General features: G+C 71.4%; 48 protein-coding genes and 2 riboswitches (1 of these 50 cut by a window edge). Of the genes, 22 read left to right on the forward strand and 26 right to left on the reverse strand.

Annotation, left to right across the window (positions count from 1 at the left end; all coding sequences use genetic code 11):
- Positions 1-166: 166 nt before the first annotated feature.
- Positions 167-1,483: a tetratricopeptide repeat protein gene (locus GNZ18_RS16600; RefSeq protein ID WP_156217350.1), complete on the reverse strand. Its 1,317-nt coding sequence runs from the start codon at positions 1,481-1,483 to the stop codon at positions 167-169.
- Between the two features lie 105 nt (positions 1,484-1,588).
- Here GNZ18_RS16600 and GNZ18_RS16605 point away from each other — a divergent pair, with 105 nt between their 5' ends.
- Positions 1,589-1,765: a hypothetical protein gene (locus tag GNZ18_RS16605; RefSeq protein ID WP_156217351.1), complete on the forward strand. Its 177-nt coding sequence runs from the start codon at positions 1,589-1,591 to the stop codon at positions 1,763-1,765.
- Between the two features lie 115 nt (positions 1,766-1,880).
- Positions 1,881-2,522 (forward strand): DUF4360 domain-containing protein, encoded by a 642-nt coding sequence (locus GNZ18_RS16610; protein ID WP_216651322.1) that lies wholly within the window; start codon positions 1,881-1,883, stop codon positions 2,520-2,522.
- 58 nt (positions 2,523-2,580) lie between these two features.
- Here the strand turns inward: GNZ18_RS16610 and GNZ18_RS43180 are convergent, their stop codons facing one another.
- Positions 2,581-2,712 (reverse strand): hypothetical protein, encoded by a 132-nt coding sequence (locus tag GNZ18_RS43180; RefSeq protein WP_281377999.1) that lies wholly within the window; start codon positions 2,710-2,712, stop codon positions 2,581-2,583.
- 495 nt (positions 2,713-3,207) lie between these two features.
- Between GNZ18_RS43180 and GNZ18_RS16615 the strand changes: the two genes are divergently transcribed.
- The 4 genes from GNZ18_RS16615 (at position 3,208) to GNZ18_RS16630 (ending at position 7,718) form a co-directional block, all read left to right on the forward strand.
- Positions 3,208-5,127 (forward strand): FAD/NAD(P)-binding protein, encoded by a 1,920-nt coding sequence (locus tag GNZ18_RS16615; RefSeq protein ID WP_312874568.1) that lies wholly within the window; start codon positions 3,208-3,210, stop codon positions 5,125-5,127.
- Positions 5,128-5,204: 77 nt separating this feature from the next.
- Positions 5,205-6,479 carry a putative PEP-binding protein gene (locus GNZ18_RS16620; protein WP_156217352.1) on the forward strand — a complete coding sequence of 425 codons (1,275 nt, stop codon included), beginning with the start codon at positions 5,205-5,207 and terminating at the stop codon, positions 6,477-6,479.
- Positions 6,480-6,558: 79 nt separating this feature from the next.
- Positions 6,559-7,164, forward strand: a complete 606-nt coding sequence (locus GNZ18_RS16625) for a TetR/AcrR family transcriptional regulator (RefSeq protein WP_156217353.1) — start codon at positions 6,559-6,561, stop codon at positions 7,162-7,164.
- A gap of 2 nt (positions 7,165-7,166) precedes the next feature.
- Positions 7,167-7,718, forward strand: coding sequence for a carboxymuconolactone decarboxylase family protein (locus GNZ18_RS16630; protein ID WP_156217354.1), 552 nt, complete (start codon positions 7,167-7,169; stop codon positions 7,716-7,718).
- A gap of 22 nt (positions 7,719-7,740) precedes the next feature.
- On the opposite strand, the gene GNZ18_RS16635 is transcribed toward GNZ18_RS16630, so the two are convergent.
- From GNZ18_RS16635 to GNZ18_RS16645, 3 genes are all read right to left on the reverse strand, one after another.
- Positions 7,741-8,436, reverse strand: a complete 696-nt coding sequence (locus GNZ18_RS16635; protein ID WP_156217355.1) for a response regulator — start codon at positions 8,434-8,436, stop codon at positions 7,741-7,743.
- Positions 8,424-9,695, reverse strand: coding sequence for a sensor histidine kinase (locus tag GNZ18_RS16640; protein WP_156217356.1), 1,272 nt, complete (start codon positions 9,693-9,695; stop codon positions 8,424-8,426). The genes GNZ18_RS16635 and GNZ18_RS16640 overlap by 13 nt, the downstream gene beginning before the upstream one ends.
- Positions 9,696-10,210: 515 nt before the next feature.
- A complete protein-coding gene (locus GNZ18_RS16645) occupies positions 10,211-10,843 on the reverse strand; it encodes a LysE family translocator (protein ID WP_156217357.1) in 633 nt (210 codons plus the stop codon).
- 130 nt (positions 10,844-10,973) lie between these two features.
- Between GNZ18_RS16645 and GNZ18_RS16650 the strand changes: the two genes are divergently transcribed.
- A complete protein-coding gene (locus GNZ18_RS16650; protein ID WP_156217358.1) occupies positions 10,974-11,357 on the forward strand; it encodes a hypothetical protein in 384 nt (127 codons plus the stop codon).
- Positions 11,358-11,695: 338 nt separating this feature from the next.
- The gene (locus GNZ18_RS16655) at positions 11,696-12,136 is read left to right on the forward strand and encodes an ATP-binding protein (RefSeq protein WP_156217359.1); all 441 of its coding nucleotides are present in this window, start codon (positions 11,696-11,698) and stop codon (positions 12,134-12,136) included.
- Between the two features lie 87 nt (positions 12,137-12,223).
- Here the strand turns inward: GNZ18_RS16655 and GNZ18_RS16660 are convergent, their stop codons facing one another.
- Both GNZ18_RS16660 and GNZ18_RS16665 read right to left on the reverse strand, forming a co-directional pair.
- A complete protein-coding gene (locus GNZ18_RS16660; RefSeq protein ID WP_246249890.1) occupies positions 12,224-12,919 on the reverse strand; it encodes a choice-of-anchor P domain-containing protein in 696 nt (231 codons plus the stop codon).
- Positions 12,920-12,968: 49 nt separating this feature from the next.
- A complete protein-coding gene (locus GNZ18_RS16665; RefSeq protein WP_246249891.1) occupies positions 12,969-13,814 on the reverse strand; it encodes a protein-sorting L,D-transpeptidase LdtCP in 846 nt (281 codons plus the stop codon).
- Between the two features lie 281 nt (positions 13,815-14,095).
- On the opposite strand from GNZ18_RS16665, the gene GNZ18_RS16670 reads away from it, so the two are divergent.
- Positions 14,096-14,734, forward strand: coding sequence for an RNA polymerase sigma factor (locus GNZ18_RS16670; RefSeq protein WP_308165802.1), 639 nt, complete (start codon positions 14,096-14,098; stop codon positions 14,732-14,734).
- A complete protein-coding gene (locus GNZ18_RS16675; protein WP_156217360.1) occupies positions 14,731-15,891 on the forward strand; it encodes a CU044_5270 family protein in 1,161 nt (386 codons plus the stop codon). Before GNZ18_RS16670 ends, GNZ18_RS16675 begins: the two co-directional genes overlap by 4 nt.
- A 91-nt stretch (positions 15,892-15,982) precedes the next feature.
- Here GNZ18_RS16675 and GNZ18_RS16680 read toward each other — a convergent pair whose 3' ends face one another.
- Complete coding sequence (locus GNZ18_RS16680; protein WP_156217361.1) at positions 15,983-16,330, reverse strand: hypothetical protein; 348 nt, start codon at positions 16,328-16,330, stop codon at positions 15,983-15,985.
- A gap of 57 nt (positions 16,331-16,387) precedes the next feature.
- A complete protein-coding gene (locus GNZ18_RS16685; protein ID WP_173390785.1) occupies positions 16,388-17,980 on the reverse strand; it encodes a pentapeptide repeat-containing protein in 1,593 nt (530 codons plus the stop codon).
- 372 nt (positions 17,981-18,352) lie between these two features.
- Here GNZ18_RS16685 and GNZ18_RS16690 point away from each other — a divergent pair, with 372 nt between their 5' ends.
- Positions 18,353-20,437: an RNA degradosome polyphosphate kinase gene (locus GNZ18_RS16690; protein WP_156217363.1), complete on the forward strand. Its 2,085-nt coding sequence runs from the start codon at positions 18,353-18,355 to the stop codon at positions 20,435-20,437.
- Complete coding sequence (locus GNZ18_RS16695) at positions 20,430-21,326, forward strand: NUDIX hydrolase (RefSeq protein ID WP_156217364.1); 897 nt, start codon at positions 20,430-20,432, stop codon at positions 21,324-21,326. Before GNZ18_RS16690 ends, GNZ18_RS16695 begins: the two co-directional genes overlap by 8 nt.
- Here the strand turns inward: GNZ18_RS16695 and GNZ18_RS16700 are convergent.
- Both GNZ18_RS16700 and GNZ18_RS16705 read right to left on the reverse strand, forming a co-directional pair.
- Positions 21,292-22,791: a CYTH and CHAD domain-containing protein gene (locus GNZ18_RS16700; RefSeq protein ID WP_173390786.1), complete on the reverse strand. Its 1,500-nt coding sequence runs from the start codon at positions 22,789-22,791 to the stop codon at positions 21,292-21,294. The two genes, GNZ18_RS16695 and GNZ18_RS16700, sit on opposite strands and share 35 nt — an antisense overlap.
- Before the next feature lie 260 nt (positions 22,792-23,051).
- Positions 23,052-23,504, reverse strand: a complete 453-nt coding sequence (locus GNZ18_RS16705) for a GNAT family N-acetyltransferase (protein ID WP_214616568.1) — start codon at positions 23,502-23,504, stop codon at positions 23,052-23,054.
- 151 nt (positions 23,505-23,655) lie between these two features.
- Here GNZ18_RS16705 and GNZ18_RS16710 point away from each other — a divergent pair, with 151 nt between their 5' ends.
- Entirely contained in the window at positions 23,656-23,985 is a 330-nt protein-coding gene (locus tag GNZ18_RS16710) for a WhiB family transcriptional regulator (RefSeq protein WP_156217366.1), read from the forward strand.
- Positions 23,986-24,046: 61 nt separating this feature from the next.
- Positions 24,047-24,688, forward strand: coding sequence for a rhomboid family intramembrane serine protease (locus GNZ18_RS16715; RefSeq protein ID WP_156217367.1), 642 nt, complete (start codon positions 24,047-24,049; stop codon positions 24,686-24,688).
- Here GNZ18_RS16715 and GNZ18_RS16720 read toward each other — a convergent pair.
- The 9 genes from GNZ18_RS16720 to GNZ18_RS16760 all read right to left on the reverse strand — a co-directional run bounded on the left by GNZ18_RS16720 (position 24,627) and on the right by GNZ18_RS16760 (position 36,669).
- Positions 24,627-25,373, reverse strand: a complete 747-nt coding sequence (locus GNZ18_RS16720; RefSeq protein ID WP_156217368.1) for an SDR family oxidoreductase — start codon at positions 25,371-25,373, stop codon at positions 24,627-24,629. The genes GNZ18_RS16715 and GNZ18_RS16720 overlap by 62 nt on opposite strands.
- A 64-nt stretch (positions 25,374-25,437) precedes the next feature.
- Entirely contained in the window at positions 25,438-26,898 is a 1,461-nt protein-coding gene (locus tag GNZ18_RS16725) for a hypothetical protein (RefSeq protein WP_312874569.1), read from the reverse strand.
- A 72-nt stretch (positions 26,899-26,970) separates the two neighbouring features.
- Positions 26,971-27,756 carry a sporulation protein gene (locus tag GNZ18_RS16730; protein WP_156217369.1) on the reverse strand — a complete coding sequence of 262 codons (786 nt, stop codon included), beginning with the start codon at positions 27,754-27,756 and terminating at the stop codon, positions 26,971-26,973.
- 116 nt (positions 27,757-27,872) lie between these two features.
- Complete coding sequence (locus GNZ18_RS16735) at positions 27,873-28,196, reverse strand: DMT family transporter (protein WP_156217370.1); 324 nt, start codon at positions 28,194-28,196, stop codon at positions 27,873-27,875.
- Between the two features lie 31 nt (positions 28,197-28,227).
- Positions 28,228-28,293, reverse strand: a riboswitch (guanidine-III (ykkC-III) riboswitch).
- Positions 28,294-28,526: 233 nt separating this feature from the next.
- Complete coding sequence (locus tag GNZ18_RS16740; RefSeq protein WP_156217371.1) at positions 28,527-29,858, reverse strand: UDP-glucose dehydrogenase family protein; 1,332 nt, start codon at positions 29,856-29,858, stop codon at positions 28,527-28,529.
- Positions 29,859-29,906: 48 nt separating this feature from the next.
- Positions 29,907-31,076, reverse strand: a complete 1,170-nt coding sequence (locus GNZ18_RS16745; RefSeq protein ID WP_156217372.1) for a right-handed parallel beta-helix repeat-containing protein — start codon at positions 31,074-31,076, stop codon at positions 29,907-29,909.
- Positions 31,073-33,106 (reverse strand): right-handed parallel beta-helix repeat-containing protein, encoded by a 2,034-nt coding sequence (locus tag GNZ18_RS16750; protein WP_156217373.1) that lies wholly within the window; start codon positions 33,104-33,106, stop codon positions 31,073-31,075. The genes GNZ18_RS16745 and GNZ18_RS16750 overlap by 4 nt, the downstream gene beginning before the upstream one ends.
- A gap of 1 nt (position 33,107) precedes the next feature.
- Positions 33,108-35,321, reverse strand: a complete 2,214-nt coding sequence (locus tag GNZ18_RS43185; RefSeq protein ID WP_173390787.1) for a right-handed parallel beta-helix repeat-containing protein — start codon at positions 35,319-35,321, stop codon at positions 33,108-33,110.
- A gap of 79 nt (positions 35,322-35,400) precedes the next feature.
- Positions 35,401-36,669 (reverse strand): glycosyltransferase family 2 protein, encoded by a 1,269-nt coding sequence (locus GNZ18_RS16760; protein ID WP_156217375.1) that lies wholly within the window; start codon positions 36,667-36,669, stop codon positions 35,401-35,403.
- Between the two features lie 531 nt (positions 36,670-37,200).
- Here GNZ18_RS16760 and GNZ18_RS16765 point away from each other — a divergent pair.
- Entirely contained in the window at positions 37,201-39,036 is a 1,836-nt protein-coding gene (locus GNZ18_RS16765) for an acyl-CoA dehydrogenase (protein ID WP_156217376.1), read from the forward strand.
- A 144-nt stretch (positions 39,037-39,180) separates the two neighbouring features.
- Positions 39,181-40,842, forward strand: coding sequence for an OmpA family protein (locus GNZ18_RS16770; RefSeq protein ID WP_156217377.1), 1,662 nt, complete (start codon positions 39,181-39,183; stop codon positions 40,840-40,842).
- 228 nt (positions 40,843-41,070) lie between these two features.
- Here the strand turns inward: GNZ18_RS16770 and GNZ18_RS16775 are convergent, their stop codons facing one another.
- On the reverse strand, positions 41,071-43,503 hold the full coding sequence (locus tag GNZ18_RS16775; protein ID WP_173390788.1) for a pentapeptide repeat-containing protein: 2,433 nt from the start codon (positions 43,501-43,503) through the stop codon (positions 41,071-41,073).
- 317 nt (positions 43,504-43,820) lie between these two features.
- Here GNZ18_RS16775 and GNZ18_RS16780 point away from each other — a divergent pair, with 317 nt between their 5' ends.
- Positions 43,821-44,051 carry a hypothetical protein gene (locus GNZ18_RS16780; protein ID WP_156217379.1) on the forward strand — a complete coding sequence of 77 codons (231 nt, stop codon included), beginning with the start codon at positions 43,821-43,823 and terminating at the stop codon, positions 44,049-44,051.
- Between the two features lie 12 nt (positions 44,052-44,063).
- Here the strand turns inward: GNZ18_RS16780 and GNZ18_RS16785 are convergent, their stop codons facing one another.
- The 4 genes from GNZ18_RS16785 to GNZ18_RS16800 form a co-directional block, all read right to left on the reverse strand.
- Positions 44,064-45,482 carry a dihydrolipoamide acetyltransferase family protein gene (locus GNZ18_RS16785; RefSeq protein WP_312874570.1) on the reverse strand — a complete coding sequence of 473 codons (1,419 nt, stop codon included), beginning with the start codon at positions 45,480-45,482 and terminating at the stop codon, positions 44,064-44,066.
- A gap of 5 nt (positions 45,483-45,487) precedes the next feature.
- Positions 45,488-46,465, reverse strand: coding sequence for an alpha-ketoacid dehydrogenase subunit beta (locus tag GNZ18_RS16790; protein ID WP_214615458.1), 978 nt, complete (start codon positions 46,463-46,465; stop codon positions 45,488-45,490).
- Positions 46,462-47,592: a pyruvate dehydrogenase (acetyl-transferring) E1 component subunit alpha gene (gene pdhA / locus GNZ18_RS16795; protein ID WP_156217380.1), complete on the reverse strand. Its 1,131-nt coding sequence runs from the start codon at positions 47,590-47,592 to the stop codon at positions 46,462-46,464. The genes GNZ18_RS16790 and pdhA overlap by 4 nt, the downstream gene beginning before the upstream one ends.
- A gap of 335 nt (positions 47,593-47,927) precedes the next feature.
- Positions 47,928-49,547, reverse strand: coding sequence for a hypothetical protein (locus tag GNZ18_RS16800; protein WP_156217381.1), 1,620 nt, complete (start codon positions 49,545-49,547; stop codon positions 47,928-47,930).
- Between the two features lie 134 nt (positions 49,548-49,681).
- Here GNZ18_RS16800 and purS point away from each other — a divergent pair, with 134 nt between their 5' ends.
- From purS to GNZ18_RS16825, 5 genes are all read left to right on the forward strand, one after another.
- The gene (gene purS / locus GNZ18_RS42225) at positions 49,682-49,924 is read left to right on the forward strand and encodes a phosphoribosylformylglycinamidine synthase subunit PurS (RefSeq protein WP_214615456.1); all 243 of its coding nucleotides are present in this window, start codon (positions 49,682-49,684) and stop codon (positions 49,922-49,924) included.
- 248 nt (positions 49,925-50,172) lie between these two features.
- Positions 50,173-50,613 carry an ATP-binding protein gene (locus GNZ18_RS16810; RefSeq protein ID WP_156217604.1) on the forward strand — a complete coding sequence of 147 codons (441 nt, stop codon included), beginning with the start codon at positions 50,173-50,175 and terminating at the stop codon, positions 50,611-50,613.
- A 98-nt stretch (positions 50,614-50,711) separates the two neighbouring features.
- Positions 50,712-51,392: a phosphoribosylformylglycinamidine synthase subunit PurQ gene (gene purQ / locus GNZ18_RS16815; protein WP_156217383.1), complete on the forward strand. Its 681-nt coding sequence runs from the start codon at positions 50,712-50,714 to the stop codon at positions 51,390-51,392.
- A 1,094-nt stretch (positions 51,393-52,486) separates the two neighbouring features.
- On the forward strand, positions 52,487-54,736 hold the full coding sequence (purL, locus tag GNZ18_RS16820) for a phosphoribosylformylglycinamidine synthase subunit PurL (protein ID WP_512698844.1): 2,250 nt from the start codon (positions 52,487-52,489) through the stop codon (positions 54,734-54,736).
- 110 nt (positions 54,737-54,846) lie between these two features.
- The gene (locus GNZ18_RS16825) at positions 54,847-55,413 is read left to right on the forward strand and encodes a VHL beta domain-containing protein (RefSeq protein WP_156217384.1); all 567 of its coding nucleotides are present in this window, start codon (positions 54,847-54,849) and stop codon (positions 55,411-55,413) included.
- Between the two features lie 167 nt (positions 55,414-55,580).
- Here the strand turns inward: GNZ18_RS16825 and GNZ18_RS16830 are convergent, their stop codons facing one another.
- On the reverse strand, positions 55,581-56,531 hold the full coding sequence (locus GNZ18_RS16830) for a coiled-coil domain-containing protein (protein ID WP_214615454.1): 951 nt from the start codon (positions 56,529-56,531) through the stop codon (positions 55,581-55,583).
- Positions 56,532-56,534: 3 nt separating this feature from the next.
- Positions 56,535-56,621: riboswitch (cyclic di-AMP (ydaO/yuaA leader) on the reverse strand; it runs 74 nt beyond the window's last position.

Raw genomic sequence — 56,621 nt, forward strand, 5'->3', positions numbered from 1 at the left:
CCCGCCAGGACAGGGCGTGCTCGCTCGCCGGTTGCGCTGGGGGGGTTGTGGGTCTGTGCCGAGGCCCGGCTTGTGCTGTTGCGCTGTCCGGGAACGCCGGGCCTCGGCCTGGCATGAGCTGGGCGGCTTCGTGTCGGTTGGGGCCGTCGCCGTCCGGTGGCGGTGGTCAGGTGGCTTTGCCGCGGGCTATGTAGAGGTTCATGTTGGTGAAGTCGACGGTGACGTTGAAGGGCTTGAAGAAGCAGTGGGCGAAGTAGCCGGTCGCGTCGTAGCCCGGACCGTAGGGAAAGGGGACGTTGACCTGCATGTTCGGGTCCATCTCGCAGTAGACGTCGTTGGCGGCGGCGTCGCCGAGGCGGAGCTCCCTCGGGTAGCAGGGGTAGGTGACGGTCGCGTGGCCGTGCCCGGAAGTCTGGAGGGGGCGGTCGTAGTCGGTGCGGATTCCCAGCCGCTTGGCGACGTCCCCGGGCATGCCCGCGGCTATCTCGCCGGTTCCGCCGAGGTTCACGCCCACCACGCGGGTGCCGGAGCCCGCGATGCTGCCGATGCTGCTGAGGTCGTGGTCGCGGGACATCCACAGGGGCAGGGGCTTGACGCCCGCCCGTGCCGCGTCGGTGCGGACCTTCCTGGCCGCCTCGGGGGTCGGACGGCGCAGGATCAGCGACCGGCCCGCGTAGTCGAAGGTGGTCAGCAGGTGGTAGAAGACCCAGGTACCGATCAGGCCGTCGTTGCGCTTGGGGGGCGCGTCCTCGGCCGATTCCGCCTCGGACCAGTTCACGGGGACGTTGCGCAGTTCGATGCCGCCCAGCTTGAAGGAGTCCAGCACCCCGTAGTAGGAGACCATCTTGTGGCCTTCGAAGTCGCTCTCCTCCTGGTAGACGGGGCGTAGCCCCGCCTCCTTGGCCACCGCCGCGGACATGCCCAGCCAGCCGGCGCCGGTGTAGAAGCTGAAGAGCTTCGGCGGCCCGCCGTTGACCGAGACCTCGATCTGCGGGTCCGGGTCCGACTGCTCCCATTGCACACGGCCGATGTCGCCGTGGACCTGGTACGCGTCGCCGCCGACCGCCGCGAACCATTTCGCGTAGGCGACCTCGCCGGCCGCCTGCCAGTGCGGGACGGAGAGGGAGAACTTGTCCTGCCGGATGTAGCAGTCGCCCAGGAGCGTGTTGGCCTCCTTGTCGTCGGGCGCCGACTTGAGGGCCATCGCGAGGTACTTCTCGGCTTCGGGGAACCTGTTGCCCAGGAGCCCGATATAGCCGCGCTGGCGAGCCGCGCGCAGGTTCGTGGGGTCCTTCTTGAGGATCTCCTCGTACGCGCGGGCGGCCTGGTCGAACTTCCCGGCGTTGAACAACGCGTCCGCGTCGTCGCCGCGGGTGTGCGCCTTGGCCGTTCCGCCTACCAGCGGTGCCGTCGCGGCGGCACCGGCCACCACGGCCGCGCCTCGCAACAGCGCACGCCGGTCCCACGAGCCGTCGTCGACCATGGCCTTCTCCTCTTCTGGTCACCTTCCGAAGCCGGGGCGCCATGCCCTCGGCACGGACCGTGGCGGTCCATCGCCTCCCATCGAAGACCGAAAAGTGTTGTGGTCGTGTATGCGCTTTTCGATATGCGGGCGATACACACGCTTCCCGGATTCAAGGAACCGGCCAGCGAGGGCACGGTGCAGGTTGTGGCGCATGTCGCGGCGGCGTCGGGTGGGCGGCTGGGCGTTATGGCCGGGTTCAATGGTGTGCGCTCGAATGTTGAGTTAAAAATTGAGGTTTGACAGTGATTGGTGTGAAAGTTACTCTTCGTCCAGTTTCTGGATTCGCGTGCGTGGGCGGCGGGCGAGTGTGCCGGCTGTTGGAAGGCGAGTTCCGCTATCAGGTTGGAGGAATCGCGTGCGTAAGGGGACGTTCGTTTTCGGCGTGGCCGTCGCGGCGGTTGCCGTGACCGCGATGCCTGCCAGTGCTGGTTCGCGCCTCGTTCATGCTCCGGACGGGGCCACCATCGAGGTCGTGGCCGCTAACGGCTCCGGGTGCCCGGTCCACACCGCCCAGGCATGGTTCAAAGAGGAAAAAGATGCCTTTGTGGTCACTTACAGCGCATACCTAGCCCAGTCTGGTGATTCGTCGCCCCTTCCCGACGCGCGCAAGAACTGCCAGGTTCGGCTCAAGGTCAACGTCCCGCCAGGTTTCACCTACGCGGTCACAAAAGCGAATTACACCGGCTGGGCTCAACTGCAGAACGGCGCAAGTGCCACCCACAGGGGCTTCTACTACTTCCAGGGCATCCGTGCCGCCAGGAAGACGACGTTCGAGCTGGCAGGTCCGTTCGAGGACGATTGGTACTTCACCGACACCACGCCGCCGCACCAGGTCGTCTGGAGGCCCTGCGGCGAAGATCGCGATTTGTGGCTGGACACGGAGTTGCGGGTCAACCAGGGAACGTCGGATCCGGCGGTGGTCAATTTCATCGCCGCGGACTCTCTGAGTGACGGCCCTCAAACGTTCTACAACTTGATCTGGAAGGAATGTAAGTAGGGTAGGGCCGGGCTCTCGCTCAGCGGCACATCGCCTGGATGAGGTCCGGGAACCGGTGTCAGCGCCGGCCCCAGCGGGACAGGGCTCGTACCACGTCGGGGATGTCCTCGGGGTGAGCCCGGAAGAGCGCGACGAGGCCGAGCGTGAGCCACGCGACGGTTGTGATCAGCGCGATATAGACGACTGGCACGACAGACCGCCTTTCGACAGGTGGGCCCATCGCTGGTCCGGGAATACCGCAGATCACGGGCCTCCGGGACCGTGGGCTGCGGCACCTGCGAAACGAGCGCATCGGGTGGAGGCACTCGCCTTGCAGACACCAGCTTTGGCTACAGGATGACAGTTACATGGCCCGGCGCGGGGGTCAACCCGATCGCGGGGCCGACCTCCGCGACTGGGGCCAGGCGTTAGCGGGCCATTGGTGGTCGGGGGTTCGCGCTGCGTCAGCGGAGGGCGGTGGGGCGGGCGGGAATCGGTCGGCGATGCCGAAGGCGATCCAGGTGCCGGGCGGGCGCCTGTCCAGCTCGTCGGCGACGTCCGGGCCCAGGGCCGTCTCGGGGCATGGTCACGCGGAGTGGACCTTCGTGTACGCCTTTCTTGGACGCTCTAATCCGGGCCTCTCGTTTGAGGGGAGGGAGTCGGGTTTTGCAAGGGTTGGTGGCGTCCGGTCTGTGCCACTTGTGGGGTGGGGCGAGCCATTGAGCAGGGCGGTGATCCAAGATACGTTCGAGCAGCAATAACTCTGTTATGGACCGATCCGACGCGTGGGGGAGTGGCCACGGTGGGTTTCCTGGCGCCCCGAAGGGTGGTCATCGTCGGAGCGGGTCTGGCAGGTACGGCCACCGCGATCCGCCTCTTGCAGTTCGCCCGGGAACCGTTGCAGGTCGTGTTGCTGGAGCGGCGCCCCGAATTTCGGAACGCCGGTGTGGCCTACCACCGGGCGGGCAACCACTGGCAGCACGTCTTCAACATCCAGGCGGGACGCATGTCGATGTTCCGGGAGGACGTCGACGACTTCGTCTCCTGGGCCAACGATGAGGCCGACCGGGACGGCTGGCCCGCGGAATGGAGCGGCTTCACCTTCACCGAGTCCGGCCCCGCGCCGCGCCGGATCTACGGCGACTACCTCGCCACCCGTCTCGCCGACGCCGCGGGTGAGGCGTCGGACGGGGTGACGCTGCTCGACGCCGACGGTGAGGTGGTCGACCTGGAGGTCGGCGCCGGGGGCGTGGGGGTCGTGGTCGAGAACTGCTCCCTGGCGGGCGGGCCGCCGGGACGGACGACGCTCCACGCCGACCACGTCGTCCTGGCGACGGGCCTGGAGGAACGGGACCTTCCATTCGCGGCCGCCGTGCGCGACCACCCTTCCTTTTTGCGGCACCCCTATTCAGCGGCGGGAATCGAGAAGATCCTCGGCGTACGCAAGGACGCGGTCGTCGCCATCATCGGCACCTTGCTGAGCGCCTACGACTCGGCTTCGCTTCTTCTGCGGCGCGGGCACACCGGGAAGATCCACATGATCTCGCGGTCCGGGTTGACGCTCCGCACCTACCCTTCGGACCACCGGCATCATGTGCTCGACCTGCCGGCTCCGCGGCTGCACGCCGACACATACGAAGGCCGTGACGAACTCGTCCGGCGGTTCAGGGACGAGTGGGAGCGGGCCTGCGCCATCGTCACCCGCGAGCATCCCGACGTGGCCCCCGCGGTGATGACCGAACGGGTCACCAAATCGTGGGAGCCCTTTCTGCCCGCGGTTCTGGAGCGGATTCCCTCATCCGACCTGCGCGCGCTCCTCGACGCCTACGGAAGCCTGATGGCCACGCTGCGGGTGAGCGCCGTCGCCTACACCACCGAGATCGTCGACGCGGCGATCGCGGACGGCAGCCGGCTCGTCCTCACGGCGGGGAAGGTCGACGGGATCGTCGGCACCGGGAACGGCACGCTGAAACTGACGGTGTCTTCCACAGGCCCGACCCGGACGATCGAAGCGGATCTCGTGATCTCGAACTTCGGACGTGAACCGGACTATGAGCGCGCCGGCTCGGCGCTGTGGGCGAACCTGCTGCGGAAGGGGATCGCCGCCCAGCACCGGCGGACGGGGCGCGGCGTCGAGGTGGACGCCAGCGGCTTCCTCCTCGGACCGGACGGTGTCCGCCCCGGTCCGATCTCCGTGGTCGGCACCCCCCGCGAGGGCGACGAGATCGTCCGGTACGGGCGGGTGGGCGCGTTCGCGTTCAATCTCGCCGCGATCAAGAACCATTCGGTGGGCGTCGCCGCGACCGTGCTGCACCATCTCGAATCCTGCTATGCCGAACGGGCCGGAGCCGCGGAGACGGCCATGGCGGGGGAGGCGTTCGACCGCGCGGTCGCGCTCGACGTGCACCGGATGGCCGCTCGGCGCCGCCGTGACCGCGACGCCCTGAGCGCCTCCTTGGAGGAGGGGCTCGGGGCCGTCCGCCGGGCCCTCCCGGCTCCCGTTGACGACCGTGCGCTGCGGTTCGCCGTGAACAGGGCGGCCGTGACGAGGCTCAACGACCTGTCCGTGACGCCACGGGAGCTGCGCCACCTGCTCGGGCTCGCTGTGCCGCCCGGGTCGGATTAGCGAGAAACACACCTGGGCATTCGAGAAGGTGCGCGGCGGCCCCGGCGGCTGCCAGCATCCAAGCATGCTCTGCCCGGATGAGGCGCGTCGAGCTCCCCGGGCGGGCCGACCCGGAATTGGCGGAGAGGACACTCGTGAGCCCTCGCGAAATACCAGGGGTTTTGCTCGTCGGTTCGCACCATCGTTACGTCAAGGGGCCTTGCAACCGCACCGGGGAACCGGTCGATGACGCCGTTCTGGTCGTCGAGAGGCTCGGCCCTGAACTTTACGACGCCATTGTCGTCTGCGCGGGGGTGATCTGCGCCAAGGGTGGGCGCACCGGCCATATGCAGTCCCTCTGCCGCTCGCGTGGGATCCCCGTCCTGCGGGTCGACTCGTCGGAGCTGGACGCGTTCACCGGCGAGGTCACCATCGTGCTCGACCGCGAGTCGGTCGTGCTCGGCGAGGCCGAGCCCGCGGCTCCGGCGGCCGAGTCCGCGGCCGTCGCCTTCGACGACATCGAGTCGATCTGCGTGGTCATCGCCGATGCCACCGATGTCCGCTCGACGAACGCCCTCGTCCCGCGGGTGGAGCGCGTCGACTCCTATTTCATCCGCGAGGAGTTCGTGTGTTTCGCGGCGGGACTGAGCCCGATCGACTCGCTTCGGGCGGGAGTGCGTGAGGCCGAGCGCTACGGTGCCGCCATCGCCTCGGAACTGTGCTCGATGGTGGACGAGCTCCTCCCCGGCCAGCGCCTGGTCATGAGGCTGCTCGACCTCCGCTCGGACGACGCCGCCCAGATCACGACCGACATGCACGTCGTCGACGAGCCGAATCCCGAACTCGGCCTCCACGGCGCCAGGTGGCTGCTCAGCGAACCCCACTATGCCGACGCCTTCCGGGCGCTTCGCACCTATGTGTTGGAACACCTCGGCACCGACGCCGACCGTTTGAGTTTCGCGATCCCGTTCATCAACGACCGCGACGAGTTCGTGCGGCTGCGGCGATGCCTTGAGCTGGGGGAGGAGACGCCGCTCGGCGTCTTCGTCGAGACCCCGGCCGCCGTGCACTCGGCGGCCGACTTCTGCGCCGCCGGGGCGGGCGAGCTGTTCGTCGGCACCAAGGACCTGATCCAGTTCTATCTCGCCGCCGACCGGGGCAACCATCTGGTCTCCTCCATCTACCAGACCCGGCATCCGGCCGTCCTGGCCGCGCTGCGGCAGGCCGTCGAGGCCGGTCGGGACGCCGATGTCCCGGTGCACGTGTTCGCGCTCGGCGCCGATCTCGACCACTACGTCCAGCACCTTCCGACGCGAAGGCTGATGATGTGCACCGCCGAATTGCAGCAGCTCGCCAGGAGGTCGGCGGCCTAGAACCCCGGCGCGGACGGTTGTCACGAAGAGGGGGAGCATCTATCTTGGAATGAGCGTTCCAAGATAGCTGCGAGGGGCCATGCCGGACGTCAAGCACTTCGATCCCGACCGGGTGCTGGACGAGGTGGTGGAGCTGTTCTGGCGGCGCGGCGCGTCCTCGACCGGGGTCGGTGAGGTCGTGGCCGTGACGGGGCTCAGCCGCTCCAGCCTCTACTCCACGTTCGGTGGCAAACAGGAGTTGTACCTGGCGGCACTGCGCCGCTACGTCGACCGGCGGTCCCGCCCCGTACTGGACGCCCTCGCCTCCGACGGCCGGGGGCTTCCGGTCATCGCCGAATTCTTCGACCGGCTGGTTCAGGCGCGCTGTGCGGGGCCGCAGGCCCGCTGGGGCTGCATGGTGTCCAACGCCCATGCCGACACCGTTGTGGACGCCGACGTGCGCCAGATACTGGACGACCACCATGAGCGGTTGCGCTCGTCCATGCGCTCCGCACTCGAAAGCGCCCGGTCGCGCGGGCAGCTGCGCCCCGGCCTCCACGTCGGGTCCACCGCGGAAGCGCTGGCGTTGCTGGCCTACGGGGTGAATCTGCGGTCGCGGGCCGGTGCACCGGCGGCCGACCTGCGAGCGACCGTCACCGCGCTCCTGGAGACCTTGTCCGCTGAAATCCCTGCCAAGGAGAAGTGAGAATGGCCGAGTTCACCGTCTATGACGAGACCAACGCCCCCGAGGAGTCCCGCCCCTATCTGGAAGCGGCCAAGAAGCGGATGGGCTTCGTCACCACCCTCAACGGTGTGATGGGCGAGTCGCCCGAGCTGCTGGCCGGTTACAACGCGCTGGCCGAGCAGTTCGGCAAGTCCTCGCTCCCGGCGCGTGCCAAGCAGGTGGTGCTGATCACCATCAGCGTGGAGAACGGCTGCGAATACTGCGTCGCGGCCCATTCCACGATCGCGTTGCGCGCCAAGGTTCCGGCCGAGGTGGTGGAGGCGCTGCGCGCGGGCGAGCAACTGGACGACCCCGAGCTGGAGGCCGTGCGCCGCTTCACCCGACTCGTGGTCTCCGGCCGGGGCTGGGTGGACGACGCCGAGGTACAGGCGTTCCTGGACGCCGGTTACACGCGCCGCCATGTCATGGACGTCGTCCTCGGCGTCGGGATGAAGACGCTTTCCAATTACACCAACCACATCGCCCACACCCGGCTGGACGACGCGTGGCAGGACCAGCGCTGGACTCGCCCCTGACACCGCACCGAACGCCGGTGCCTCAGTAACGGGCGGGGGAATCCAGAAAGGGAGGGGAAGCCGCGTCCGGGCGCGGGGCGGGCGTGTTCTCCAAATAGCGCAGGACGGCGGCGACGCGGCGGTCGGCGCGGTCGGTGGGGGCCAGGTCGAGTTTCGCGAAGATGTTGCGGATGTGCTTGTGGACGGCGCCCTCGGTGACCGAGAGGTTCTCGGCGATCGCGGTGTTGCCGAGCCCTTCCGCCATGAGGGAGAGGACGTCGAGTTCCCTGGGGCTCAACCGTTCCAGGGCGGTGTCGCGGCGCAGGAGTTGCGCGACGACGTCGGGGTCGATGGCCGTTCCCCCGCCGGCCACGCGGTGCAGCGCGTCCAGGAAATGGGCGACGCGGCCGACCCTCTCCTTGAGGAGGTAGCCGAGCCGGGCGGCGCCGCCGGAGAGCAGTTCGGTGGCGAACGCCTGCTCGACGTGGGCGGACAGGACGAGGACGGCGAGGTCCGGGCGGCGGCGGCGCGCCTCGACGGCCGCGACGATGCCCTCGTCGGTGTGCGTCGGCGGCATGCGCACGTCGACGATCGCGACGTCGGGCGCGTGGAGGTCGACGGCGGTCAGGAAGTCGGCGGGGTGGTCGGCCGTGGCGACCACGTCCAGGGACTCCGCGCGCAGCAGGAGGGCGAGCCCCTCGCGCAGGAGCGGGTCGTCCTCGGCGATCACGATCCGCATGGCAGCTCCGCTTCGAGGGTGGTCGGCCCGCCGGGCGGGCTGGTCACGATGAGACGGCCGTCCAGCGCCTGGACGCGGTGGCGGATGCCCGCGAGGCCGGAGCCGCGGGTCTCGTCGGCGCCGCCGTCGCCGTCGTCGCCGATCCACAGCAGCAGCCGGTCGCGGTGGCGGCGGACGGTGACGGCCGCGCGCCGCGCGCCGCTGTGCCGGGAGATGTTCGTGAGCGCCTCGGCGACCACGAAGTAGGCGGTGGCCTCGACGGACGCGGCGCACCGCCCGGGGACGTCGACGTTCAGCCGGCAGGGGACGGCGCAGGCCGCGACGAGGCCGGCGAGCGCTCCGGCGAGGCCCCGGTCGTCCAGCACGGGCGGGAGGATGCCGCGCACGACCTCGCGGAGTTCGGCGAGGGCCTGCTCGGAGGCGTCCTGCGCGCGGCCGAGGAGGGCCGCCGCGCCGGAGGGGTCGCGGGCCAGCGCGCGGCGGGTCGCGCCGAGCATGACGGTGACGGCGACGAGCCGGTTCTGCGTGCCGTCGTGCAGCGAGCGTTCGATGCGCCGCAGTTCGGTGGCGTGGGCGTCCAGCGCCGCGGCGCGGGTGGCCGACAGCCGCGCGACGCGCAGGGACAGGTCGGTGACGGGGACCGGGCTGAGCAGCCGCCGACCCGGCCACGCCTGGAGGCGGGCCATGGCCGGGGCGAGGCCCATGAACGCGACGGCCCAGCCGAGGCCCGCGAGCGGCGCGTAGAGCGCGTCGGCGAAGCCGTGCACGTCCCAGAACTCGGGGGAGCGCTCGGAGGCGTCGCCCGGGACGGCCCACCAGTACAGCGGGTAGGTGAGGTCGCGCACGACGTAGTAGGGGACCGGCGCCCCGGCGAGGCCGACGGCCATCCCGAACGTGGAGTGGGTGATCAGCCAGCTCAGCTCCCGCCGGACGGACGGGTCGGCCGCGGCCGCGCGGACACCGGCGGGCGCCGGGCGAGGGTCGATCATCTCCGGGCCGCAGTGGGAGAGCCGGGCCCGCTCGCGGTCGGCGACGAAGCGCAGCCCGCGCAGGGCGGCCGGCCTCAGGAACGTTCCGATCCCGAGTGCGGACGCGAGCGCGGCGGCGGCCAGCGCGATCAGGACGATCACCGCCAGGATCGCCGTGCCGAGACCGCCGACGAGTTGTTCGAGCGCGTCCAGCGCGCGGCGGGCCCGGCAGAGGAGCCGCTGTCTGACCTCCCCTCTCGCCCTGGTCCGCCCACAATGCTCAGCCGGCATTCGCTACCCCCCGAGTCGGCGACGGCGGGGCGCCGCCGCTCCTTTCGCAGAATAACTTCCGAGAAGAACGGGGGGCCGTACGGCGGACGACGTCCGCGGCGAGGACGACTTCAGCGAGAACGGCGACCAAGGCTTTTGCTGATGACCAGCGCATTCGCCGCCCGGTGCCATCCCGGTGATCAGTGAGAACCCTGTTCGGTTCGTGCGGACGTAGGCTCCGCTTTGGCACCGATCGTCCGCTATCCCGGCGCCCGGTGCCGACGATGACCGCTGTCGGACATCGCTCCGGGGTTTGGTCAAAGTGATCTTGAAAAGGTCGCGGCGACCTGCAATTCTCTGCGCCCTGCCCGCCCAGAAGAGAATGGCCGCTCAGCGCAGCCGAGAATGGCCCGTTCGGGGGCGGACGGCACCCTCTGGAGGCGAAGGCGGAGCCGTCCTTGAGCCTCACTTGAGAGGGGACGGCTCCACCGGGCGCCCCTGTGTCGGTCCAGGCGACCCGGTGGAGGCGCCCTGCGTCAGGGGCGTTCGGTGGCCAGGTTGGCGGCGAAGCCGAGGAAGGCGATGCCCGTGAACTGCTCCAGGCGGCGGCGGACCGAGGGGCGCCGCAGCCGCTCGGCCAGCGCGGCGGCCACGCCGGAGACCAGCCAGTACCAGACGACGAGTTCGGCGAGGTCGATGCCCGTGAACAGCAGCGTCGTGCTGAACGTCGGGGCGCCTTCGGGCATGAACTGCGGGATGAGGCTCATGTAGAAGACGCCCGCTTTGGGGTTGAGGAGGTTGGTCCCCACCCCGGCGCGGAAGGCGGCCCAGTGTCCGCGCGGCTCGGCGGCGATCTCGGGTTCCGAGGTCCGCGCCGTGGTCTTGCGGCGGGCGTGCCACAGGGCGGACGCGCCCAGGTAGAGGAGGTAGAGGGCGCCGCAGATCCGCAGCGTCTCGTAGGCGACGTGGGAGGCGGTGAGCAGTGCGGTCAGGCCGATCGCGGCCGCGAGGCCCCAGGCCAGGCAGCCGGTCATGACGCCGAGGGAGGCGATGACCCCGCCCGTCCTGCCGTCGGAGATGGAGGTGCGCAGGACGAGCAGGGTGTCCACGCCCGGGGTGATGTTGATCAGGAGGGCGACCCCGGCGAAGGCGATCGCGGCGGTCAGCATGATCGGATCGTGTTCAGCATGATCGGATCGTAAGGGGCAAGTCGGGCGAACGCTGCTGAGTTTCACTGGTGGTCGCAACTTCGTCAGGGATACTTGACGTCAGGTTGTCTTGACCCTGAGACTCGGAGGCATGATCACTGCTGACGCGTTGGAGAAGGAAGTCACGCTGCCCGGGGCTGCGGCCCGCCACGACGACCTCTGGATGCGGGACGCGGTCGGGGAGTCGCCGCTGCGCCGGGACGAGGCGCTGGAACTGCTGGCGCTCGGGGAGGTGATCGCCCGCAAGGCGGTCTACGGGCGCCAGCTCGCGGTGCGGAGCGCGCGGGCGTCCGGCGCGTCCTGGTCGCAGATCGGCGCCGCGCTTGGGATCAGCAAGCAGGCCGCCTGGGAGGCGCACGGCCGGTGGATCGACGACCAGGCCGAGCAGAACCGGGAGACCGGCTACGAGGGCCTCGACGAGGATCAGACGGCCGCCGCCCGCGCCCTGGCGGGGGATGTCGACGACGGGGCGTGAACCGAGACCGCGCGGGTCAGAGCCGGGACGGCCGTGACGGCGCACCGAAGCGCGGACGCCGTCTTCCACCGGGACAAGGGGCACCTCCGGCGGCCCGCGAAGCGCGCGCCGTGTTCGACGCGATCGGGGTGCATGATCACCGCCAGGGCGGCAATGGACCGTGGTGCGGAACGCTTCGCGTTGAGCGATCTCGGCGGCGGGAGCACCGAGGTGATGGCGAAGATCGCGAAGGGTTGACCAGGCCCCTGACCTGCCGGGTATCACGTGGTGGGGGTGGCGGAAGTTTCCGGCGTGTGGTAATGGGAAATCTGCCTCCTAGAGGAACGGAGGCGGTTCGCATGGAGGTCGTCCTTGAAATGACCTTGCCCAGGGACGCCGAGAGCGCGCCCCTGGTACGGCACACGCTCGACGCCTCCCTCCGCGGTCTCGGGGTGACGTCCGACATCAGGGCGGACATCTCCCTGGCGCTGGGTGAGGCGTGCGCGAACGCCATCCAGCACGCGGTGGCGGGTGAGTACGAGGTCCGCGCGCGCATGGACGGGGCGCGCTGTGTGGTGGAGGTCATCGACGGAGGCGGAACGGGACCGGCGTCGTGGGAGAAGCCGCGGGCGCCACAGGACGCGCGGCAGGCGTCGTGGGACGCACGGCAGGCGCCGCCGCATGCCGAGAGCGGGCGCGGGCTTCAACTGATCCGCGCCTTTATGGAAGAGGTGCACATCATGGATCGCGTCTCGCGGAACGGGGCGATCGTGCATTTCGAGAAATCGTTGGCGAGCTGAGCGGTGCGGGCCCGCCGCGCCCGGCGGCCCGATACGCACGCGAAAAAACGGCCCGGGGAATCCCCGGGCCGTTTCCTCGTGAAAGCGTCAGCCGGCGACGGGCAGGTCGCGCTTCACCGGGGTCGGCGCGGGAGCCTCGGCGGCGGGACGCGGGCGCGGGTGCGCATGCGGGCGCGGCGCGGCGGCCTGGCCGCAGGTGGCGGAGGCGATCCGGACGGTCGAGTCCTTGGCGACCTTGGACAGCGGCAGGTTCAGCTCCATCCCGGTGACGGCGAGGCGGCCGTCGCGCATGCGCTGCTGCTTGTTGAGGATGAGCGAGGTGCGCCCGACGCCCTCGACGTCGACCGGGACCGTGGTGTTGGGCGGCGGCGCCGCGTCGAGCCGGCGCCCGGCGACCAGGGCGTCGGTCAGGTGGGTCGCGCCGCGTCCGCCGTCGCAGGTCGCGGTGACCGCGCCCGCGGTGAGGCCCGCCGGCGGGACGTTCAGCCGGGCGACCGACGAGCTGGCGTGCCCGGCCCGGGCCATCACGTCCAGCGCGGACGCCTGGACGTACTCGGTGCGGTCCTCGCGCAGGAGGCTCTTCCTGGCCGCGCCCGAGCGGGACGAGACGGCGGGGACCGGCGCGAGCGGAACCGCGCCGATCGCGGTGAGCCCGTACGCGGAACCCTCTCCGCGGGCCGTGCCGGAGTGCTCGGCGGGCGCGGCCATGGCCGGGCTCGTAACGGCGACGAGCCCGGCGGCCAGCAGCCCGGCCGTGGTCAGGCGTCGCAGGACGTGGCGCATATGTGTGTCTCCGATCAGATACTGGAGGGGCCGAGCGGCGGTGCGCCGGTCAGCCGTTGATGAGCACGAGCGTCCCGAGCGGGACGCTGGAGAGGCGGCGCAGCGCGTCCGCCGGTACCCGCACGCAGCCGTGCGTGACGGCCCTGCCGAACACGGCGCGGTCGGGCCAGCCGTGCAGGGCGACGGTGCCGGGGCCGCCACCGAAGGTGTCCAGGGTGGCCGAGTGCGTGCCGAGCGGCAGGACGATCGGGCTCGGCGTCTGCTTCGCGGGGGCCAGGGAGGCCATGACGAACGTCCGTCCCGGCGGGGTCGGGGTCCTGGCGCCGCCGACCGCGACCTTCCAGCGGCCGACCGGCCGCGCGGACTCCAGCAGGGTCAGGCTGCGCCGCGCGAGGTCGATCCTGACCGTGTAGGGCGTGTGCGCGGTCCGCAGCCCCGGGGTCGCGGCGGAGATCCAGCCGGTCGCCCGGTTGGGACGGCTCGGCAGCAGCACGCGCCGCCAGCCGCCGGAGGTCTCCACGACGGGCACCCAGGTCGGGCCGCCGAGCTGCTCGGCCGGCAGCGTGGCGACGGTGCGCCCGCCGGGCCGGTCGAGGACGGGCACCGCCGCGCTGGGGTGCACGACCAGGCCGTCGGTGGCGGACTGCGCGCCCTCGTCCTTCGGGGCGCCCGGCACCGTGGCGAACGTGGTGGCGGCGGGCGCGTTCACGCCGTCGGGCCGGTCGGCGGACGGGCCGGCCTGGCCGCCTAACCCGCTCCCCGCGGACGGCTCGCCCGAGGCCGCCTCACCCGGGGACGAGCCCCCGCACCCGCCGAGCAGCAGCACGGCGGCGGCCGCCGGAGCGAGCGCGCCCGCCGTCCGGACGCGTCTCGCCCGGGTATTCATGGTCGCCATGAGCCGGATATTAGTGGCGCGGAGCCGCCTGTGCGCGGAATGGCGGAAAAACAGGCCAGGTCATTCTCGCCGCGCCACCAAAACACATTAATGGTCTGATTTGCCGGGCAATTAAAGGATCGGGCGGATAAAAGCGGATGAAAGCGGAGCCTGGCTCCAGACCCGACGCCGCGCGGGTCGCCGGGGCCCGCCGGGAGGTTTCCTGAGATGTCCGGTAACGATGGATCCTCGCACGCCACTACCTGGTGACGGACACACCTGGACGGACGAAGGGGCAGGCGGTGGCAGACGAGGCCTCCGAGGAAGAACGCTTCACCGCGATGTACGACGCGTGCCGGCAGCGCGTGTGGGCGTACGCGGTGAGCCGCGCCGGCCGGCAGGTCGCGGACGAGGTGGTGAGCGAGACCTTCGCGGTCGCCTGGCGCCGCTTCCGCGACGTCCCCGACCCGGCGCTGCCGTGGTTGCTCGGCGTCGCGCGGAACGTGCTGCGCGAGGGGTATCGGGCCGAGGCGCGCCGCGAGGCGTTCGCGGCGGAGCTGCGCGGCTGGGCCGAGCGCGCGGACGCCGGGCGGGGCGGGCACCCCGCGCACCCCGGACCGGCCGGGGACATCGCGGAGGACGTCGCCGAGCGGCTCGCGGTGCTCCGCGCGATGGCCGCGCTGCCGGAGGGCGACCGGGAGATCTTGATCCTGGTCGCCTGGCAGGGGCTCACGCCGCGCGAGGCGGCGCGGGTCGTCGGGTGCTCGGCGGCGGCGCTGCGGGTCCGGTTGCACCGGGCGCGGCGCCGCCTCGTCCGGGCGGTCGAGGATCGCCCCGCCGAGCGCGCGGCCCGCTCCGCGGGGCCCGCGGGCCACCCCGCCGAGCATGGGGCTCGGCCTGAAATGCGTCCGGTCGGGATCATCAGTGAGGAGAGGCCATGAGTGACGACGTGCTGAGGACCCTGCGGGAGGCCCGGCCCGGCGAGCTCGACCCGGACGTCCGGGTCGAGGAGGGCGTGCGGGCGGCGGAGCTGGCGCGCGCGATGGCGACGCCGCGGAACGCGGCGGGCGCGGAGAGGACGGCTCCGCGGCGGCGGCTCGTCCGTCCGGCGTGGGGGATCGGGCTGGTCGGCGCGGCGGCGGCCGCCGCGCTGGTCGTGGCGGCCCTGCCCTCGGGCGGGGGCGGCGGCGCGGCCGGCCCGCGTTCCCAGGCGGGCGGCGAGCCGGAGCAGCCGGGCGACGCGCGCACCGTCCTGCTCGCGGCGGCGGAGAAGCTGGACGGGCAGACCGAGGGGACCGGGGCGTACTGGCACATCGCGACCAGGTCCTACAGCTTCTACCGGGTCGGGAACCCCGCCTACACGGTCGTGACCGCGGACAAGGACGACGGCTGGACGCCCGGCAAGCCCGGCGGCCGCTCCTACGGCCGCCAGCAGTCGCTCGGCGCGAAGCCCGCGACCCCGGCGGACGAGAAGGCCTGGCGGCGTGCGGGATCCCCGTCCGAGTTCGAGGTCAAGGTGAGCGTCACGCCCGGCGGCGGGCGGTACAAGAGCATGAAGCTGCGGACGGCGCCGGGCCGGCAGACGGTCAGCAGCATGCCGCTGGTCGACGGCGACAAGGTGTTCTGGCTCGGGCGGAACGTGACGATGAAGGACCTGCGCGACCTGCCCGCCGACCCGAAGCGGCTCAAGGCGACGCTGATGCGCTGGTACGGGGGCCACGACACCGAGGCCGAGTCCGTGCCGATGTCGGCGGACGCGTGGCTCTACCGCGTCGGCGGGAACGTCGTGACCAGCCTGCCGGTCAGCCCGAAGGTGCGCGCGGCGGCGTTCCGGATGCTGGCGGGGCTGAAGAGCGTCGAGGGCATCGGCAAGGTGAGGGACGCGGCGGGCCGCACCGGCGACGCGATCGCGATGGACGAGAAGACGCCGCGCGGCGTCCTGCGGCACCGGCTCGTGATCGACCGGGCCAACGGCAACGCGCTGGCGGACGAGAACGTGCTGCTGAAGCCGTCGGGCGGTGAGAGCGCGCCCGCCGGTTCGCTGCTGAACTCCACCACCGTGATCACCATGGAATGGACGAACACGGTCCCGCGCTGACCGCCCGCGGGACGGCTTCGCCGCAGGGGCGGTGCCCCGGCCTCACCGGCCGGGCGCCGTCCCCGCGCGGCGTGCCGTGATCGGCTTGTGATCAGGCGCTTTTCGGGGTGTGGCGGGCGGCTTTCTGGGCGGCCTTGCGCTGCGCGGCGACGGACCTGGCGCGGTTCAGGCTTTCCCTGACCCGGGCGGCGCCGCGCATTGCGGTGGCGGTGTCCTTGACGCGGCCGGCGTAAACCGCGAGAACCTCCGCGACCGGAGGGGGCGACCATTCCTCCTTGATCGCGGCGGCGTGCGGCGCCGGGGCGGGGGCACCGGCGGGCAGGGGGTTCGCGGGCAGGACGGTCGGGGTCGTGGAGGCGGTCGGGAGGGGGACGGGGACGAGCGCGAGATGGGATTGGCAGTGCGGGCACCGCACTCCCGGATGGGTGTCTCTGCTCATAACAAGAATGATTACCCAAAGGTCTGACAAAACAGAGGCGGCGCCTCCTCACGTGCCCTATTGAAGGCAGCCGGTAACGTTGCGGTCGTCCTCAATCACGGCGCCGGGGGCGGCGCCGCGTCCGGCGAATGCCGCCTTCCGGACGGCCGGCAGCAGCCCCCGGCGGCCGGCGGAGCACACCCGGTCGAGCGCGGGCGTGTGCGCCGCCGACGTCTCGTGGCTCCCGTGCCGCACGTAGGTGGCGCCGCAGCACAGCAGCGCGATGAGCACCGCGAACCAGGCCATCATCCGGCTCGTCCGCAGGCCGTATCCGCTGGTCAACCACAGGACGTGCAGGGTAAGCCGGCGCCACTGCGCGTGGTCGCCGTGCCGCCGCAGCTCCAGCGCGGCGTAGCGGAAGTCCCGGGCCAGCGCGGCCTGCCCGCAGCCCGCCGACGCCCGCGCCAGCTCCCGGTAGAGCGCCTCCAGCCGCGCGGCGTCCACGCCCCCGCGCCTGACGCGCCCGCGTGCCGCGCCGTGCCGGCGGCCGTGACCGCGGCCGTGTCCGCGGCCGGGCTCTCCGCCGACCCCCGCGCGGCGGGCGAGGTCCTCGGCGAGGACGGCGCGGCCCCGGCGGGCCGGACCGCCGAACGGCTGCCAGTGCCGCGCCGGGACGGTCGCGAACGGGCAGTCGCCGGAGATGCGCAGCAGATCGGGCCGGTGCAGGCCGAGGAACCCGCAGCCGCTGAGGTCGACGTCCGCCAGGTGGAGGCCGCGCGCGGAGACGCCGCGCAGTGACAGGACCCGCACCGTGGGTGGACCGATCCACACAGGTTCGGCCACGCCCTGGATCGGCTGCGGCAGCGACCGGACGGTGACCGTCCCGCCGACCCCCGCGCCCTCCAGGTCGAGTTCGGCGTGCCGGAGCCGGAAGTCGGCCGCCCCGTGGACGGTCGCCCCCCGCGCGCTCACCTGCCGCGCCGCCGCGTGGACGCGCAGGCCGCCGTTCGCGCTCGCGTCCGCCAGCCCGATCCGGCCGCCCGCCACCAGCGGCCCGAGCCAGGCGCCGTGCCGGAAGCGGGCGCGCTCGAAGCGCGCGTGCCGGGCCACGTGCACGCGCTTGAACGACACGGCGGCGCCGAAGCAGGCCGCCTGCATCGCCGCGTCGCGGCCGAAGCGGGCGCGGTCGAAGCAGGCCGCGCCGATGAACACCGTCCGCCGGAAGGACGCGTCGGCGTGCCAGGCGGCCTCGCCGAACAGCGCGTCCCCGGCGAAGACGGCCTCCTCGAAGGAGGCGTGCCGGTGGAAGCGGGCCGCGTGGAAGGAGGCGTTCCCGCCGAAGCGCGCCCCCCGGAAGGAGACGTTCCCGAAGAACCGCGCGTCGTAGAAGGACGCGCCGCCGAGGAAGCAGGCGCCGTCGAACGAGCTGTCGCCCTCGACGCAGGCTCCGTGCAGGACGGCGTGGGCGGGCAGGACGGCGCCGTCGAAGCGCGTCCGGCCGATGTGGGGCCGCCCGTCGGGTCCGGTGAGGGCGTCCAGGAGGGCGTCGAGCAGCCACGCCGGGACGGTGACGCCGCGCAGGTCGAGGTCGGCCCCGGGACGCAGGCCCGCGACGAACCGGTCGAACTCGTCCGGCCGCAGGTGCGCGGGACAGCCCCCGAGACGTTCCACGGCGCGCCCGGTGCACCCGTGCACGGCCGTGCACCGCGGCCAGAGCACGGTGGTCAGGGGCGGCTGCGAAGACTCGTGGGAAGTCACCTTTCTCGTTCTACCGATGTCACCTTCCGACGGGAAGGTCTCCATGTGGACAGGTCGATACTCCCTTTGCAGTAACCCGACACGGTCCGTTATTTTCGCCACACCGGGCGTACGGGGCGTAGCGGACACGCCTCCGCGCCCGCCGAGATGTGGATCACCGGTTGCCCCGAACGCGGAGTGATCAGCGGGAACCCGGGGCATGATCCACGTGTCTGATACTTCGGAAAATCGACGACATCAACCGAGTTCGACTGCCGTTCATCTTGGTCGGGGAAAATTACGGACATGACAGTCAATCCAGGACATCTGCCACATAGCGATGAGGCGCTGCCCGATGATCGCTTCCTCGACCGTGAGGAGAGCTGGCTCAGGTTCAACCAGCGGGTCCTGGAGCTCGCCGAGGATCCCGCGCTGCCGCTGCTGGAGCGCGTGCGGTTCCTGTCGATCTTCGCGAGCAACCTGGACGAGTTCTTCATGGTGCGGGTCGCCGGGCTCGCGCGGCGCATGGCGACCGGCCTGGCCGTCCAGTCCGCGAGCGGCCGCCAGCCCCGCGAGGTGCTGGAACGTACCGCAGGGGTCGCCCACGAGCTGATGCTGCGGCACGCCGCCGCCTTCCGCAACGAGATCCGTCCCGCCCTCGGCAAGGAGGGCATCGACATCCTGCGCTGGGACGAGCTGGCCGAGACCGAGCAGGAGCGGCTGCGGCGCCTGTTCCGGGACCGGATCTACCCCGTCCTGACGCCGCTGGTCGTCGACTCCGCGCACCCCTTCCCCTACATCTCGGGCCTCTCGCTGAACCTCGCCGTGATCGTCCGCGATCCGGAGACGGACGCGACGATGTTCGCCCGGGTCAAGGTGCCGCCGCTGCTGCCGCGCTTCATCGAGGCGTCGGCCGACCGGTTCACGCCGCTGGAGGACGTGATCGCCGCGCACCTCGGTCAGCTGTTCATCGGCATGGAGGTCGTCGAGCACCACGCGTTCCGCGTCACCCGCAACCAGGACCTGGAGATCGACGACGACATCAGCGAGGGCCTCCTCCAGGCGCTGGAGCGCGAGCTGCTGCGCCGCAGGTTCGGCCCCGTCGTCCGGCTGGAGGTCGAGGAGTCGATCTCCGACGGCGTGCTGGAGCTGCTCACCGAGGAGCTCCAGGTGCACGACTCGCAGATCTACCGGGTCGGCGGCCCGCTCGACCTCGGCGGCCTCGCCGCGATCGCGGACCTGGACCGCCCGGAGCTGAAGTACGTCCCTTTCGTCCCCTCCAAGGTGGCGCTGCCGGAGGATGTGAGCATCTTCACGGCCATCCGTGAGCGGGACGTGCTCGTCCACCACCCCTACGACTCGTTCACCACGAGCGTCCAGCGGCTGATCGAGGACGCCGCCGCCGACAAGCGCGTCCTGGCGATCAAGCAGACGCTCTACCGCACCAGCGGCGACTCCCCGATCGTGGACGCGCTCATGAACGCGGCCGAGGCGGGTAAGCAGGTCGTCGTGGTCGTCGAACTGAAGGCCCGCTTCGACGAGCGCGCCAACATCGCCTGGGCGCGCAAGCTGGAGACGGCGGGCTGCCACGTGGTCTACGGCTTCGTCGGGCTGAAGACGCACTGCAAGATCGCGCTGATCGTCCGGCAGGACGCCGACGGCACCCTGCGCCGCTACTGCCACATCGGCACCGGCAACTACCACCCGAAGACCGCCCGGCTGTACGAGGACTTCGGCCTGCTCACCGCGAACCCCGAGGTCGGCGAGGACGTCAGCGCCCTGTTCAACCACCTCACCGGCTACTCGCGGCAGAACTCCTACCACCGGCTGCTGGTCGCGCCGAACAGCCTGCGGTCCGGGCTCGTCCAGCGGATCGAGCACGAGATCGAGAACCACCGCGCCGGGCACGCCGCGCGGATCCGGATCAAGTGCAACTCGCTCGTGGACGAGGTCGTGATCGACGCGCTGTACCGGGCGTCCCAGGAGGGCGTGCCGGTGGAGGTCTGGGTGCGCGGCATCTGCGCGCTGCGTCCCGGCGTCCCCGGCCTGTCGGAGACGATCAAGGTGCGCAGCGTCCTCGGCCGGTTCCTGGAGCACTCGCGGGTGTTCGCGTTCGAGAACGGCGGCGAGCCCGAGGTGTGGCTCGGCAGCGCCGACCTGATGCACCGCAACCTCGACCGCCGCGTCGAGGCCCTCGTCTCGGTCAACGACCGCGCCCAGCGCGAGGAGCTGCTCACGCTCCTCGACACCGCGATGGACGACGGCACCCAGGCGTGGACGCTGGCCGGCGACGGCACCTGGACGCGCGCCACGGCGCCGCCCGGCGAGGCCCTGCTGGACATCCAGACCCACCTGGTCCGCAGCCGCCGGTGGAGGACCGTCGATGGCTGAGCCCGTCCACGCGGCGGGAGCGGTGCTCTGGCGGGACGGCCCGGAGTTCGCGGTGATCCACCGCCCCCGCTACGACGACTGGTCGTTCCCCAAGGGCAAGGTCGACAAGGGCGAGCACGTGCTGCGCGCCGCCGTCCGGGAGATCGAGGAGGAGACCGGGGTGCCCGCCCGCCTCGGCCGCCGGCTGCCCACCGTCCGATATCCGGTCGACGGGCGGCCCAAGCAGGTCGACTACTGGTCGGCGCGCGGCGTGGGCGAGAGCGCGTTCGCGGTGAACGACGAGGTCGACCGGCTCGTCTGGCTCCCCGCCGCCGAGGCCGAGGCGAGGCTCAGCTACCGGCACGACGTCGACCTGCTGCACGACTTCCTGCGCGGGCCCCTGACCACGTGGCCGCTGGTGATCCTGCGGCACGGCTCCGCCGGGGAGAAGCACGCCTGGCACGAGCCCGACGAACTGCGTCCGCTGGACGGGAAGGGCCGCGCCGAGGCGTCCGAGCTGGCGGCGCTGCTGCACGCCTACGGGCCGTCCCGGCCGCTCAGCTCGGCGACCGCGCGCTGCGTGGAGACCGTGCTGCCCTACGCGCGGCTCGTCCGGACGCCGATCACCACCGACGCGGCGTTCACGGTCGGCGAGACCGACGCGGACCGCGCGATGGAGCGCGTGCTGGAGATCGTCGCCGAGGGGCTCCCCACCGTCCTGTGCACGCACGGCGAGGTCGTCTCCGATCTCGTCACGGGCCTGTGCAAGGAACTGGGCGAGAACCCCCCGGACGACCCAGGACTGCGCAAGAGCGAGTTCTGGGTCGTCCACCTGGACGGGTCAACGATCGCCTCGCTGGAGCGTCACACGCCGCTCAGAAGGACGGGCCGAGCGTCTGCGACCAGGTGACGGCGAGGCGGTCCCGCGCCGCCTCCGCGTCACACCGCTCCGCCCCGTACAGGACGCCCAGGGCGAACGCGTCGGCCACCGCCCGCGCGCGCCGCGCGGCCTCTTCGAGGTGCTGCATGGCAATGACGCCGTCCTGGTGCTCGCCCAGCACCTCCTGGATGCGCTTGGCGTCCTTGACGACCCGCCGGGCCGCCACGCCCAGCACGGGCACCGCGACCTCGGCCGCGTAGCGCGCGCGCTTGGCCGCCTTGCGCGTGTCGTGCCGCGCGACGTCCTCGTCCTCGGCGACCGCGATGGACGCGTAGTCCTTCGCCATCCGCTCCCACGCCTTCGTCACCAGGACGGGCAGCTCCTTGCGCGCCTTCTTCTCCGCCGCCCGGCCCAGCGGCGGATGCGCGACCAGTTCCTCCAGCGTCTCCAGCAGCGCGAAGTACCGGGGCTCCTTCAGGCTCGCGTTCAGCCGCCGGTACGCGCCCCGCTCCCGCCGGGCCAGCTCCTCCATCCACCCGGACGCCGCGCCGTCCAGCCGCTCCTGGAAGCGCATCCGCAGCACCTCCAGGTCGCGGACCTCCCCGAGCACCGCCGCGAGCCACTTCAGCTCCTCGCCGAGCGAGCCGTCCACGTTCAGGACCGGCCGGTAGCTCTTCAGCGTGCTGCGGATCCTGCGCACCGCCACCCGCATCCGGTGGACGGCGTCGTCCTCCCCGACCCGCGCCTTCGGGTCGTACTCGAACACCGCCTCGACCTGCGCCGCGAGATAGCCCATCACCGCGTCCCCGGTCGTCACCGCGGGAGCCTTGCCGTTCGTGGTCAGCGCCACCAGCCGCGCCCGCGTCTCCGCCCGCGCGGCCTTCGCCTCCGACGGGACGACCGCCCCGTCCAGCAGCCGCCCCAGCTTCGACGACGACGCCGCCCGCTTGGCACCCGACTTGCGCAGCCGCTTCCCCACCGCCTTCAGCAGCTCGGGCGCCCCGTCCCCGAGCTCGACCTCGACCTCGCGCCACTGCCGGGGCGCGCCGCCCCGCGCGTCCTGCCCGGTCACGAGGTCGTCGGCCACCTCGACGAGCATCGTCCCGTCCTCGCCGTACAGCCGGACGACCGTCCGCTCGGTGTCCAGCGTCGCCACCTGGTCCAGCGCCGCCCCCCGCGTGTGCGCCGCCACCAGACCCGCCAGCCGCACCGGGACCACCCGCGGCCGCCCGAGCGCCGCCCGCAGCTCCTGCTTGCTGTCGGGCCCCACCGGCATCTTCAGGTGCCACCCGGCGTCCGTCCCGCCCCTCCTGCGCCGCAACGTGATCCCCTGCGCGGCCAGCCGCAGATCCTCGGTGTCGAAGTAGCTCGCGTGCAGCTCGTACGTCACCGGCTCGCCCACCGACGCCACCCCCGGCAGCCCGTCCAGCTCGGGCAGGACGAACTCGGCGGCGGCGTCGAACTTGTGCTCGATCTCCAGATGCTTCAAGGCCACGATCTGCTCCTCCACGGGGTTCCAACGGCGACGAGCACACCCAGATGGCCAGCATTCCACGCCAAGGTGAACAGATACAGAAACCCGAATGTCGGCCCAAGAGTCGCCTTGACCTGAAAATCCCCCGAACCGGCGCAGGTAAAGCGACCTCGCCCCGGCCCCGCGGCGTGACGAGCATCTCCCCACGTGGGCGCCCGACCCGGGCAACGGAAGACACATCGTGCTCACCCCGGAGGCGTCGAGTCCGACGGGCCCCTTCGTCAGCCGTCCGTGAGGTGGTATTTCATGCCCATGTGGGACGGGCGGAAGCCTATTTGCTGGTAGAAGCGGATCGCGTCGGGGCGTTGGCGGTCGGTGGTGAGTTGGACCACCCGGCAGCCCCGGGTGCGGGCCCGGGTGATGGCCCAGGTGATGAGGGCCTGGCCCACGCCCCGGCCGCGGTGGTCGGCGGCGACGCGGACGCCCTCGATCTGGGCCCGTTCGCGGCCCGTGTAGGTAAGGCCGGGGATGAACGTGAGTTGGAGCGTTCCAGCGACCTGGCCCGCGATCTCGGCGACGACCAGGGTGTTGTTGGGGTCGTCCGTTATGGCGGTGAAGGCGGCGATGTAAGCCGCTTCGGCGTCGGGTGTTTCGCGGGCGGCGCCGAGGGGATCGTCGGCCAGTAGTCGGACGATCTGGGGCAGATCGTCCAGCGTCGCCTCGCGGAAGGTCACTTCTTGGTCACGCTGCACATCCACAGGTTATCCGGCCGTTAGGTTGCGAAGTTCGCGATGACTTGTAGTACTACGGCTCGTAGTACTACGTTGGGTGGACGACCACCCGTGTGTCTGCCGGTGGCCGCAGGCCGCCGCAGGGGGAGAATCCATGCACAGCGATGAGAACGAGGAACACTGGACCGACCACGCCATCTGCCGTGGGGCCGATCCCGACCTCTTCTTCCCGATCGGCTACTCCGCGCTCGTCCTGCGTGAGCAGGAGGACGCGGCGAAGGCGATCTGCTCGAACTGCCCGGTCGCGGCCGAGTGCCTCGCGTGGGCGCTGCGGGTCGGGGAGCCCGACGGGATCTGGGGCGGGACGACCCCGGAGGAGCGGCGCTATCTGAGGCGGACGGCCGACGCGCCCGAGCGCAGGCGGCTGCCGGTGATCGTGGTCCGCGGGGACGCCTCCGAGCCGGAGCACGCGTCCGCCGCCTAGGCACCTTTCCGGTGGCCGGGACGTTGTCCGGGTGACGGCGTCCAGAGTTACGGTGGCCTCCATGAGCGATTCCCAGCGGTCAGAAGGGCTCGTCCAGGCCGGCGCGCGGGCCCTTTCGGCGGCCCTGCTGGTCGGTGGCATCACCGCGCTGATGTGGGTGGTGGAGCTGTTCGACGTCTACGTCGACCACGACCGGCTCGACCGGCTCGGGATCCAGCCGCGCGACGTCGGCGACCTGCCCGACATCTTCACCGCGCCGTTCGTGCACGCGGGGATCGGGCACATGATGGGCAACACGGTGCCGTTCCTCGTGCTCGGGTTCCTGGCGGCGGTCAGGGGGATCGCGAAGTTCCTGGTGTCGAGCCTGATCGTCATCGTGGTGGGCGGGCTCGGGGTGTGGTTCACGAGCCCGGCGAACACGCTCGGGTCCAGCATCCTGATCTTCGGGTTCTTCGGCTACCTGGTGGGGCGCGGGCTGTTCGAGCGGCGGCTCGCCGACATCGTGATCGCGGTCGGCGTCGTCGCCGTCTACGGGACGATGCTCGTCGGCGTGATCCCCGATGACCCCGCCATCTCGTGGCAGGGCCACCTGTTCGGGCTGATCGGCGGTGTGCTCGGCGCGTGGTTCCTGCGCCGCGGCGCTAGCTCGGACGGACGGTCACGTCCGACACCACCGCGTCACGGGGCGTCTCCAGGGCGCTGACGAGCACGCGCGCCACCGTGGACGGGGCGGCGAAGTCGTCCTCGGCGTAGGGGTGGCCCTCCTGGGCGCGGACGCTGCGCTGCATCTCCGTGGCCGTGCGGCCCGGATAGACGGTCGTGACGCGCAGGGACGGCTCCTCCGCGCGCAGGGAGTCGGCCAGGGCGCGCAGGCCGAACTTGCTCGCGGCGTAGGCGGCCCATTCGGGGTTGGCGCGCAGGCCCGCCGTGGAGTTGACGAAGACGACGTGCCCCTGCGCGGCGCGCAGCGCGGGCAGCAGCAGCCGGGTCAGCTCGGCGGCCGAGACGAGGTTGACCGACAGGTGGTCGATCCACTCGTCCGCCTCCAGGTCGGCGACCGGCGACAGGTGGACGACCCCCGCCGCGTGGACGAGCCCGTCCAGCCGGGGCGGGAGGTCGTCCAGGGCCAGGGCCGCCTCGATGCGGCGCGGCTCGGTGAGGTCGAGCGGGATGGTCCGGATCGTCCGGGTGGAGGGGCCGACGCGCGGCGCCTTCGGGTCGATGACCTGGGTCGAGGCGTGCGCGCCGGTCCGCAGCGTCGCGGCGAGCTTGTCCAGCCGGTCGGGTGAGCGGCCGGTCAGGACCAGGTCGTGGCCGCGCTCGCGCAGCAGTTCCGCGACCGCGGTGCCGATGCCGCCGGTCGCCCCCGTGATGAGATACGTGCCCATGGCGCCCCATTCTCGTGGATCTTCGACTCGCCCGCCTAACCGGGTGGACGCTCCGCGGCGCGGATCAGTTCGGACGCAGCACCCGGGTGACCCCGGCGATCAACGCGGTCGCCAGCACCCAGCCGGTCGCGACCAGCGTGTAGGCGACCCAGCGGGACCAGCCCATCGCGTCGAACGCCTGCTGCTGCCCGAAGGTGTCCAGGGGGATCAGCAGGTCGAGGCTGTAGACGAGGGAGTGGAAGACGGGCCGCTCGTCCGGCGGCTTGATCGGTTTGGGTGGGTCGGCCGAGAACACGGTGGTGCCGACCGCGAGCAGGAAGCCGAACCACGCGAAGGCCAGCCAGGGGCGGAAACCGTAGCCGACCGTCCAGTCCAGAAGGTGGTTCCACGCCCGCCCGACCAGGTGCAGGCGCCGGCGGCGGGCGCGCATCTTGGCCAGTTGGACCTTGCGGGCCAGGTCGTCCGACCCGACGCCGTGGTACCAGGCGGCGAGCTGCTCGTAGGGCTGGAGGTGGAACTCGGGGTCGCGGGACACCCAGCTCAGCCGGTCCTTGAACGTGCCGTTGAAGCGCAGCGTCTCGTAGGTGAGGCCGTTCAGGTACAGCTCGTCGGGCCAGGTGTCGGGGCTGTCCATGATCAGGTTGATGCGGGAGTAGGACAGCGACACCCGCCCCTGGATCTTCTCCAGCGGCCACAGGAGCAGCTCGTCCACCTGCATGTGGCTGCCGTGCAGGGCCATCCGGGCGGGATCGCCCGAGTCCAGGACGCCCCGGGAGAACGACAGGATGCCGTTGACCCGCGCGCTGCGCAGCCGGAGGGTGCCGCGCGCGACGAAGTCCCGGCTGAACTCGGCGGCATCCTCGACGATCATGTTCAGCGCGTCCAGCGCGATCCGGCCGGGGTTGTCGAGGGTCGTGCCCTGCATGAACAGCCCGCCGTTCATGCGGGCGCCGACGAGCCGGACGCCGCCGGTGATGTGCGAGTCCTGGATGAACGTGCCGGCGTCGACGACGAGGGCGCCGCTGAACACCGCCCACTTGTCCGGCTCGGACGCGGTGATCGTCATCCGGTTCATCCGCAGGCCGCCGCTGATCTGCGCGCGCGGGAGCCGCACCTCGCCGTCCACCGTCGAGCCCGACAGGCTGAGGTAGCCGTCGACCTGGAGGCCGCCGCCGTCGAACCCCGGCATCCGGCAGTCGGAGAGCCGGAGCTGCCGCGTCTTGGCGTTGGAGAGGTCGGGCTCCTCGACGAGGCGGCACCGCTCCAGCCGCAGCTCGTGCTCGACCGTCCCGCCCGAGACGTCGAGCCTCCCGATGACGTAGGCGCCGCGCAGCCGGACCGCCGACACCGCGCCGGCCCGCGTCTCGCCCGCGCCGAGCAGCAGCCGGGTGATGGTCTCCGCGCGGACGATCCGGTCGGGCAGCGGCCCGGCCGGGCGGTCGTCGCCGAGCACGACCGTGTCGCCGGAGGGGAACGCGGCCCACAGGCGGCGTTCGGCGTCGTTGAGTCCGGGGGGCTGGGGCACGGTCACCCTTTCTACGGGGCGGTCCCCTCCGTGATCAAGCCGGAGAGGACCGCGCTGAGGTCCCCCCAGGAATCAGAAGAAGCCGCGGCGGCGGGACGCCTCGTCGAGGAAGCCGCCGAGCTGGCGCTCCCAGTCGGTGCCGTGGACGCTCGCGTAGTCCACGGTGAAGCGGCTGAACGCGTCGTGGCCCTCGGACAGGATGCCGCCGCGCTTGTCGAGTTCGAGGACGACCTCCATCGACTGCGGGTAGGACACGAACGTCACTTCGAGCTGGTTGATGCCGCGCGCGTACTGGTGGGGCGGCGTGAACTCGATCTCCTGGTAGAACGGCAGCTCCTGGTGGACGCCCCAGATGCGGCCCTTCTCGCAGTCGGCGTTGCGGAAGTGGAAGCCGAGGTTGGAGAACGCGGCCAGGATGCGCTCCTGCGCGGGCAGCGGGTGGACGGCGATCGGGTCGAGGTCGCCCGGGTCGAGCGCGCCCGCGACCTCCAGCTCCGTCGCGATCCCGACCGTGGTGCCGCGCAGCGGCTGCCCGTACATGTGGGTGAGCGGCGCCTCCCACGGGATGGGGAACTGGAACGGGACGCTGTGCCGCGCGCCCTCCTCCAGCCTGAAGTTCCCCGCGACGGGTGTCTTGGCGTACTCCAGGTTGGAGGTGTACTCGTTGTCGCCCGACTCGACCTCGACCCGGGTGCGCAGCGCCAGGTTCACCGACGTGATGTCGGAGTTGAACTGGCCGCCGATGATGGTGATCTCACCCGTCACGACCGAGCCCGGCATGGTGTTCGGGTCGTGCAGGACGGTCTCGATCGACGGCCCGCCGATGCCCATCGCCTGACGCAGCTTCTTGAAGACCAAGGTCCACCCCTCCGTGTACGAGCTCTCTCGTCCCATAGACGCCCTTACGGGAGGGTACGTTCCATCAAGGGTGGTTGACCTGCGATTTAGCAGGTTCGTTGGCCACTTCGGGTCGATCAGTGCGCGCCGCCCGCGAGGTTCAGGCCGATGACGCCGACGATGATCAGTGCCAGCGCGCCGATCTTGACGGCGGAGACGTCGTCGCCCAGCACCAGCATGCCGAGCGCGGCCGTTCCGACGGCGCCGATGCCTACCCAGACGGCGTAGGCGGTGCCGACCTCCAGGTCCTTCAGCGCGAGGTTGAGCAGGCCGAAGCTGGTGACGGCGAAGACGAGGAAGCCGAGCGACGGCCAGAGCTGGGTGAAGCCCCGGCTGCCCTTCAGGCACAGGGCCATCGCGACCTCGAACAGGCCCGCGACGATGACGAGGATCCAAGCCATTGGTCACTCCCGGACGGTGAGACGGCACGGTCACGCGTCGTCTTCGCCCACCGGGTACGGCGCACCTCGTCCGGGAGGACCCCGGAAGGGGCCCTCACCCAGCGACAACGCCCCCGATCCCCCGGGTGTTCCCCGAAGGGCCGCGACGACTCGCCGCGGCCCCCGGGCGTGTTCGCAAGCGACCTCAGCCGCCACGCGGGCGCGTAGCCGACCGGTGGGGCCGACGCCGGAGGCGGGGCCCCACCGGGAAGATCGCGAAGCGATTCCGCGCTCGCAAAGGCACGGTCACGGCCCGAGCCGGCTAGGCGAGGGTCGTGGGCCGGGACTTCTCTAAGCTCTGCCGAGGGCGCGGTACTCCCAGCCGGCGGCGCGCCAGCGGGCCGGGTCCAGGGCGTGGCGGCCGTCCACGATGCGCTTGTGCCGGACGACCTTGGCGAGCGCGTCCGGCTCGATCTCGCGGAAGTCGGCCCACTCGGTCAGCAGGACGACGACGTCGGCGTCCTCGGCGGCGTCCAGCGCGTTGTCGCCGTAGCGCAGCTCGGGGTAGGCGCGGCGGGCGTTGTCGAGCGCGGCCGGGTCGTAGACGCGGACGTGGCCGCCGAGCCCGTGCATGGTGCGCGCGACGTCCAGCGCGGGCGCGTCGCGGATGTCGTCGGAGTTCGGCTTGAACGCGGCGCCCCAGGCGGCGATCCGGCGGCCGGAGATCTGGCCGCCGAGCAGCTCGCGGACGAGGTCGACGGTGCGGGCGCGGCGGCGGCGGTTGATGTCGTCCACCTCGCGGAGGAACGACACGGCCTGGCCGACGCCGATCTCCTCGGCGCGGTGCGCGAACGCGCGGATGTCCTTCGGCAGGCAGCCGCCGCCGAAGCCGAGGCCGGGGCGCAGGAACTTGCCGCCGATCCGGTCGTCCAGCGCGAGCGAGTCGGCCAGGTCGCTGACGTCGGCGCCGACCGCCTCGCAGACCTCCGCCATCGCGTTGATGTAGGAGATCTTGGTGGCGAGGAAGGAGTTCGCGGCGACCTTGACCAGCTCGGCGGTGGCGAGGTCGGTGCGCACGACCGGGGTGCCGATGTCGAGGATCGGCTGGAACGCGGCGCGCAGCCGCTCGTCCGCCCAGTCGGAGGCGACGCCGAACACGAGCCGGTCGGGACGCATCGTGTCGTCGACCGCGAAGCCCTCGCGCAGGAACTCGGGGTTCCACGCCAGCTCCACCTCGTCGCCCGCCGGGGCGAGCTCGTGCAGCACGCCGGTGAGCCGCTGGGCCGTCCCGACCGGGACGGTGGACTTGCCGACGACCAGCACGCGCCGGTCCAGGTGCGGCGCGAGGGCCTGCACGGCGGCGTCCACGTAGGTCAGGTCGGCGGCGTCGGAGCCCGGCCGCTGCGGGGTGCCGACGCACAGGAAGTGCACGTCGCCGAACTTCCCGGCCTCCTCGAAGGAGGTGGTGAAGCGCAGCCGCCCCGACTCCAGCGCCTTCGTGAGCAGCTCGGGCAGCCCCGGCTCGAAGAACGGCACCTCGCCGGACGCCAGTTTGGCGATCTTGCGCTCGTCGACGTCCACGCCGAGGACGTCGAAGCCGAGTACCGCCATGCAGATGGCGTGCGTGGCACCGAGGTAGCCGGTGCCGATGACGGTGAGCCGTGGGGACTCCGTCGCGTTCATTCGCGCTTCTCCTTGTTTCATGTCGGGTGGTTGACGGACGTTCCCCTGCTAGGAGCAGGTGCCCTTCTTCGTCAGCTTGCCGCCGGTGACCTTGTTGCCGCAGCCGATCGTGTTGCCGCCCGTGGTGTCGTTGATGCCGACCCCGCCCCCGCCCGCGAGGTTGATGATGTTGTTCCGGAACGTGTTGCCGCGTCCCCAGCCGTCCACGATCTCGTGGGTCTGGAAGCCGTCGAGGGGGGTCTTGGTCCCCTTGTTCCCCTCGATCAGGTAGCCGTTGCCCTTGACGTCGACCCACGAGTCGTTGTGCTTGTCCCCGCCCGTCTTCGAGCCGTCGAAGACGTTGTTGAGGATCTTGCCGCCGCTGGTGCCTTCCTTGATGTCGATCGCCTCGGCGGTGGCGCGGATCAGGTTGCCCCGCACGATGTTGCCGTCGCTGTTGTCCATCCGGCCGCCGGTGACCGACTCCCAGTTCGACTGCGCGGTGCCGAGGTAGACGCCCTCGCCGAACTTCTCGCGGCGCAGCCCGGTGTTGTAGACCTTGTTGTACTGGACGGTGTTGCCGGTGGAGAAGTTGCGCAGGTGGATGCCCTCGTCACCGATGTCGTGCACGTTCAGGCCCTGGATGACCGAGCCCTTGGTGGTGTCGGCCATCACGCCCTTCTGGCTGTTCTGGACCGAGAAGCCGACCAGCCGCCAGTAGGACGCCTTGTTCAGGTGCAGCGCGTAGCCCTTCTTGATGCCGCCGCCGTCGATGACCGACTCCTCGGTCCCGCAGAGGTAGATCGGCTTCTGCGGGGTGCCGGACGCCGTGGCGACGAACTTGCCCTGGTAGGTGCCCGGGTTCATCTTGATGACATCGCCCGGACCGGCGCCCTGGAGCGCCTGCTGGAGGCCCTTGGCGTCGCTGACGGTCTTGGTCGGGCGCGGGCACTCGATCTTGCCGGGGCCGTCGGGGACGGGGGTGCTGAGCGGCTCGCCCTTCGGCGCGCCGCCGCCCGACCCCTCGTCGTCGCCCTTGTCGCCGCCGCCGTCCACGTTCCCGCCGTCCCCCTCGTCCCCGCCCCCGGTCGGCGCGGGGCTCACCTGCTCTGACCCGGCCGTCTTCTTCGAATCGCCGTCGTCCCCGCCCAGGCCCGTGACCAGGAACACCAGACCGCCGACCACGACCGCGCCGACCAGCAGGCCCAGCACGAACTTGATGTCGATCCTCGCCGTCATCGGCGGACCACTCCCTCGGTGTCGTCAACTACGCGGCGCAGCAGCCGGACGGGACGCTCCTCCAGCTTGGTCTGCCGCTCGTACGGGTGGGCTCCGCGGCGTCCGATGCGCATCCCGTCGCCCCGGGAGCGGAACATGGACACCGCGACGAGCAGGAACACGCCCGCCCAGATGATGTTCATCGGCTTGAAGACGCGCTTGACCCACGTCCAGAAGCCGGCCGTCTTGTGCCATCCCGACGTGTTGTTGCCGGTCTCGGCGAACTTGCCGGTGGCGCGGTCGACGTCCATGACGCTCGTCCCCGCGCCGCTGATCGTGTTCCCTCTGATCGTGGTGCCGGTGACGTTACCGCGCAAGGTGAGGCCGTGCCGGTGCGCCGACTGGACGGTGTTGCCCGAGATCAGGCTGCTCGCGTCCCGGACGTACAGGGCCGTCTTCCCGCCGACGATCACGTTGCCCGACACGGTGCCGCCGCGGGCGCCGTCGCGCAGCACGATCCCCTGCCGCTTCGCGTTCCTCACCTGGTTGCCGGTGATCTGCACGCGGGTGGCCTGGGCGCGCATGACGATCCCCATGTCGCCGCCGATGATCTGGCTGGTCTGCACGGTGACGTTGTCGCCGCCGAGCAGCTCGACCCCGTAGCGGCGGTTGTTCCGGATCACGCTGCTGCTGATCAGGTTGCCGCCGAACGGCGTGATCGCCTCACCGGACGCGGACGGCCCGTCGGCGAGCGGCTGCCCGTTCAGCGTGAACCCGTTGCCGCCGTTCTTCTCGGACGTGCAGTGCGTCACCCGGACGCCCTCGGTGCCGCGCGACAGCACGAACCCGTCGCCCCGGCTGCCGCTGACCGTGGTGTTCTCGATCGTGGCGTTCTTGGCGAAGCGGTGCAGCACGACGCCGTGCACCAGGCTGTCCTTGATCGTGTTGCTCGCGATCCGCGTCTGGTTGGACGCGGTGACGAACAGGCCGTAGGCGTCGCCGGTGAACGAGGACTGCTCGATCGCGCCGCTGACGAGGTTGGCGGCCGGGACGTAGAACGTGCCGCCGCCGCGCCCGCCGGCGGGGGTGACCTCGACCTCCTCGCGGTTGCCGCGCGTCCCCTCGTTGGTGCCGTTCGGCAGCCGCACCGCGCGCTGCGGGCCCGGCGTCCCGGCGGGCTCGGCCGCCGAGTCGGGGCGGTCCGAGCCGGTCAGCGCGACGCCGCCGGTCCGCCCGCTCCAGAAGCCGAGGTCGGAGACCTGCGTGTACTTCATGTCGAACTGGCCGCCGATCGCGCGGATGTAGGCGCGGCCGTCGGAGACCTGCGTGTCGGGCACGCGCTTGCTGTCGTTCCAGCTGGAGAACCGGACGGGGTTCTGCGCCGAGCCGTTGATCCGCACCGTCCCGCCCGCGCTGACGATCGAGGTGAACTGGCCCGGGATGCTGCGCATCCGGATCGTCAGCGGGCCGGTCGAGCTCTGCAGGATCAGCTTGCCGCCCGCCGCGACCATGATGTTCACGCCGAGCAGGTAGGACCCGTCGCTCTGCTTCTGGAAGTCCTGCCCGGCGAGCTTCGCCAGCTCGGCGACGTAGTAGGGCTGGCGCCGCTGCGGCAGCATCAGCGTCCGGCCGTTCGCGGACGCGAGCACGCGCGGGACGCGCGCCGCCGCTGCCGCCGCCCCGCCGCCCGCGAGGTCGGACTCCTGCTTGGCGCGGATCTGCATGATCCGCATGTCCTCCTGGTCGACCAGCGTGGCCTGCTGCTTGGCCGACTCGGCGGACACGTCGTTGACGTCGGGCATGCCGGAGTCGTCGGCGATGTAGACGCGGTAGGCGTAGGCGCCGCCGCCCGCGAGCCCGAGCACCAGCAGGGTCGTGACGACCTTGCCCATCCGGCCCTGCTTCTTCTTGGGCGGGGCCGGAGCGGGGGAGGGCGCGGGCACGGGCACGGGCGGCTTGGCCTGCGCCGACGCGCTGTGGCGGGCCGGGGGCCGCCGGGCCGGGATCGGGATCGGGGTCGGCCGGGTGACGTTCGGATCGGGTCCGTTCATGTCAGGCGCCTCCTGGTTCCGGCCGCGCGGCGCCCGGCCACGGGGCCGGGTGCGGTGGGGCGGGCGGCGCCGCGTGCGGCTGGGGCATCGGAGGATGCGGCGCCGCGAGCGGCACTCCCTGCGGCGGCGCGGAAGGCGGCGCCGGGTGGGGCGCCGGCGGGTGCGCGGCGCCCGCCATCGCCGGTGCCGGACGCGCCGGCTGCCCCAGGGCCTGCCCCTGCACGTGTCCCTGGCCGTGTTGCTGGCCGGGGCCCTGCGCGTGCGCGGGTGCCGGTGCCTGCGCGGGCCCCTGGGCCGGTGCCTGGCGGGGGCCCGGACGCGGCATGCGCGGGAGCCTCCACACCGGACGCAGTTCCATCGGCTGCTGGAGCACGTAGGGGTGGGTGCCGCGGCGCCCGATCCGCAGCCCGCCGGTGCGGGCCCGGATCATCGTGATGATGACCATGAGGAGCACGCACGTCCAGATGATGTTCAGCGGCGTCATGTACCGCTGCGCCTTCATCCACAGGGACGCGGTGTCGTTCCATCCGCCGGTGTCGTTGCCCGACTTCTCGATGCCGCCGTGCGCCCGGGACGTGCTGACCGCGCTCGTCCCCGAGCCGCTCAGGTGGTTGTCGCGGATCTCCGAGCCGCCCGCGTTCCCGACCAGCGTGATGCCGTGCGAGGTAGCGCCCTTGATGACGTTGCCGACCAGCGTCCCCGACGAGCCGCGCAGGTAGATGCCGGTGCGCGCGCCGTCCACGGTGTTGCCGGCGAGGCTCGCGTCCCGCACCCCGTCGCGCAGCGAGATGCCCTGCCGGATCTGCCCCGACAGGCGGTTGCCCGACACCTGCACCTGGGTCGCCGCCGACCGGACCACGATGCCCATGTCCCCGCCGATGACCTGGCTGTTCTGCACCGACAGCTTGTCGCCGCCGAGCAGCTCGATGCCGTAGTGGCCGTTGTTGCGGGCCAGGCTGTTGTTGATCGAGCTGTCGCCGAAGCTCTCCAGCGACTCGCCGGAGGCCGAGGGGCCGTCCGCGAGCGCCTGGCCGTTGACGGTGAAGCCGTTGTGCCCGTTGTTCTCCGAGCGGCAGTTGGTGACGCGCACCTTCTCCGTCGCCCGCGACAGCACGAACCCGTCGCCCTTGCTGCCGGTCACGATCGTGTTCTCGATCGTGGCGTTCTTGGCGAAGCGGTGCATGACGAGCCCGTGCACCAGGCTGTTCATGATCTTGTTGTTGGTGACCTGCGTCTGGTTGGAGCCCGACACGAACAGCCCGAACGCGTCCCCGATGATCGTGCTGTGGTCGATCGACCCGGTGACCAGGTCGGCCGCCGGGACGTGCGTCGCGGTGCCGCCCGGACGCTCGATCTCGATGTCGCCGGGGCCGCCGCCGGAGCCGCCCTTGCGCTGCTGCTCCAGCCGCTTCTTCTTGTTGGCGTGCCGCTGCTCCTTGTTGAGGTGCTTGGCGGCGCTCGCCGGACGGTCGGTGCCGGTGAGCGCGATGCCGCCGGTCCGCCCGCTCCAGAAGCCGAGCTGCGACACGTGCGCGTACTTCATCCGGAACTCGCCGCCGACCGCGCGCAGGTAGGCGCGCCCGTCGGCGACGTTGGTGTCGGGCCTGCGGGTCCGCGGGTCCCAGCTGAAGATCCGCGCCGGGTAGCGGGCGTTGCCCTCGATCCGGATGTTGCCGCCGAAGCTGACGATCGAGCTGAACGCGCCGCCCGTGCTGCCCATCCGGATGACCAGCGGGCCGCCGGAGGGGTTCTGGAGCAGCAGCCCCGCGCCGTCCGCGACGAACACGTGGATGCCGAGCAGGTACGAGCCGTCCGGGAGCCGCTGGAAGTAGCGGCCGCCGTAGCGGCGCAGGTCCTCCACGGTGTACGGCTTGCCGGTGTTCACCGCGGGCAGGACGAGCGTCTTGCCCTGGCTGGAGCCGAAGATCTGCGGCCGCTTCCACTGCGCGGTCGCCTGCCCGCCGATCTGCAGGATCGCGGTCAGCACCGACCGCGTCTGCATGATCCGCTGGTCCTCCTGGTCGACGAGCGCGGCCTGGCGCGCGGCGTCGGCGGGGGTGTCGGCGTGGGCGCGCGGCAGGTGCTGGACCGGCAGGAGCACGGCCGGGACGAGCCCGAAGGCCGCCACCAGCCCGGCGCGGAAGGCCCGCCGCCCGGCCGTGCGGAGCGTGCGTGTCGTGCGGGACGTGCGCGTGGTGCGAGGTGTGCGCGCCATGCGGAACATGCGTGTCCGGCCTCGGGTTATTCGGAAGGTGTCGCTTAGTACGCCGGGGAGCCTCGGCGTCCGGTCCATCTCAGCCCACTCCCTGGAGCGAACTGGCGCTCTGCCCGGCGCCGCCGACCTGGTCGGACGTGCGGGTCAGCCAGCCCTGCTTGTTCATCGTCGCGAACGCGTACAGCTTGATCGGCAGCGAGATCATGATGATGACCAGCGCGGTCAGCGGCAGCAGCAGGATCTCGCCGGGGTGGCGGCGCAGGTGCGAGTAGCCGCGGACGCCGCGTCCGAACAGCACCCAGCCGATCGCCAGCGAGATGCCGAGCGGGTGCAGGTTGTCCAGGATCCGGCTGAAGATCAGGTAGCCGAGCGTCACGCCCATGGTGACCGGGGTCAGCAGGATCTGCAGGACGGTGACCTTGGTGACGAACGGCGTCTTCCACAGCCAGCCCTTCCACAGGGCCGTGAGGTAGCAGCGGTAGGAGTTGCGGCTCCAGCGGATCCGCTGCTTGAAGAACGCGCGGAAGGAGTCGGGGAACATCGAGATCGCGCGCGCCGACGACTGGTGCACGGTCTTGTACCCCTGCGACAGCGTCAGCCAGGTCAGCCGCCCGTCGTCACCGGCGATGCAGCGGCGTCCGAGGAAGAACTCGTTCTCCAGGTTCTCGACCACCGGCTGGATCACCGAGCGGCGGTAGGCGGCGGTCCGCCCGGACAGGCACGCGACGCCGCCCTTGGAGCCCATCGCCGGGACGTAGTCGTAGTAGCGCAGGTTGACCAGCCAGTCGGCGATGCGGCGCCATACGCTGGTCTCGCGCTGGTAGACGTTCTGCTGCGTGCCGACGCCGCCGACCTGCGGGTCCTCGAAGGGCATCTGCACCGCGTCCAGCAGCCCCGGCTGCCACCAGGTGTCGGAGTCGGCGAACACCACGATCTCGCCCCGCGCGGCGCGGATGCCGACGCCGAGCGCCGAGCGCTTGCCGGAGTGCTCGTACACCAGCACCTGGAGCCGGGGGTCGGCGACCTCGGCGAGCCTGCGGTGCCCCTCGGTGTCCCCGACGTCGATGACGATGATGACCTCGCTCGGGTCCTGGGCCAGCCAGCTCTCCAGGCAGCGGACCAGGATCTCCGGGTCCTCCCGGTAGGACGGGACGACCACCGACACCGTCGTCCGGAAGTTGTTGACCACCGGCCTGTCCAGGCGGGACAGCACGACGCGGTAGAGCCAGAGCCCCCACACCAGCAGCCCCGCGAAGCCCAGCGGGACGAACTTCCTCCAGTCGCCCCCGGCCGTCGCCGCCGAGATCGAATCCCAGGCGTCGCTCAGCCACCCCGTGACAGATGACAACTCGGTCCTCCCTCTCCCGTGTTCTCACGGGGGAGAACATCCGCCTCAGGTGACCCCCGCACCACCACATAGTTAGATGCGCCGGAGCGGTGGTTGGACCGTTATTTCCATATTCGGCCATCCAAGATCACCAGGTCAGAGGGGTCAGGCGCGATATCGGTCGCCCCGGGCGTGTGTCAAGGGCTTCTAGTGCGCACGAGCGAAAAAAGAGACATAAGACATCCCTGGGACGGGCACTCGCCACGGTTCCGACACACCCGACTGACAGTCAACTGTGGTGTATATGGCTCTATGTCTTGTTCATAGCTTTTTGTCCGTTTGTCGGTACTGTCAGGTAGGCGTGACACACTGTCGCTGTGAATTGCGTCACATTAGGCCCCGTTTACGTGTAGAGATGTGGTCTGCGTCCCGAGCTCGATTCGGTTCTGGGTGGTTGCGACTGGTTACCAGCGGGTAGCATGAGGGTGAGTTACTGACCAGTACCGACGCGCGGGGCCCCCGGCCGCCGCTGGACCGGACGGAGAGTCTCGAATGGGGCACTACAAGAGCAACCTCCGGGACCTGGAGTTCAACCTCTTCGAGGTGTTCAGGCGCCAGGACCTCCTCGGCAGCGGCCCGTACGCGGAACTGGACGAGGACACCGCGCGCAGCGTCCTCGACGAGGTGAACCGGCTCGCCGAGGGCCCGCTCGCCGAGTCCTTCGAGGACGCCGACCGGCACCCGCCGGTGTTCGACCCGGCCGCGGGAACCGTGACGATGCCCGAGTCGTTCAAGAAGTCGTTCAAGGCGTGGATGGACTCCGAGTGGTACCGCCTCGACCTCGCCCCCGAGTTCGGCGGCAGCGGCGCGCCCCGCTCGCTCACCTGGGCGGTCGCCGAGCAGGTGCTCGGCGCGAACCCGGCCGTCTACACCTTCGCCTCCGGGCCCGGCTTCGCCCAGATCCTCTGGCACATCGGCACGCCCGAGCAGAAGCGGTTCGCCGAGTTGGCGCTGGAGCGGCGGTGGGGCGCCACGATGGTGCTGACCGAGCCCGACGCCGGGTCGGACGTGGGGGCGGGACGGGCCAAGGCGGTCCGGCAGCCCGACGGCACCTGGCACATCGAGGGCGTCAAGCGCTTCATCACCTCGGCCGAGCACGACATGGCCGAGAACATCTTCCACCTGGTGCTGGCCCGCCCCGAGGGCGCCGGGCCCGGCACCAAGGGGCTGTCGATGTTCCTCGTCCCGAAGTACCTGGTCGACCTGGAGACCGGTGAGCTGGGGGAGCGCAACGGCGCCCACGTCACCGGCGTCGAGAAGAAGATGGGCCTGAAGGTCTCCACGACCTGCGAGCTGACCTTCGGCGAGAAGGAGCCCGCGGTCGGGTACCTGGTCGGCGACGTGCACCAGGGCATCCGGCAGATGTTCCTGGTCATCGAGTACGCGCGCATGATGGTCGGTACCAAGGCCATCGCGACGCTGTCCACCGGCTACCTCAACGCGCTGGAGTTCGCGAAGGAGCGCGTCCAGGGCGCCGACATGACGCGGATGACCGACAAGACCGCGCCGCGCGTCACGATCACCCACCACCCCGACGTCCGGCGCAGCCTCATGACGCAGAAGGCGTACGCCGAGGGCATGCGGGCGCTGGTGCTGCTGACCGCGTCCTACCAGGACGCCGTCCAGGTCGCCCAGCACGAGGGACGCGCCGACGAGCGGTCCGAGAAGATCAACGACCTGCTGCTGCCGATCGTCAAGGGCTTCGGCTCCGAGCGGGCCTACGCGCTGCTCGGCGCCGAGTCGCTCCAGACCCTCGGCGGCTCCGGGTTCTTGCAGGACTACCCGATCGAGCAGTACATCCGTGACTCCAAGATCGACACCCTGTACGAGGGCACCACCGCCATCCAGGGCCAGGACCTGTTCTTCCGCAAGATCCTGCGCGACAACGGCGCCGCGCTGAACGCCCTGCTCGGCGAGATCGAGGCGTTCGCGGGCGGCGAGGCGGGCAACGGCCGCCTCAAGAACGAGCGCGGCCTGCTCGGCCGCGGGCTCGACGACGTCCGCGGCATCCTGGAGCCGATGGTCGGCTGGGCGGTCGGCTCGCTGGAGAACCCGAAGGAGCTGTACCGGGTCGGCCTCAACTCCACCCGGCTGCTGCTCGCCCTCGGCGACCTGATCGTCGGCTGGCTGCTGTGCCGGCAGGCCGAGATCGCGCTGAACGCGCTCGGCGGCGACGGCGTCTCGGAGTCCGACCAGGCGTTCTACACCGGCAAGGTCGCCGCCGCGCAGTTCTTCTGCCAGACCGTCCTGCCGCGGCTGGCCGCCGACCGCGCGGTCACCGAGGCCACCACGCTGGACGTCATGGAGCTTCCCGAAGAGGCGTTCTGACCGCTTCCGGTTCCGCGCGGCGCGGAGGCGCAGGTAGCGGCGGGGACCCCGGTGGTCTCGCGCGCCGGGGCCCCTGCGTGCGGGGCGCGGTGTCACTACTGTGGGCCGCGTCCCTCCGCCTCCCCCAGCGAAACCGGAGTGCCGATGCGCGCCGACCCAGCGAGCGTCCCCGCCTCTGCGAGGATCCCCCTAGCCCTCTCCCTCGCCGCGGTGCTGGTCGCCGCGGGCTGCTCGGACGCGGGCAAGGCCGAGACCAGCGATCCGCCGACGGCCAAGGGGAGCGGCGGTGCCCGGCCCAGCAGCGCCCAGCCGGCCGGGAAGTACGTCAGGGAGGGCTGGTTCGGCGGCGGGACGAGCGGGCTGCACGCGCGCCTTGAGATCAAGGCGGTCGAGCGGCAGGCCGCGAAGTCGGTGGTGCGCTACAGCGTGACGTCGCTGGACACGGCCGCGAAGTCGGTGCCGATGCCGATGAGCGTGATCGACCCGGTCGGGCGCGAGTTCTACCGCGCCGCCGCGGCCGCGGGCGGCGACCAGTTCGCGCCGGGCGCGACGCGCGAGCTGGTCGCCGAGATCCCGCCGCTGCCGCCGACCGTCCAGCAGGTCACGGTGCTCACGCCGGGCACGACGGGGGAGTTCACCGGGATCCCCGTGACCTCGGGCGGCGCGGGCGGCGGCTCCCCCCAGAACACGCCCGGCGGCGTGCCGGGCGGCGTGCCGGGGTCGGGGGGCTCCACCGGGACCGGCGGTTCGGGGGCGCCCGCCGGATACCTCGCGGCGGCGCCGAACCCCTCGCCCTCGCCGTCGGTGTCGTCGTCGGTGTCGAGCGCGCCGTCCGGGATGCCGACCATGCCGGGCACCGGAAGCTCGCCCGGGATGCCGGTCGACCTCTACGACATCACCGAGGGCGAGATCAAGGACGTCACCTCCAGCGGGTCCGACATGACCGTCAACCTGCGCACCGACGTGCTGTTCGCGTCCAACTCGGCGAAGCTGTCGGGCAACGCCAAGAGCGTGCTGGACGAGGCCGCCAAGGAGATCAAGGAGAAGGCCGACCCCACCCGGCGGCCGCTGACCCTCAACGGCCACACCGACAGCAAGGGCAGCGACTCCTACAACCTCAAGCTGTCGCGCGACCGCGCCGAGGCGGTGATGAAGGAGCTGAAGAACCGGCTGGGCGACTCCTACAAGTACTCCGCGCACGGCAAGGGCGAGGCCGAACTGATCGCCAAGGAGGGCGGCAAGGACGACGCGCAGGCCCGCGCCCGCAACCGCCGCGTCGAGATCTCCTACGACGTCCGGCAGCAGACCCCCGGGACCAGCGGCACCTCCACCGCCCCCGCCGACGGACGCGGCGGAACCGCGTCCCCGGCCCCCTTCCGTCCCCAGGACGGCACGAAGGTCGCCAGCCGTTATGGCCGTTTCGGCGCCGACAAGCGACGGCTCGACGTCAAGCCCTTCTACCGGGACGGCGCCTACATCGTCGGCGTCTTCGACATCGTCAACGAAGGCCCCGGGCAGACCCCTGCGAACGCCACGTACGCGCACAAGGACTACCCGGGCGGGATCTTCACGTCCTTCTCGATCCTCGCGCCCGGCGGCAAGGACGTGTTCCGCGCCGTCCGCATAGGCCCAGCGACCGCGGGGGCGTCCGCGTCATACGTCGCGTCCGGCTCGGCGGCCTACCGAACGGCCGTCAACGAGCCGGTCCGCGTAGTCGTCTACATGCCCGCCCCGCCCGGCAACACCACGTCCGTGGTCTTCGACGGCGGCCCCTTCGGCAAGGTGAACAACGTCCCCGTGTCCTGAGGCCGTCCCGCGGGCTCTTGGTGAAGGTGCCGCTACGGCGCCACGCCGGGCGGCGTGCCCTCGCCCGATCCCGCGCGAGCGCCGCGTGGAGCCGTCCGGTGAGAACGGCCTATTCGGCGACGATCCGGCCAAGCCGGTCCCGTAGCGGCCCGCGGATCCCGCTCTGACGCCCCACGTCCGACCCGAACAACGCGTCACCGGTCTCAGCGGCGGCGATTCCCGCCGTCATCAGGCGGTGTCGGTGATCGCACCGTCCAGGCTGGTGCGCCGGAGATCCAGCGTGCTCAGGTCGCATTCGCGCAGGTCGACATCGGCCAGGTCACATTCGCGGAACGAGGTGTGGTCGAGGATCGCGCCGGTGAAGACCGCGCCGTCCAGGATCGCCGGCTGGATCATCGCCTTGCCCAGCCGCGTGAAGGCGATGGTCGCGTTGACCATCTCGCTGTAGCCGAACCCCGCCTCGGTCAGGTCGGCACCGGCGAGATTGGCGCCGGTCAGGTCGGCACCGGAAAAGACCGCGCCGCGTGCGGAGGCGCGCGACAGATCCGCACCGGCGAGATTGGCGCCGGCGAACGCCATCTTGTCGAGGTCCAATCCGCGCAGATCGGCGCCGGAGAGATCGAGTTCCTCCTCCGCGTTGTCGGCACGCCACTGGTTGAAGGCGAACGGCCCTTGCCTCAGGATGTCGATGACCCTCGCCGCCCGCTTTGGCATGTCCGCCTCCCCGTCGAGACGTCCCGCCTGCTCAGGGCCACCGGTGGTGGAGGCGACGGGCGTGTTGAGGGCGGCGACCCCCTCCCTGGCACCGGCGAGTTCTGCGGCGAGTTCCTCGTCGAACGGATACATCTCCGCCACCGCCTCCATCATCGTGAGGCGGGTGCTCAGCAGTCTCAGTGCGTTGTCCCGATCGCCGTCGCCCTTGGCCAGGCCGGCGAGGCGTTGGAAGGCCAGGCTCGCCTCCAGGGCCGTTTCCGGGCCCTTGTTCGCCTGGAAGAGCCGGGTACGGATCGTTGAGCACTCGGCCCAGATCTCGTATTCCTTGTCTTTGTGCTCCGGCAGATCGAGCACGCGGTACACCTCGCCGAGGTGCTGCAGCGAGTTGGCGAGCCGCTGGTCTGCCTCCATAAAGGTCGGATGCTCGGCTGCCAGCTCGTGGTAGATGTCCACGGCGACCGTGAGCGCGTCCTCGGCCGCCGCCAGCCGGCCGTCGGCGAACCGGGCCTGGCCGCAGGTGTCGTATGCGGCGCCGAGGCAGAACCGGGCCTCGTCGCGCTGCGGGTGAGTGGCGGCCCACTCCGCCACGGCGGACAAGGATCGTTCGGCCACCTCCCGTGCGGCGCGTGGGAAGCCGTGCCGGCCCAACATGGCGACCAGGTGGTCACGGATCTGACGGTGATGGCCGTTCCCTCCCGGCACGTACGGCGTCATCTCTCCCAGCAGCGCCATACCCGCGTACTCGGCGTCCGGCTCCAGGCTCTCGACCACGCCGAGGACGAAGGCCGTCAGATCGCCCATCCCCTGGACCGCCACCAGATGCCGGCAGACCGCGACGTAGTCGCCGAACGTGCCGCCGTCGTGTGTGCGGCTGTAGTGCATGTTCAGGGCGCGCTCGTGGCGGTCGGCGATTGCGGGACCTTGGTACGGCGCCAGCATCTCCGCAATCCAGCGGTCGGCGAAGTAGACGGTCTCCCCGTCCCACCCCTCCCACGCGTTGAGCAACCCGAGCTCGGCGAGCCGGGCCGCGGTGGCCCGCACGCTGTTGAGCGCCATCCGCTCGGGTTCCGGGCGGTGCCGCACGTCCGGATCGCCGGTGTCGCAGGCCACGGCCAGGTCGCGTGCGGTGATCGGGACGGTGGAGACCGCGGCCTGGAGCAATGTCTCCCGCTGTTGCCCCGTCAGCTCGGCCAGGACGAGACCGAGCGGCTCGGCCCCTGGTGTCACGGCCGCGAGCCGCGCCTCCGCCCCCGCGGGGTTCGCCGACAGCCAATCGTCGACCAGTTGCAGGGACCGTGGGTGCGGCGTGGACGTGCGGACCACTCGCTCCCGGGTGGCCGGATCCAGCGTGGACAGGAAGGGCAGTCCAGCGGCCAGCTCGATTCCCGCGGTGAGGTCCAAGGGGCCGAGCCGTAGGACACCGAGCCGCTTGTCCATGGTCGACGGCGGTAGCGGCGTCCGGCTGGTCACCAGCACCCGGCCCCGATCGGCGGCCTGGCACAGCCGGTCGAACGCCTCGCCGAAGCCGGGATCCAGCCAGCCCGTGCCACCCAGGTTCTGGCCCAGGTCGTCGAAGAGCAGGACCAGAGGGAACCTGCTCAGCAGTCGGCAGGCCGTGTCGAACATGGCGTCGTCCGACGGAGCCAGAGTGAGGGTCTCCATCATGCGCGCCAGCTCCGGAGGGAGTTCCTCGCCCCAACCGAAGAAGGCCTCTCTGACGCCTCGGAACAACTCTTGCGGAGACCATTTGCCCACGACGGCGGCTACTCCCCAGCCATCGGCCCGAAGACGCCCGAGCACCTGGCGGGCCAGGGCGCTCTTGCCCGCCCCCGCTTCCCCGGTGATCACAAGCCCGGCCGGGCCGGCGGCCAGCAGGTTCAGCGCGGTCCGCACGTCCGGCTCTCTGGCGAGGCTGGGCGAACCGAGACGTCGCACCTCCGGGCTCATGTTCGCTTCCATATTCACCATCGCCCTCTGGCCAGGCATAACGAATTCGACCGACCTGGTCCCGATTTCGGGTGAGCTTACTGGGTCATCGGCGATCTCTAAGGTGATCTTCAAAATGAGTCGGTCGAGGAGCTGAGTCCACCGCTGTGGGGCGTCGTTGAACTCGCCGCACGACAGGCACGGACTCGCCGCCTCGGGCAGGTCCGTGCCCGCCGCCTACCCGGTGACCGTCAGTTCCGGGCGGGCTGCACTCCGACGACGTGGCGGCACGGTCCTTCCCCCGTGCCCCTGCCGCCGCGTCCCGGAAGGGTGGGCACGTGAAAGCTCCTGAGGAGCCGGCCACCCTCCATGACGCCCTCGCCGCCTGCCGGCAGTTCTTGGGCGAGGTCGCCACTGAGACGCAGTACTACTTTCAGGGCAAGCGCGAGAATCCCGACAAGATGGCCTATCTGGGGAACATCATCGAACGTCACGCCGCCCGCGAGCGCGAGGTCAGGCGGAAGGCCGAAGGTGCGGGCCGGTCGTTGGTTCGGCGGCCCGCACCTTGAGCTGGGGTGATGTTACGGAGATACCGCAAGCAGGCGGAGTGGGTCCGCCAGCAGGTCGCCTATGTCGCGGAGGACCTTCGAGCCCAGCTCGCCGTCGATGACGCGGTGGTCGAACGACAGTGACAGCGTGGTCACCTTGCGGATCGCCAGCTCGCCCTCGTGCACCCACGGCATGTCCCTGATCTGGCCGAACGCCAGGATCGCGGCCTCGCCGGGGGTGATGATCGGGGTCCCGGCGTCGACGCCGAACACCCCCACGTTGGTGATCGTGATCGTCCCGTCGGTCAGGTCGGCGGGGGACGCCTTGCCCGCGCGCGCCTTCGCGGTCAGCTCGTTCAACGCGCGCGCGAGGCCCGGCAGGCCCAGCGCCTGCGCGTCCTTCACCTTCGGGACGATCAGGCCCCGGTCGGTGGCCGCCGCGATGCCGAGGTTCACGTAGTGCTTGACCACGATCTCGGCGCCGTCCGGGCCGTCCGACCAGGAGGAGTTCACCATCGGGTGCCGCGCAACGGCGGTGAGCAGCGCCCGCGCCACCAGCAGGAGCGGGGACACCTTCACGTCCGCGAACTCGGGCAGGTCGCGCAGCCGCTTCACGGTCTCCATGGTGGGCGTGACGTCCACCTGGAGGAACTCGGTGACATGCGGCGCGGTGAACGCCGAACCGCTCACGGCGGCGGCGGTCGCCTTGCGCACGCCCTTGACCGGCACCCGCTCCTCGCGGGCGCCCTGCGGGGCCTGCGGTGCGGCCTGTGCGGCCTGCGCCGCCTGGACGTCGTCGCGCGTGATGGAGCCCTGCGGACCCGTCCCGACGATCGCGGTGAGGTCCACGCCGAGGTCCTTGGCCAGCTTGCGGACCGGCGGCTTGGCCAGCGGCAGGCCGTTGTCCACAGGCTGTGGAGAACCTTGGGCGGGGACCTTCGGGGCCGTAGCCTGGGCCGGCGGCGCCAGGGCCACGGGGGCGGTGGTCGGCGGCGGGGGCGGCGGTGGCGCGCCGTTGGCCGAGCCCTGCGCCGAGCCCTTGCGGGGACGGCGCTTGGTCGCCCCCTCGCGGACCCCGTACCCGACGAGGACGGGCTGGCGCTTGGGCTGGTCGGGCGTGACCGTGCCCGGCTCGTTCATGGCCGGTGCGTCCGCCTGCTCCGGCGCCGCCTGCTCGGCCGCCTGGCCGGGCTGCGCGGCGGCGCCGTCGCCGCCGGTGTCCACCGTGATGATCGGGACGCCGACATCGACCGTCTGCCCCTCGGAGACCAGCAGCTCGGTCACCACGCCCTCGTACGGGCAGGGCAGCTCGACGATCGCCTTCGCCGTCTCGATCTCGACGATGATCTGGTGGATCTCGACCTCGTCACCCGGCTGGACGTGCCACCTGACGATCTCGGCCTCCGTCAGGCCCTCGCCCACGTCCGGGAGGCGAAACTGCTTCGGGCTCACCGGCGTCACCACGCGAAGGTCCGGTCGACCGCGTCCAGGATGCGGTCGAGGTCGGGCAGGTACTGTTCCTCGACCCGCGACGGCGGGTACGGCGTGGAGAAGCCGCCGACCCGCAGCACCGGGGCCTCCAGCCGGTAGAAGCACCGCTCGGTGATCCGCGCGGCCAGCTCGGCGCCGTAGCCGTTGAACACCGGCGCCTCGTGGACGACGACGCAGCGTCCCGTCCGGTCGACCGAGGCCGTCACCGTGTCGATGTCGAGCGGGTTGAGCGAGCGCAGGTCGATGACCTCGACCGAGCGTCCGTCCTCGGCGGCAGCGGCGGCCGCCTCCAGGCACGTCTTCACCGACGGCCCGTAGGCCAGCACCGTCACGTGCTCGCCCGGCCGGACGACCTTCGCCGCGTGCAGCGGCGTCCAGTCGGTCGACTCGGTGTCGACCTCGGCCTTGTCCCAGTACCGCCGCTTGGGCTCGAAGAAGATCACCGGGTCGGGGGAGGCGATCGCCTGCTGGATCATCGAGTAGGCGTCCACCGGGTTGGAGCAGCTCACCACCCGCAGCCCCGCCGTGTGCGTGAAGTACGCCTCCGGCGACTCCGAGTGGTGCTCGACCGCGCCGATGCCGCCGCCGCACGGGATCCGCACCACGACCGGCAGCGACAGCGCCCCGAGCGAGCGCATCCGCATCTTCGCGAGCTGGGTGATGATCTGGTCGGCCGCCGGGAACACGAACCCGTCGAACTGGATCTCCACGACCGGGCGGTACCCGCGCAGCGCGAGCCCGATCGCCGTCCCGACGATGCCCGACTCGGCGAGCGGGGTGTCGATGACCCGCTCCTCGCCGAAGTCCTTCTGGAGCCCGTCGGTGATCCGGAAGACGCCGCCGAGCTTGCCGACGTCCTCGCCCATCACGAGGACCTTCGGGTCGTTCTCCATGGCCTTGCGCAGGCCCGTGTTCATCGCCTTGCCGAGCGTCAGGGTCGTCACGACGCCTCCTCCTCGAACGACGCCAGGTACGCGGCGAACCGCTCCTGCTCCTCGGTCATCAGCGGGTGGTCCTCCGCGTACACGTTCTCGAAGATCGTCAGCGGGCCGGGGTCGGGCAGCACCAGGCACCGCTCCCGCAGGTCCTTCGCGGTCGCCTTCGCCTCGTCGTCGACCGCCTCGAAGAACGCCGCGTCCGCGAGGTCGCCGCGCACCAGGTACGCCTTGACCCGCTCGATCGGGTCCTTGAGCTTCCACGCCTCCTCCTCGGCCTTCAGCCGGTAGCGCGTGGGGTCGTCGGTGGTGGTGTGCGCGCCCATCCGGTAGGTGAACGCCTCGACGAGCGTCGGGCCCTGGCCCGTCCGCGCGTTCTCCAGCGCCCTCCGCGTGACGGCGAGGCAGGCGAACACGTCGTTGCCGTCCACCCGGATGCCGGGGAAGCCGTAGCCCTGCGCGCGCTTGAACAGCGGGATCCGCGACTGCCGCTCCAGCGGCTCGGAGATCGCCCACTGGTTGTTCTGGCAGAAGAACACGATCGGCGCGTTGAACACCGAGGCGAACACGAACGACTCGTGCACATCGCCCTGCGAGGTCGCGCCGTCGCCGAAGTAGGCGATCGTCGCCCCGGCGGACGGCGTGCCGAGCACCCCGTCCCGCTGGATGCCCATCGCGTACCCCGTGGCGTGCAGCGTCTGGCTGCCGATCACGATCGTGTAGAGGTGGAACCTGTGCTCCGCGGGGTCCCAGCCGCCGTGGTTCACGCCGCGGAACATGCCGAGCAGCCGCAGCGGATCGACGCCCCTGCACCACGCCACCCCGTGCTCGCGGTACGTCGGGAACACCATGTCGTGCTCGCCCAGCGCCCGCGCGGAGCCGATCTGCGCGGCCTCCTGGCCGAGCAGCGACGCCCACAGCCCCAGCTCGCCCTGGCGGGTCAGCGCCACGGCCTCCAGGTCGAGCTTCCGGGTGATCACGAGATCGCGGTACAGCCCGCGGACATCCTCGGCACTGAGGTCGAGCGGGTAGTCGGGATGCTCGACACGCTCACCCTCGGGGGTGAGCAACTGCACGAGCTCGGGCTCGGCGAGCCCGGGGGTGTCTGGCGCGCCGCGCACGGAGTCGATCGTCATCGATGACACTCCTCGTTCGGGGCCGGTACACGGGATCGCCGTCCACCGGCCGACTTCGGCGACCCGGCCCCCGGTAAGGGACAAAAGCCGCTAACGCCATGGTGGCAGACCTCACACCCCGCCACGCAAGCCCGGTTTCCTCGGGTTCCGGCGCAACGCGCTCGCGGTCACGTGGAGCGGTCACCCGGGGACGTACCGTCCCGCTTTCCCCCGGTCAGCCGGTTCCGACGTGATCCGCACCACGTCCACCTTCATCCTCCCCGCCAACTCCGGGCCAAATCCCCGCTAAAGCCTCGGATGGGAGACGTGGATCACATGGGCGGGCCGGGCGCGGATCACTCGCGGGAGAGGGCGCGGGTGGCCCCGGCGGCGACGGTCAGGCCGAGCAGCAGGCCCGCCGCGACGATGAAGTTGGCGATCCACTGGTAGACGCCCTTCGGCGCGAACTCGACCTCCTGGCCGAGGCTGCCGATGGGCAGAAGCAGGTCGAGGGTGTAGAAGAACGCGTTGAAATGCGGCTTGTGGCCGTCGTCCAGGACGTCGGGTTTGTGCAGCGAGAAGACGATCGTCCCGAACGCGAGCAGCCCGACCAGCCAGCTCGCCGCGCGGAACGGCCGGTAGCCGTAGCCGACCAGCGCGTCCTGGAACCAGCCGACGATCTTGCGGGAGACGCCCTGGGTGCGGCGGCGGTCGCGGGCCTTGGCGAGCAGGATCGAGCGCCCGTCGGCGTCCAGGCCGAGGGCGCGGTAGGTCTGCGCGAGGCGCTCGTAGGGCTGCGGCGCGTACCCGTCGGTGTCGCGGCGCAGCCAGGCGAGCCGGTCGCGGGCGGTGAGCGGCGGCTCCAGCGTCTCGTACTGGAGGCCGTCGAGCTGGAGGCGGTCCGGCCAGGTCTTCGCGTCGTCGCGCAGGAGGTTGATGCGCGCGTAGGAGAGGTCCGCGACGCCGCTGATCGGCTCGGCGGGACGCAGCAGCAGCTCCTCGGCCTGGAGGCGCTGGAGGCTGAGCGCGGTGCCCTTCTCGTGCCGCAGGTGCGCGCCGCGCAGGCTGAGCTGCCCGGCGACACGCGCGCCGGCGAAGCTGACCGCGCCGATGGCGGTGAAGCCGTCCGAGCAGTAGACGTCGGTCTCGACGGCGAGGTCGTCGGCGTTGAGCGCCGTCCGGTCGGGGTGGGTGAGGTGGGCGCCGACGAACGACAGGTAGCCGCCGACGCGGGCGCCGCGCAGCCGCACCTCGCCCTCGGCGCTGAACCCGCCGTCGCAGAAGACGTTCGCGGCCACGTCCAGGCGGCTCGCGTACAGGGCGGACCCGGACGGGTTGTGCAGCCGCGCCTCCCGGAAGATCAGCTGGCCGCCGACCCGGGCGCCGGGCAGCCGGACCTCGCCGTTGGCCACGAAGCCCTGGTCGCAGTAGACGTTCGCCTCGACGGTGAGGCGGTCGGCGAGCAGCGCGTCCCCGCCGGGGTTGGACAGGTGCACGCCCGACATGTTCAGGATGCCGGTGATGTTCGCCCCGTCCAGCCAGAGGCCGCCGGAGATGCGGCTGCCCTCCAGCCACAGGTGGCCGTCCACGCGCGTGCCGGACGCGATCAGGCCCGGCAGGCGGCAGCGCATCAGGTGGACGCTGTTCATGCTCGCCCAGTACAGGTGCGGCGCCTCGTCGAAGGCGCAGCCGGTCAGCGCCAGCGGGACGTGGACCTCCGCGTGGCCGAGGTTCAGCGAGCCGGTGACCCGCGCGCCGCTGAGCCGCACGGCGGGGACCTGCCCGGGGACGGGGTCCACGGCGCCGACGAGCAGCGCGACGAGGACCTCCGCCCTGACCGAGCGGTCCTGCCCCCAGTAGGCGGTGCCGCCCGGATCGTCCAGCGCTGGGTCGCCCGTGCCCAGGTCGACGGACTCGCCGCGCGGGAACGCCTCCCAGAGGCGGCGCTCCGAGGGGGTCAGATCCTCGATGTTCATCGGGCGGCTCCGGGGGAGGGGATGGGGTCCGTCAAGCCATGGTGCCGTACGCTTCGGGATCGTTGCCGTACGCTTCAGGATCGTTGTCGTACGTCAGGAACGCAAAGAAAGCGCAGACCAGTGAGGGGGCGGTCGTGGCGCGTGTCGTCGTGGACGTCATGCTGAAACCGGAGATCCTCGACCCGCAGGGTCAGGCGATCGCGCGGAAACTCCCGCAGATGGGGTACGAGGGCGTCGTCGCCGTCCGGCAGGGCAAGCGGTTCGAGGTGGAGGTGGAGGGGCCCGCCGACGAGGCGGCGCTGGAGCGCGTCCACACGATCGCCGAGACGCTGCTGGCCAACCCGGTCATCGAGAACTTCGAAATCCGCGTTCTCTAGTCGGGAATAGCGTGGAATATATCGCTCGGTGATGTCCCGTTGCGCAACGTGGCTGGTGCGTTCCAGGGGACGTGTGCCATTTCACGTTGGGCTTCGCGGCGGCCGGCTTTACGCGAAAGAGCCGACACTATAGCGATTACGGAAGATTCCGCCGGGGAAGTGTTAGCTGCGTCGAGTCCGTCGAGCACGCTCCGGTACCGGGGGCCTGACCAGGGAGCCGGGGCAAACACGGGGTGTCTCCGGTGGAAATGAGAATCTCGCTCGCGCTGCCGCGGGAGGCGTTGAGCATTCCGGTGGTCCGTCGGGTGGTGGGCGACTCCCTGCGGGGGCTCGGAGTCGCGGACGACTGCGTCGCGGACATTCTCGTCGCCGCGTCCGAGGCGTGCACGAACGTCATCCAGCACGCCCGCGCGACCGGCGACTACGAGGTCACCGGGCACGTGGACGAGGACGGCTGCTCGCTCACCGTCACCGACTGGGGACGCGGCCCGCGTCCCGCCCCGCGCGACCCCGGCGTTTTGAGCGAGTCGGGGCGCGGCATTAGGATCATGCGGGCGCTGGTGGACGACCTCAGCATCGACTCCTCACCCGACCGGGGCACCGTCGTCCACCTGCAGAAGCGGCTGACCTGGCAAGACGAGGCACCGGTGGGGAGCCTCGAACGCAGGCTCATGCACAGCGCCGGGTAGATTGGTACGCGCGCGGGGGGAATGTTACGCGCGGCGGGGTGATCAGCGGAGGAGACCCGCTCGTTCCGGCGACACCTCATTTCGGAGGAACAGTAGAGATGGACGCTGCCCGGGTAGGGGTCATCACCTTCCCTGGTTCCCTAGACGACAAGGACGCCGCACGGGCCGTACGGCTGGCCGGCGCCGAGCCGGTCGCCCTCTGGCACGGCGACCACGACCTGCGAGGGGTGGACGCCGTCGTCCTGCCCGGCGGGTTCTCCTACGGGGACTATCTGCGAGCCGGAGCGATCGCCCGGTTCGCGCCGCTGATGGCCGAGGTGGTGGACGCCGCGAAGGGCGGGCTGCCCGTCCTCGGCATCTGCAACGGCTTCCAGGTGCTGTGCGAGTCGCACCTGCTCCCGGGGGCGCTGCTGCCCAACGCGGGCCTGCACTTCGTGTGCCGCGACCAGCGGCTCAGCGTCGAGAACGCCGAGACCGCCTGGACGAGCGAGTACCGCGAGGGCCAGGAGCTGGTGATCCCGATCAAGAACGTCGACGGCCGCTACGTCGCCGACCGGGAGACGCTGACCGAGCTCGCCGACTCCGGCCGGATCGTCGCCCGCTACCTCGACCTGAACCCCAACGGCTCCCTGGACGACATCGCCGGGATCTGCAACGAGGCGGGCAACGTGGTCGGGCTCATGCCCCACCCCGAGCACGCCGCGGAGTCGCTGACCGGCCCGTCCACCGACGGGCTCGGCTTCTTCACCTCGATCGTCAAGAGACTGGTCAACGCATGAGCGAGCAACGGCCCAACGCGTCCGGACGGACCGACCGCGCCCGCGACGCGGCGCCCGGCCCCGGGCCCGCGGACGACTTCGTCGAGAACGGCTCCGGCGGCGCCGGACGCGACTCCGACGAGCCGTCGCTGGAGTGGCTCGGCGAGCTGAAGTCCGACGCCGACGACCCCGAGCTCTCGCCCGTCGACCCGGCGGTGACGCAGGCGTTCGAGGCGATGCTGGAGGAGGGCGAGCGGATCGAGCGGCCCGCTTCGGCTTCCGCCCCCGTGCCCGCTCCCGCCCCCGCTCCTTTCGTGGAGCCGTTCGGTGGGCCGGGCGACCCGTCCATGGGCGGGCAGCCGCCCATGGAGGTCACGCCCGAGTTCGCGCGGGCGCTCGCGGAGGAGGGCACGTCGGTGCCGGCGCCTCCGTCCCCTCCCGCGCCTCCCGCGTCTCCCGCGGGCGACCCCGCCTACACCGCGCCCGACCTGAACGGGTCGGGCGCACCCGAGCCTTCCGTGCCGGACGCGCCGGGCGTCTCGGGCACCGGCCCGCAGCCCGCGGTCGGCACCGGCCCGCAGCCCGTCGTCGGCACGGGTACGGGCCCGCAGCCCGTGGTGAGCACCGGTCCGCAGCCGTCCCTCGACCCCGGGTCGGATCCGCTGGCCCAGGGGCCGCTGGGGACGGGCCCGCAGCCGGCCCTCGGGACCGGTCCGCAGTACGTCCAGCCCATCACCGGGTCTGACGGGCCGAACACGGGCCCGCAGCCCGCGGTCAACGGCCCCGGAACCGGCCCGCTGCCCGCCGTCGAGGGCCCCGGAACCGGCCCGCAGCCGGCCGTCGGACCGAACACGGGCCCGCAGCCCGCGGTCAACGGCCCTGGAACCGGCCCCCAGCCGGCCGTCAACGGCCCCGGAACCGGCCCCCAGCCCGCGGTCAACGGCCCCGGAACCGGCCCGCAGTCCGCGATCGACGGTCCGGGCACCGGCCCGCAGCCCGCGATCACGGGCACGGGTCCGCAGCCCGTGGTCGACGGCCCCGGGTTCGGCCCCGGTCCCGGCACCGGGCCGCAGCCCGCGGTCGTCCCGGTCGAGCCGGGCACCGACACCGTCGCGATCGCCGCCGCCTCTCCGGAGCGTCCTCAGCCCTATGCCGAGCTCGGCATGAAGGAGGAGGAGTACCGGCGGGTCCGCGAGATCCTCGGCCGCCGCCCCACCTCGTCCGAGCTGGCGATCTACTCGGTCATGTGGAGCGAGCACTGCTCCTACAAGAGCTCCAGGGTGCACCTGCGCCAGTTCGGCGACAAGGCGCCGAAGACCGACGCGCTGCTCGTCGGCATGGGCGAGAACGCGGGCGTCGTCGACATCGGCCAGGGCTGGGCGGTCACGTTCAAGGTCGAGTCGCACAACCACCCGTCCTACGTGGAGCCCTACCAGGGCGCCGCGACCGGCGTCGGCGGCATCGTCCGCGACATCATGTCGATGGGCGCGCGTCCGATCGCCGTCATGGACTCGCTGCGCTTCGGCCCGGCCGACGCCCTCGACACCCAGCGGGTGCTGCCCGGCGTGGTGGCCGGGGTCGGCGGCTACGGCAACTCCCTCGGCCTGCCCAACATCGGCGGCGAGACCGTGTTCGACGCCTGCTACGCGCAGAACCCGCTGGTGAACGCGCTGTGCGTGGGCGTGCTGAAGCACGACGAGATCCAGCGCGCGATCGCCCCGGGCCCCGGCAACAAGGTGATCCTGTTCGGCGCGACGACGGGCCCCGACGGCATCGGCGGCGCGTCCGTGCTGGCCTCGGCGACCTTCGACGAGGAGTCGCACCAGAAGCGGCCGAGCGTCCAGGTCGGCGACCCGTTCATGGAGAAGCTGCTCATCGAGTGCTGCCTGGAGCTGTTCGCCGAGGACCTCGTGGTCGGCATCCAGGACCTCGGTGCGGCCGGGGTGTCGTGCGCGACGACCGAGCTGGCCGCCGCGGGCACCGGCGGCATGCACGTCGACCTCGACACGGTCCCGCTTCGGGACGCGACGCTCCGCCCTGAGGAGATCCTCATGAGCGAGTCGCAGGAGCGCATGATGGCGGTGGTCACGCCCGACAAGGTCGACCGCTTCATGGAGATCTGCGGCCGCTGGGAGATCCCGGCGACGGTCATCGGCACCGTCACCGACACCGGTCGGCTGGTCATGACCTGGCGGGGCGAGACGATCGTCGACATCCCGCCGGGCACCGCCGCCGACGAGGGCCCGGTGTACGAGCGCCCGTACGCGCCGCCGCACGACCTCGGCGCGCTCCAGTCCGACACGCCGGGGCGGCTGACCCGTCCGACCTCGGGGGACGAGCTGCGCCGCACCGTCCTGTGGCTGGCCGGTTCGCCGAACCTCGCGAGCAAGACGTGGGTGACGTCCCAGTACGACCGGTACGTGCTCGGCAACACGGTGCTGGCGATGCCCGACAACGCGGGCGTCGTCCGCGTCGACGACGAGTCCGGCCTGGGCATCGCGCTGTCGCTGGACGGCAACGGCCGCTACACGCGCCTCGACCCGTACGCCGGCGCCCAGCTCGCGCTGTCGGAGGCGTACCGCAACGTGGCCGCTACGGGCGCCCGCCCGCTCGCCGTCACCAACTGCCTCAACTTCGGCTCCCCCGAGGACCCGGGCGTCATGTGGCAGTTCGCGCGCGCGGTCGAGGGCCTGGCGGACGCCTGCCGGTACCTCGGCGTCCCGGTGACGGGCGGCAACGTCAGCTTCTACAACCAGACCGGCACGACCCCGATCAACCCGACCCCGGTCATCGGCGTCCTCGGCGTCCACGACGACGTGCGCCGCCGCGTGAACATGTCGCTCACCTCCGACGGCGCCACGATCGCGCTGCTCGGCGAGACGCGCGAGGAGTTCGGCGGCTCGGAATGGGCGCACGTGGTCTACGGCCACCTGGGCGGCCTGCCGCCGCTGGTCGACCTGAAGGCGGAGTCGGCGCTGGCCGGGGTGATGATCCAGGCCGCCCGCGACGGGCTGGTCACCGCCGTCCACGACCTGTCGGACGGCGGCCTGTCGCAGACCCTCGTCGAGTCATGCCTGCGCGGCGGCCTCGGCGCGCGGATCACCCTGCCGGGCGACCCGTTCGTCTCGCTGTTCAGCGAGTCGGTCGCCCGCGCGATGGTGGCCGTGAGCCCGGGCGCCGAGGCGCGCCTGGCGGCGCTGTGCGAGGCCGCGGGCGTCCCGGTCACCCAGATCGGCGTCGCGGGCGGCGACGCGCTCAGCGTGACGGGCAGGGGCGCCGAGGGCGAGCAGCAGGAGCTGTTCTCGATCCCGCTCGCCGAACTGCGCGAGGCGCACGAGCGCATGCTGCCGAGCTACGCCAACTGACCCCGGCGAATCCGCTCCGAAAGGGCGCCCCGATCGGGGCGCCCTTTCGCGTTCCGTCCCCATGTGGACAAACCCCTAAGCCGGATGCCGGACGGATCCACGATGTAGCCATGAGTGGCCGACGGGGCAACGGGTGGCGATGGACGCTGGTGGTCTGCTGGCTGATGACCGGACTTCTGGCGACCTTCCTGGCCTGGTATTCGGAACGGAACTGGGACGGCGTCGAGCGGGCCAGTTGGGTCGCGGCGCTCTGGGGCACCATGACGCTCGCCGCCACCGGACTCGGCTGGGCGCAGGGCCACCGGTCGAGGAAGGGCCCGGCCGAACTGAAGCCGCTGCCGCCCGCGATCGAGGGGTCGTCGCGTTCGGAGGACGGCGGCGCCGAGGCGCAGGTGAGGTTCGTCAATCTCCGCGACGACCACGTGTGGATCTATTGGATCGACTTCGACGGCGAACGCCAGCCGTACCAGCATCTGCGTCCGGGGGCGACGTTCGGGGTGAACACCTGGGACACGCACCCGTGGGTCGTGTGCACTGACGACTACACGGCCATCGCCGTGTTCGAACCCGTCCCCGGCGCCGCCCGCGCCCTCATACGAACGGCCGTGGAGCCCCGCCGCCGCGTTTCCTTCCGGCGGAACCGTGCCGTCCCTCCGCACCGCTCCGGCATTCCCTGACCGCGTCCGGCGACGGGAAGGAGGGTGGGGTCACGGGATTCTGCCGACTCCGGGACGTATCCGGGAGCGGTTCCGTACCCACCCTCCCTGAGCCGCGGACCCTGACGGGTGCTCAGACCGGTCTCCGATGCGCGCCACCCTACCGAGCCCCCCTGACAGGAGTCCGGCTAGAAGACCGAGATGTGGACGTGGTCGTAGTGGTTCGCGGTCACGCCGCCCCGGTTCTCCATGGAGCGCCAGCCGGGGCTGCGCAGGTCGTAGATGCGCTGCCGCCAGATGATGTACTTGATGCCGAGGGCGCTCGCGTGCGCGATCGCGTAGGCGGCGGTGCGGTCGCCGAGGGACTGGGCGCTGCCGCTGGCCATCTGCCCGCCGGTGGTCACCATGAAGTCGCAGGCGTGCCCGGTGCCGTGGTCCTGCGGGTCGCCGGTGCTGCGGACGCAGCCGATCGTCGGGAACGGGCCCTCTTCCATGTCGATGGTGTTCTTGACCTTCAGCATGCGGGGCGTCACACCGCCCATGCCGACGCTCGGCGACTCGGGCTTGTACTTCTTGACCAGGCTTCTGATGCGGCTCTTCTGCGCGAGGAGTTCCTTGATCTCCTTCTGCAACTCCGTGATCTTCTGCTGCGCCTCCTGGCGGGCCTTGTCCTGCTTGGAGACGAGCGTCTGGATCTGGGCGACCTTGGCGGCCTTGTTCTGCGCCAGATGGCTGACCAGGCTGACGTTGCTCAGCGAGTCGGACGGGTTGCCGCTGGTGATGATCGAGACGGCGGGGTCCTGCCCGCCCGTCATGTACTGGGACGCGGCCATCTGGGCGACGAGGTCGCGGGCCTCGTTGAGGTCGGACTGGAGGACCTTCGACTCGTCCAGCGCCTTCTTCGCCGCGTACCGGGCGTCCTTCAGCTTGGCGAGGTCGCCGCCGTAGGCCTTGTCGAGCCGCTCGATCTGGGCGTTGAGCCTGCCGAACTTGCCGCTGTCGCCCGGGTCGGCCGCGAGCGCGGCGGCGGAGGGCTCGGCCGCCGAGGACGGGACCGCGCCGCTCGCCAGGGGTCCGGCGGTGGCGACGGCCACCAGCGCCACCGCGGCGCGCCGGAGGGTGGAGGTGGGGGTCTCCACGGCTGCTCCTCTCCTCGTTGGCCTACCGGGTTAGCTGACGGGTTCGGGCTGGAGTGCGCCCTATCGCGGGCCTCCCGGCCTGCGAATTCA

This window comes from Actinomadura litoris (assembly GCF_009733595.1).
GTDB lineage: Bacteria > Actinomycetota > Actinomycetes > Streptosporangiales > Streptosporangiaceae > Spirillospora > Spirillospora litoris.

What these genes read in the sequence shown, in the direction of transcription:
- GNZ18_RS16600 (WP_156217350.1), bottom strand. Translation starts at nt 1,483, where the DNA reads ATGGTCGACGACGGCTCGTGGGACCGGCGTGCGCTGTTGCGAGGCGCG.
- GNZ18_RS16620 (WP_156217352.1), top strand. Translation starts at nt 5,205, where the DNA reads ATGAGGCGCGTCGAGCTCCCCGGGCGGGCCGACCCGGAATTGGCGGAG.
- GNZ18_RS16625 (WP_156217353.1), top strand. Translation starts at nt 6,559, where the DNA reads ATGCCGGACGTCAAGCACTTCGATCCCGACCGGGTGCTGGACGAGGTG.
- GNZ18_RS16630 (WP_156217354.1), top strand. Translation starts at nt 7,167, where the DNA reads ATGGCCGAGTTCACCGTCTATGACGAGACCAACGCCCCCGAGGAGTCC.
- GNZ18_RS16635 (WP_156217355.1), bottom strand. Translation starts at nt 8,436, where the DNA reads ATGCGGATCGTGATCGCCGAGGACGACCCGCTCCTGCGCGAGGGGCTC.
- GNZ18_RS16640 (WP_156217356.1), bottom strand. Translation starts at nt 9,695, where the DNA reads ATGCCGGCTGAGCATTGTGGGCGGACCAGGGCGAGAGGGGAGGTCAGA.
- GNZ18_RS16645 (WP_156217357.1), bottom strand. Translation starts at nt 10,843, where the DNA reads ATGCTGACCGCCGCGATCGCCTTCGCCGGGGTCGCCCTCCTGATCAAC.
- GNZ18_RS16650 (WP_156217358.1), top strand. Translation starts at nt 10,974, where the DNA reads ATGATCACTGCTGACGCGTTGGAGAAGGAAGTCACGCTGCCCGGGGCT.
- GNZ18_RS16655 (WP_156217359.1), top strand. Translation starts at nt 11,696, where the DNA reads ATGGAGGTCGTCCTTGAAATGACCTTGCCCAGGGACGCCGAGAGCGCG.
- GNZ18_RS16660 (WP_246249890.1), bottom strand. Translation starts at nt 12,919, where the DNA reads ATGCGCCACGTCCTGCGACGCCTGACCACGGCCGGGCTGCTGGCCGCC.
- GNZ18_RS16665 (WP_246249891.1), bottom strand. Translation starts at nt 13,814, where the DNA reads ATGGCGACCATGAATACCCGGGCGAGACGCGTCCGGACGGCGGGCGCG.
- GNZ18_RS16675 (WP_156217360.1), top strand. Translation starts at nt 14,731, where the DNA reads ATGAGTGACGACGTGCTGAGGACCCTGCGGGAGGCCCGGCCCGGCGAG.
- GNZ18_RS16680 (WP_156217361.1), bottom strand. Translation starts at nt 16,330, where the DNA reads ATGAGCAGAGACACCCATCCGGGAGTGCGGTGCCCGCACTGCCAATCC.
- GNZ18_RS16690 (WP_156217363.1), top strand. Translation starts at nt 18,353, where the DNA reads ATGACAGTCAATCCAGGACATCTGCCACATAGCGATGAGGCGCTGCCC.
- GNZ18_RS16695 (WP_156217364.1), top strand. Translation starts at nt 20,430, where the DNA reads ATGGCTGAGCCCGTCCACGCGGCGGGAGCGGTGCTCTGGCGGGACGGC.
- GNZ18_RS16710 (WP_156217366.1), top strand. Translation starts at nt 23,656, where the DNA reads ATGCACAGCGATGAGAACGAGGAACACTGGACCGACCACGCCATCTGC.
- GNZ18_RS16715 (WP_156217367.1), top strand. Translation starts at nt 24,047, where the DNA reads ATGAGCGATTCCCAGCGGTCAGAAGGGCTCGTCCAGGCCGGCGCGCGG.
- GNZ18_RS16720 (WP_156217368.1), bottom strand. Translation starts at nt 25,373, where the DNA reads ATGGGCACGTATCTCATCACGGGGGCGACCGGCGGCATCGGCACCGCG.
- GNZ18_RS16735 (WP_156217370.1), bottom strand. Translation starts at nt 28,196, where the DNA reads ATGGCTTGGATCCTCGTCATCGTCGCGGGCCTGTTCGAGGTCGCGATG.
- GNZ18_RS16740 (WP_156217371.1), bottom strand. Translation starts at nt 29,858, where the DNA reads ATGAACGCGACGGAGTCCCCACGGCTCACCGTCATCGGCACCGGCTAC.
- GNZ18_RS16745 (WP_156217372.1), bottom strand. Translation starts at nt 31,076, where the DNA reads ATGACGGCGAGGATCGACATCAAGTTCGTGCTGGGCCTGCTGGTCGGC.
- GNZ18_RS16750 (WP_156217373.1), bottom strand. Translation starts at nt 33,106, where the DNA reads ATGAACGGACCCGATCCGAACGTCACCCGGCCGACCCCGATCCCGATC.
- GNZ18_RS43185 (WP_173390787.1), bottom strand. Translation starts at nt 35,321, where the DNA reads ATGGCGCGCACACCTCGCACCACGCGCACGTCCCGCACGACACGCACG.
- GNZ18_RS16765 (WP_156217376.1), top strand. Translation starts at nt 37,201, where the DNA reads ATGGGGCACTACAAGAGCAACCTCCGGGACCTGGAGTTCAACCTCTTC.
- GNZ18_RS16770 (WP_156217377.1), top strand. Translation starts at nt 39,181, where the DNA reads ATGCGCGCCGACCCAGCGAGCGTCCCCGCCTCTGCGAGGATCCCCCTA.
- GNZ18_RS16775 (WP_173390788.1), bottom strand. Translation starts at nt 43,503, where the DNA reads ATGAGCCCGGAGGTGCGACGTCTCGGTTCGCCCAGCCTCGCCAGAGAG.
- pdhA (WP_156217380.1), bottom strand. Translation starts at nt 47,592, where the DNA reads ATGACGATCGACTCCGTGCGCGGCGCGCCAGACACCCCCGGGCTCGCC.
- GNZ18_RS16800 (WP_156217381.1), bottom strand. Translation starts at nt 49,547, where the DNA reads ATGAACATCGAGGATCTGACCCCCTCGGAGCGCCGCCTCTGGGAGGCG.
- GNZ18_RS16810 (WP_156217604.1), top strand. Translation starts at nt 50,173, where the DNA reads ATGAGAATCTCGCTCGCGCTGCCGCGGGAGGCGTTGAGCATTCCGGTG.
- purQ (WP_156217383.1), top strand. Translation starts at nt 50,712, where the DNA reads ATGGACGCTGCCCGGGTAGGGGTCATCACCTTCCCTGGTTCCCTAGAC.
- GNZ18_RS16825 (WP_156217384.1), top strand. Translation starts at nt 54,847, where the DNA reads ATGAGTGGCCGACGGGGCAACGGGTGGCGATGGACGCTGGTGGTCTGC.